Below are 57,671 nucleotides of genomic sequence, written 5' to 3'. Positions count from 1 at the left end.
AAAAATATAGAACAACAGCGAGAAAATCTTGATAAAAATAACTTTCAGAAAAATAAATAAAAAATCCTTTATATTTAACAAATTAGACTTTTTTCAGGATGATTAAAAAATCTATCTGAATATTTTCTTTAAAAACAAAATCTAAAATCAAATTCCATTTGAAAAAATCATCTTTTGGAATATTTGCTATTCCTTTGATGATAATTTGATTACCTTTTCTTTGATAATAGAAAATTTCTCTGTATTGTTTTTCTATGTTTTTGATCTGAATGCTATAAGTAATATAGTAAAAATTCTTAAGAATATTCGTTGGCTGCATTTCTAAAATTTTCACAGTTATATTTGGATGGTTTTTGGAATCAAGATAATATTCTGATTGAATAGCCTCATCAATGTATAAATTTCCTATTTTGATTGATTTCGATTTTATGTTAAAAATAAAAAGCGATGATTTTTTATAGTTTGATACTTGCTTACTTGATGTCAAATAAAACTCATTGATTTGCCCATTGACTACAGACGAAACAATTGTCTCAACTTTAAATTTAATAAAAGAATTCTTATAATCAATATTATATGTTCTTCCATCAATAATTATCGGTTTACTATGCAAGCTATCCAAATTGAACTCTAATATTAAATAATAAAGCATCCATGAAACGAAGAAATAAACAGAACTTAATTTGTTTGACATTGAGCTATTGTTGGTAAGGAACTAACTTGAATTTTTTTCAATGATTATCGTATCATCGATTATAATATCATCTTGTGGTTCAATTTCATAAAGATTCTTACTTTTGATAAAGTTATGATATTCATTCGTAGATTTCACTAAATCAAATAAATGTTTTGTAAAATATGGGTCATTTTGATAATTTTGAGTCAAATCAATTAAATACATATAGTTTTCTTCTCCTAATAATCCATCCAAAAAAAGATTACAGAGTATCTGGATACCTATTGCTTTTTGTGGTGTGCCATCTGGATATCGAGTTAACTCTTTCGCAGGTCCAATTACAATTTTTCCAAAAAAAGGAAGTAGCTTTCCCAAGAATTCTACATATGTAATAGGAATTTGAACGGGTAGCGATTTGATATACTGAATCAGTAAAAATAAACTTTCTGGTCTTTTTGATTGTATCAAAATATGTATACAAGATGAACATAATACACTATTAGCTTTTATATTATCAAAGGAATTACATTTATTGGATAACAAGTAATATAGTTGATTTAAGATATCACGATTTTTAGATATGCCTTCAGAAAGTTCTTCTATTAACTGATACCTTCTAAAACTTGAGCTTGCATCGAGAATTATGCTTTCTAATTCTTCTAATTTCATAAATTCATTGATTTATAAATCAAAATAAAATGTCTTTCTTAACTATGCAAAATAAAACGGAATTTCAATTTTTTCAAGTAGAAAAACAATATGATAAAAAAACGGCTATAATCTACCTCAATCAACCGAATACAAGGAATACCCTAGAATGGCAATTTTGGATAGAATTACCCAGTGTAATAGAAGAAATCGAAAATGATTCCAATATATCCGTTGCTATCATAGCAGGGAAAGGAAAATCATTTTCAATTGGATTGGATTTAGTGGAATTTTATGATAAGTTCAAAGACATTATTCAAAGCCAGAGCGCTGAGGATAGAGAAACCTTGTTTCAAACCATTTTGAAAATGCAAGAAGGTTTGAAGAAAATCATCACTGGGAAGAAAATATACATTGCTGCAGTTCATAAACATTGTTATGGTGGTGGACTGGATTTGATTGCAGCATGTGATTTGCGAATTGCCTCAAAAAACGCAATTGTGTCATTAAGAGAAACTAAAGTTGGAATTGTAGCAGATATGGGAAGTCTCAATCGACTTCCTTTTATCATTGGGTTTGGTGCAACCAAGCTGATGGCTTATACAGGACGAGATTTCACAGCCGAAGAATGCTTCGAAATGGGATTGTTCGAAAAGATTGTCGAAAAAGAAGAGGACTTACTTCCCCAAGCCATCCAATTAGCCGAAGAAATCGCAAGTAATCCTTCAATAGTATTGTGGGGAATTAAACAAGTTTTAAATTACATGGAAACTCACAATACTCTCGATGGCATGAATTACGTAGCTCTGTGGAATTCTACATTCCTTGATAGCAAGGAATTCCGTAGTATCATCGAAAATTTTATCAAAAAACAAAAAAAGAGAAATGAATAATTAATTTCTCTTAACTTCTTTTGGCCGGGTTTTGTGGTGAGCCATAAAAGGGTGTTTCTAAAAAATTTTCTTCTAAAAAACTTAAAAAGCTACCATGCTTGTGAGTTCGTTGGAATTTTGCAAACAAACCCCAAGCAAAGGAAGGGAAGACTTTCGCCAATGGCTTGCTGATAATAGGTGGAAATGGATAAAAATTTGAGCCTTTTCGTTCTATAAATTTAAAGTATCCATTCCATTCCACTAAACGACGCAAATCTGGCAAAGTAAAAGCTCGAACATGAGCACTCAAGGATTGCTGGACCGAGGGTTGTTCTCCCAATAAAAGTAAAATCCGATTGTGCAAACTCGCTAAATTGGGAACCCCAATAATCAAAATCCCATCAGGCTTGACCAGTTGAACAAATTGTTCCATGATCCAAAAAATTTCCTTTGTGTGTTCCAAAACTTGATTTGTGATCAAAATATCCACACTCCCTTTCGGTAAAGGGTACACATCATGCTCTAAATCAATATTAAATATTTCTATCCCTTTACTTTTTGCTTCCTCAATGAAGGGTAGAAAATTTTCAATCCCATATAGTTTTAAAGTCAGCTCCTTTAAGGAGTTATCTGATTCTATTTTTCTTTTGATCAAATACAAATCATCGCCATGCCCACAGCCTTGATCAAGTAAAACGAACTCCTTTTGTTGGAATTTCTGATAGCGATATAGAATATGATCATAAGCCCAATTCTGGATAATTTCTCTCCCATAGTTCAAATATTCAGTGCCTTCTTTCCATTTCTTGAAAAGGTTTTTTAGTTGTTCTAACATTACAATAAGAAAGAGAATTCTTTATTATCATTTTGGTCAATTATTATTCTTTCTTAGTACTTAACTACTCTTTTCTTAGATACAATGTATTGACGAAAAGAATTCCATAATATTATGGTTCTATGACGAATGCCTTGAAAAGAATCCAAGAAATTATATCCAAAATCCCTTTGTATTACTTCTATACGATTTATTTAGCCATGATGATTCTCTTGATTATTTTCTACACAAAGCAAGCCGAATTCAACTGGAATTTGCTTCTTCACATTCACGAAGAGTTCATACAATTGAATGACAGAATGAAATTTAAAGACATGGTAGTTTTAAAGAATGAAGGCTATGATGGTCAATTTTTTTACTACATTGCTCGCTATATCTATGAAAAAGAAGTCTTTTTTTTATACTTGGATTCTTCTGAGTTTCGTTTTTTGAGAATTTTTCCTTCGTTTGTTTATGGGTTTGTTCCAGCCATCTATGGTTGGGAACTGTACACTTATTGGGTTATATTTATTAATATCGTTTTACTTTTTATCTCAACAAAAATGCTTCACATAATTTTACCACAAAACCAAAAATACATCGCAATCCTTTATCTTTTTAATCCCTTCTCTATTATCTCAATTCTTTTATTGATTGGAGATAATCTTTTTATCAGCTTATTTGTTATGTTTGTTTATTTTTTCCATTCTTCTGAACTAAGTCTTACATCACCTGAGAAAAAACAAGGTAACTTTAAATACACTCACTATGCCTATTTAATTTTGATTTTTCTATCTCTAACAAAAGAAACCATTTTGTTTTTCTTAATCCCCATGTATATCATCATGAAGATTAACAAGAATCAAATTGGAGTTATGTTTTCTTTTTTCCCTTTATGGTTTTTTTTCTTATGGTATATTATAGTGGAATTTCGTATTGGAGATGATCCCTACATCATATCATTAGGTTCTATTCAATCCCATGTTCAGAGAATACGTATTCCTCTTTCGACTATGCTCCATGTAATCACAGAAATGATTACAGATTTTAAGATTTCGAAGTGGATATCTAATGGACTTGTTTTGATTTTATGGATTTTGCTTCTTTTTAACCTGAAGAATTTTTTTCCTCTTCCAAAATCATTAAGCAACTTACAAAATCCAGAAATCCAAAGATGGTTATTCTCAGTGCCTATCGTATTGACTGTTTTATCGATAGCTATTGTAGATTACGAATACTGGTTGGCTTTTGATAATATTTATCGTATTTATGCTTTTTCTTTCTTGTGGATTATAGCAATAAAAGTTCTCAACCTTATCGAGAATTATAATGATTACGGATTCTTATTCTTAAATACTCTGATTACATTATTTTTGATTCCCCGATATCTATTCTTAAAAAAAATAGGTGAATTTTATATTCTTCAATGATAAAGCTCCATCCAAGAATCATCTTTTTAGGTTTTCTCGTGATAATTTTTTTCATGGGAAGTTATTCTACCCATTATATATTCCAACAATACGATGTATCTTTCTTGGGTTTGATACAAAATCTTAAAAATGGATATTTCTTGCTAATCCCAATTTTAACTTTGTTCAACTTAACTCTCCGCTTCTTCCGATGGAATTTTCTTTTAAGAACTTACTTTATTTACATACCATCGAGGGAATTATTAAGTTATTATTTTACTTCATATATTGGGAATCTAACACCCTTTTATTTTCTTTATCTTTTACGATTAATTCCTATTTTTAAATCAAAACAATTTCGTGGGATTTTTGTGTTTTTTTTGGACTTGAGCCTTGATTTTATTGTTATTTTATTATTTTATTTTTTTTATAAATTTTATTTAACAATATTTCTTTTCTTTCTTTTTACTTCCGTGATTTCTTTTGCTTTGCATTATTATTTTCGATATCAGCATCTTTATCGAGATGTCTTTTTCGTCAGTGGGATTTTTTTTGCATTATCTTATACAGTCATGATTTGGTTCCTCACTTCTTGGGTTTTCCCTTTGGCTATAGGTAGTTTCAACCTTGAATTTCCCATAGATATTTCCCTTTATTCTTTATCTATCATGAATCTTGGGAACCTATTGGCGATTTTCCCTACGGGCGTGTATATCTCAAGTGAGAAGTTAATTGAATTTCTTCTACAAACCCCAATCCCTAAAGATATCACAATATACAGTGTTTTTCTAATTAAAATTTCTACCAGTTGGGTTGCTATTGGAACTGCGTTTCTTTTTTTGATTTTCTTTCGTAAACAACTCTTTTCAAAAGAAACCCATTTTGATCAAATTGCCGAAGAATACGAAGAGCAAATCCCGCAGCACATCAAAGAACGAGTGCTAAAAAAAAAGATTGATATCATTACGAACTCAGTTCCTAAAAACGCCAAAGGTCTAGATGCGGGCTGTGGTCAAGGCTGGTATGTAAAAGAAATGATGAACATAGGATACCAAATGTATGGCATTGATTTTTCAGAAAAACAACTTCAAAAAGCAAAAGAACTCACAAAAAATCCAAATCTTTTTCATGGCTCCATCACAGAACTCCCTTTTCCTGATGAATATTTTGATTTTATTTATACAATCAATGTGCTTCATCATTTACCCACAAAGGAAGAACAAATCAAAGCTTTAAATGAGTTCTACCGGGTTTTGAAACCCAAAGGAAAATTAATCATCCATGAAATTAATGTTTTAAATCCATTTTTTCGTTTTTATATAAGCTATATCTTCCCCCTCATCAAATCAATTGATGAAGGAACAGAAATCTGGATTGATATTTCTTTGTTGAAGAATTTTTCTGCGCTTTCTATGTTTTCTATTATTAAAATTGAATATTTTACTTTTTTACCAGATTTTCTTCCCAAATTTCTTTTAAAAATCTTTGAACCTATAGAAGCTTTTTTAGAAACATCTTCTTTGAGGAAATTTTCAGCTCACATTTCGTTCATCATGGAAAAGACATAAAAAATTTTACCCTGCGTGAAATCGAAAATAACAAATATCTCCATCTTGTATGGGGTAATCTTTTCCTCCAAAGCGTAGTTTTCCTGCTTCCTTTGCTTTTTGTAATGAACCAAACTCTTCAAAATCACTATAAGAAATGACTTCGGCTTTTATGAAGCCTTTAGCAATATCAGAATGGATTTCACCAGCAGCATCTTTTGCATTGGTTCCTTTTTTGACGGTCCAAGCGCGAACTTCTTGTTCACCTGCAGTAAAAAAAGTAATCAAATCCAACAAACGATAAGAAGCTAATATAAATTTTTCCAATCCTGATTCTTGCACCCCTAAGGACTCTAAATATTCTTTTCGTTCTTCTTTTGATAATACCGAAAGTTCTTCTTCGATCTTACCACATACAATCACAAATTCAGTATTTTCTTTTATGGCTTTTTCGATAACTTTTTGAGTCATTTCATTGCCATTAGAGATGGAACCCTCATCTACATTTAAAACATAGATTTCTGGTTTCCACGTTAAAAGGTGAAAATCCCGTGCTAATCGTATTTCTTCTTCAGTTAAGTCTGAGATCAATGTTCTTGCTTTTTTTTCTTGCTCAAGAACAGAATAAAATTTTTTACCCAACTCGTATTTTGCCTTGGCTTCTTTGTCGTTGCCTTTGATCTTTCTTTCTAATTTTTGTAGTTGTTTTTCTAATGACTCTAAATCTGCTAAGATGAGCTCTAAATGAATGACCTGAATGTCATACAAAGGATCTACTTTTCCTTTGACATGAATGATATTAGGATCATCAAAACAACGAACTACATGAGCGATAGCATGAGTTTCTCGAATATGGGATAGGAATTGGTTTCCAAGGCCTTCTCCTTTATGAGCTCCTTCCACAAGACCAGCAATATCTACAAACTCCATATACGTAGGGACTACATTCTTCGGTTTCACAACCTCTGCCAATTTCCACAATCGCTTATCGGGAACCTCAACGACTCCAAAATTAGGATCAATAGTGCAAAAAGGATAGTTCGCAGAAGCCGCACCAGCATTCGTCAAAGCATTAAAGATAGTTGACTTCCCTACATTCGGTAAACCTACAATCCCACATTTCAAAGACATAATTTCGAAACTACAGAAATCTATTTAGGGTCAAATAAAAACCTATTTTTTCAGAATCATAAAATCCAATACTACTTTTGATTTTGAGTAATCCTTTCTTTCGTTTTTAACAATTCTATGATTTTGAGAATCAAATCTTTTCTTTTTATTGGTTTACTGATATGGGTTGTAAAACCTAATTCTTTTGTTTTTCTTATATCAATTTCTGATGAATAAGCAGTCAAAGCAGCTATAGGAGTATTACTTTTGATTTTACTATCAATTTGCCTGAAGGTTTCAAAACCATCCATAATTGGCATACGTAAATCCAACAAAATGACATCGTAGGTATTTTTCTTGATCTTTTCTAAGACTTCTATCCCATTAGATACAATATCATATTTCAAACCTGTATTTTCTAAGTATTTTTTTAACAATAATTGAATTTCTATCGCATCTTCGGAAATGAGGATCTTTTTATTTTCCAGCAAAAATTTATAAGTCTCTAAGATTTCTTCCACAGTCTGTTCAGCAACATTGACATTAATTGGTTCTTTGTATTTTTTAAAAGGTAAAAGGATTTCAAACGAAGTTCCTACCCCTACTTTGGATTGCACGGAGATATTTCCATTCATTAATTTTACAAATTCCTTTACTATAGCTAAACCTATACCTGTTCCTTGAGGATTTACATTTAGTTCATCAAATTTTTTAAATTTTTCAAAGATTTCATCTAAACGATGTTCTGGAATACCAATCCCTGTATCCTCAACTATGATATGGATTTTGATTTCATCTTCATTTTGTTCCTTAGCAAAAACTTTAAGATGTATGAAGCCAACATTTGTAAATTTAAAAGAATTCGATAGCAAATTATTGATAATTTGATACAATCGCTTTTCATCCCCATAAACAAAAGGAAAAGTTTCTAAATTGGTGGTATATAAGAATTTTAAGTTTTTCTTCTGACAATGCATCTTATAAGTTTGTATCAAAAGTTCAATCGGTTTACTTAATAGAAATGGCTGATTTTGTATCTTGACTGTGCCTAATTCAATTGAAGATAAGTCAAGTAAATCCTGTATGATGTTTAATAAAACCTGAGAAGATTCCTCAATTATGGAAATGTATTTAGCAAGACTTGACTCTTTGATATGATTTTTGATTATATCTGTCAATCCAATGATAGTAGTTAATGGTGTTCGTAGTTCATGGCTGATATTTGCTAAAAATTCACTTTTACTTTTATTCGCTAGTCTCAGTTGTATTAACATTTTTTTCAATCGTTTTTTATAAACATAGTCTTTTGTTACATCATTATAAAAACCAAAATAACCTGAAAAAGTTTGATCATGATACATAGGAATTATTAAGAACTCAATGATTTTGTTTTTCAATCTTATGTATCTAATTGTTCCAATTTTTCTTTTATTCACTACTTCCATGATCTTTGGATAAACTTTTTTACGGTTTTTGATCTGCTTTAGCATATGAAAAAATACTTGTTTGTCACTTTTAAGTGTTTCTTCATTCAATTCCCAGATTTTTAAAAACCTCGGATTATAAAAAATGATATGAAAATTACTATCAGTAATAGCAATACCAACAGGTGTATTTTTAACTAAGATATCAAGAATACTCAATTGATTGATAATGGTATTTTCATATTGCTTTAGTTTACTAATATCAATTGAGGCTCCTATGATGATATCTACTTCGCCATTATGCAGAATAGGAGTCAACTTTGTAAACCAATAGGTCTTTTTTCCTTTTATGATTATTTCTTCTTCGTATTCGATCATTTTCTTTTCTCGAGCACAAGTATCATAATGTTCTTTTATTTTTTTCAGTTCTTCTGTAGGAACAATCGATTTAAGTTCCATTAAATATTTGTTTTGGATTTCTTTTAAAGTGATCCCCGTTAATTTTTGGTGGGTTTGATTGGTTAATAAAAATTGATAATCATAATCTTCTGATTTCTTTATAACCTTGAATACAAATATTGCTAAATCACCATGATCAAAAACGTTTTTGTATATTTCAAAGAGGTCGAAAGTTTTATCCATTCATTTTCATTTTTTCTTTTCAAAAATTTCATACAACTAAAATTAGTTTAATATGAAAATTCGGTTCTGGGGTGTTAGAGGTTCTATCCCTTCTCCCATCAAAGGTCATATGATTAAATCCAAAATAAAAAAAGTTCTCTCTCTTGCAAAACCCTCAGATATTTTAGATGAAAAATCAATTGAAAACTTTATCAATTCCCTGCCTTTTTCCATGGTCTCTACCTATGGTGGAAATACGACTTGTATAGAAGTTCGAACCTCAAAGAACGAAATTCTTATCATCGATGGTGGCACTGGAATGCGGGAATTAGGACAATCACTCATGAATGAAGGATTTCGTCATGGGAAAGGAATTGCTCATATTTTGATGACCCACTCCCACTGGGATCATATTCAAGGAATCCCTTTTTTCGAACCCCTATACGTTAAAGGAAATATATTCCATTTCCATGGAATTCATCCCGACATAGAAGAACGATTACGATATCAAAATCATTTTGAACATTTCCCTGTAAGTTTTGATCAGATGCAAGCTACAAAGTATTTCCACATCCATAAAGAAGGAGAGGTTTTCCAAATCTATGACTTAAAGATTAACTCAAAAGCACTTCGACATCCAGGAATTTCTTATGCATACAAAATCCAAGAAAATGATAAAATTTTTGTTTTCTCTTCCGATGCAGAATTTCGCTTCGATAATAAAGATTTAGATAGCTACATCGAATTTTTTTCCGATGCTGATGTTTTAGTTTTTGATACACAATATACGCTTGATGAACAACTACTCATGAAAATAGACTGGGGGCACAGCTCTGCTAATATTGCTACCGATTTAGCACTAAAAGCCAACGTAAAAAATTTGATTTTATTTCATCATGATCCATCATACAACGATGAAATGATTGATCAAGTTTATCAAAAGGCTATTAAATATAAAGATATAGTCGATTACGATAATTCCCATTCTTTACAGATTTTTATAGCATATGAAAGTTTTGAACTTGATTTATAAACGAAAGTTCCGAATTGTTTCTATCATAGCTTCAACATTGTGTAAAGGAGTATGAGGATTCATCCCATGACCAAGATTGAAGATAAAATTTTTCCTACGAGCAAACCTCTCTAAGATTTTAGTTGTTTCGTGAGTCACTCTTCCTTGTTTTCCAAGTAGTATCAAAGGATCCATGTTTCCTTGAATGGCGATATCATCAGGAATATCATCAAAGCGTTCAATACGCCAATCCAAACTCAAACACGATGGCTTCAATTCTACAAGAAGAGAAGTTAGGTGCGCATGATTCCCAACGAACAAAATTACGGGAATCTTTCTTTTGATTTCATCAATAATTTTTTTCATATAGGGAAAAACAAATTCATGATATTGATCAAAAGTAAGATAACCACCCCAACTATCAAACAATTGAACTACATCTACTCCTGAGTCAATTTGATGGTTAAGATAAGAAATCGTAATAGAAGTTAAATCCATCATGACTTCATGATATAAATCCTCAAAGTTAAACATGAATTCTTTTGTGTTTTCGAATTGTTTGGATGTTTTTCGCTCAATCAAATAACTCAGCAAAGTAAAGGGAGCTCCTGCAAAACCAATGATGCCTGTTTCGGGACTACGGGAATCTCGATAATTCTTTATTCCTTGAATGACTTTTTTTATGAAAGCAACTTGATTTTCGGGATCAAATTGTTTTAACTTTTGGCGTTGCTCAGGATGAAAAATATCAAATTGAACAACTGGACCAATTGTTTCTCGAAATTCTATAGAAATGCCCAATGCCTCAAGGGGAGTTAGAATATCCGCAAAAATAATCACACCATCCACATCGAAACGCTTATGGGGTTGAAGGGAAATCTCGATGGATTTTTCTATATTCTTAGTTAGCGACAAAAAGTTTTCTGAACCTTTAACTTGATGATACTCAGGCAAATATCTACCCGCTTGTCGCATGAACCAATACGGAACTCTATCTAAAGGCTGTTTTTGCAGAGCTTTTAGTATTCTCATAAGGATTCCTGATATACTCTTACTTCATCCGAAAGTTCATAACCCTTTCCATGTTTAGTGATAATATACTTGGGATTAGAAAGATCAGGTTCTAACACCTTTCGTAATCTGAGAATGAAATTATCAATTGTGCGATTAGTGGGATATTCATTAGGCCACAATTTCTCTAAAATATCTGCCCTTGAGACGGGTTTTCCCTTATTTTCGTATAGCAAATATAAGATACCAGCTTCTTTATTGGTTAACGGAATGATTTCTTTTGTTGAGATTTTATAGATTTCTTGTTTATGAAAATCTACGATAGCATCGCCAATTTTGATCTTGTGATGTTTTTTTATTTTTAATTTGCTTTTTACTCGAGCAATTAATTCTTCTAATTCAAAAGGTTTTGTTATGTAATCATCTGCTCCTAAGTCAAAGGCTTCTAACTTTTGATCTAAACGATTACGAGCTGTGATGATAATCACTGGTTTATCCCAGCGAGACTTTATCTGCTTCAGAAAATCCAAACCATTGAGCCTTCCAGGAAGCATGATATCCAAAATCACTAAATCATATGGAAATTCTTCCCAAAAATTGCTTTCATTAGATAAAAATTCTTCGACGCTTTTATAATTACTTACAATAAATTCTTCTTCTAAATTGAGTTTTAGTGCTTTTCGAATAGCATCTTCATCTTCAATCAAGAGTATTTTATACTTAGGTTTGCTATTCATAGTAGTAAGAAAATTCTATTTGAAATTCAGAACCTTGATTTAATCTTTTCCATGTGATATTTCCTTTGGTTTTGCTCAAAATTTCTTTGATATAATATAAACCTAAGCCGGTCCCTTCAATAGTTTGGGTTTGAGTTTGAACATCATGAAAACGCTGATAAGGTTCAAAAAGCAAAAACCCTTTTTTCTCGTTAATACCCCATCCATCATCTTTTATTTTTATTACGAATTTTTTTCTCCACCAAGCTTTTATAAACTGAAAAGAAATTTCTATCTGAACTCCCCTATGGGAATATTTCAATGAATTTGTGATTAATTCCTTCAATATAAAATAAAACCACTGAGGAGATATTTTTAAATGTAGTTCTTGTTGATTAGAAGTGTTTTGTAGAGTTATCCTTGCATCTTTTTCTATTATGATTTTTTCTAAGTCAGACAAAACTTCTTGAAGGATTGATAAAAACTGAATTTTGTATATACCATTTTCTTTGAGATAATTCATTTCTTTATTCAAAAGTATCATGGAAATTCTTTGATTCAGACGTTCCAATTGTTCTAAGCTAGAGCTCAAAAGTTCAGAAAATAACGGATCTTCAAATTTCTTTTTCATGGTTTGCAAGTTGAGTTTGACTGCTGCCAAAGGGGTTTTTAGATCATGAGTAAAACTATTTAAAAACAATAATTTCTCTTCTAATGTTTTTTTTTCTTTCAAATAGCTTTTTATCATGACAAAAGAAATCAAAATCAAGACGAAAGCAAAAAAACCACCTTCCCAAAGTAGCATGTTTCTATATCCTTTAAATCTAATTTGATTGGCTAGCTCATGCTCGGATTTGATTTTATAGATTTTTTCTCCCTCGTCGAAATACACAAAATCAGGTATTTCAATTTCTTTGTGATTTAGATAAGACAACAAAATGGCTTCTTTGACTTCGAGAATATTTTGGTATTCTCTTAAAATCCCAAAAAAAAAGATTATCCACCAAACAACTTGGACAATGATTAAGACGTTCAAAGCAATCACATAAAAACTGAATTCTTTTGTAATCTTAAACATAAAATTTTCTTACAACTTCTAAGAATTTGTCCAAATCCGCATAGGTCATGGCAGAGTTCAGAAATCCAACTTCGTATCCAGAAGGGGCTAAATAGACATTATGTTGAAGGCAATGATGAAAGAATTTTGCATAGATTTTCATACTCTCACTGGATACTTGATCAGCTCTACGAGGTGGGTTCTCTCCAACGTAAATCCAAAAAATAGAAGCTATTCGAACCACACGAAATGGCAGGGATTTCTCCATGAAAATCTTTTTTAAATTTTCTTCTAAATATCTACCTTTTTCTTCCAAATCCTGATAGAATTCTTCTGTTAAGAGTTCTAACTGAGCAATCCCTGCAGCCATGGCTAAAGGATTTCCACTCAAAGTCCCAGCTTGATAAACAGGACCATCCGGAGAGATAAGGTCAAAGATTTCTTTTCGCCCACCAAAAGCTCCCACAGGCAACCCACCCCCTAAAATTTTTCCGTAAGTTAAAAGATCAGGTTCAATGTGATAATATCCCGCAGCTCCTTCATAATTAACTCGTAAGCCAGAAATAACTTCATCAAATATCAAAACTGACTGGTATTCTTTCGTAATCTCCCTCAAAAACTCTAAGTATTCCCTTCGTTGAAGAAGGAGCCCATGATTTGCGGGTATGGGTTCGATAATCACACATGCGATGTCATCAGGATATTTTTCAAATGTCTTACGAATAGCATCTTCGTCATCCAAAGGAAGAACAATTGTGTGTTCAGAAAAGCTCGTTGGGATTCCTGCAGAACTGGGTTGTCCAAAAGTGGCAAGTCCTGATCCAGCCTTAACCAAAAGTGAGTCAACATGCCCATGATAGCAACCTTCAAACTTGATGATTTTATTTCTTTTGGTATAACCTCGAGCCAACCGAATCGCACTCATGACGGCTTCAGTTCCAGAATTCACAAAACGAATTTTTTGCAAAGATGGGACTTTTTTTTGGATTCGATCAACGAGTTTCCTTGCGATTTCGACCTCTAATGGATTGGGAATCCCTAAGGTCAAAGCATGTTGTGCTTGTTCTTTGATGGCTTGTATGATTTTTTCGTGTCTATGACCACTAATGATAGCACCCCATGAATTACAAAAATCTAAATATTCATTATCGTCTACGTCTATAATATAACATCCTTTTGCTTCTTTGATGAAGATAGGAGTTCCTCCTACTTGTCGAAATGCTCGAACAGGACTATTTACACCTGCCGGTAAATACCTCAGAGCTTCATTATATAACTCTTGACTTTTTTCTATGTTAATGGTAATGTTCATAACCGACTCCTTTTTTTCAAATAATCGAAAACTTGAGATGAATTCAAGATTTTACCCAAATAAAAACCCTGAAAAAACTGAAATCTTTTTGATTGGAGTAATCGAAGTAAAACTTCTTTTGTTTCAATTTTACTGACTATGATTTTAGGTTTCAGTACCATAGAAACTGAGTCAATGATCTCGAGTAAGAACTCAAAATCATCATTCAAACTCAAAAAACTTTGAATATTGATTTTTAAAAAATCAGGCTTAGTTTTGAACAAGAGTTTAACATCCGTTTGTGAACTCATAAAATCATCAACACAAATTACAAAGCCTTTTTCTTTTAAAACAGAAAGTATATTTAAACTGTATGATGTATTTTTATACAACGTAGTTTCGCTGATTTCTAAAACAAAAAATTCATGAGATATTTGGTATTCAGTAATTTTTTCTATGATAAAACTAATAAAATTTGCATCGTAAAACATTCTATCGGATATATTAAAATGAATGGGAATGGTCAACTTCCCAATTTGCTTGAAAGTTTCTAAAACATTTAAAAATACAAATTTTTCAATTTCAAACAAAAAACCTTTTTGTTTTGCTACTTCCAATGCAGTCTTTGTATCGAACTCATTTTGAGTTCTGCGATTCCAACGAAAAAAAACTTCAAAAGAATCAAGATAAAACTTATTCTTTGAAAGATAGCGAAATATGGGTTGATATACTACCCCAAAGTTCTTAAAATTATCATAATAATCATTTAAGAATTCTTTTTCAATCTGATTTCTTAATTGCATCTCTTTTTCTAATTCATTTGTAAAGAGTGCAAAAGAATTCTGTTTTTTTTCTTTTACTCTATACATGACATAATCAGCTTTTTGGATGAGTTCCTGAGCTTGCTCGCCATCATAGGGATAAAAAGAAATCCCAATGCTTAATGAAACCGAAATCTCTTGATTTTCAACAATAACAGGACTATCAAGAATTCTTAGCATATCCTGAACAATAAGAACTGCTTCTTCTTTGCTTGAAAGTTCATTTAATAGCATCAAAAATTCATCACCACCTTTTCTTGTAATAAAGTCTCCATGTCTTAGAGAAGACTCTAAGATACTTGCAATTTTTTGTATTAATTTATCACCTATATAATGTCCAAAGTTATCGTTAATAAATTTAAAATTATTCACATCAATAAAAAGAACTGCCAAGACATGGTTTTTTCTTTTTGCATTGGCAATGGCTTTCTCCAAGTTCAGCTTAAAAATAGAAACATTCGGAAAACCCGTTAATGTATCATAGTAAGCGTTATGAATAGTGCCTAAATAATAGATTTGATTTTTCAATTCAAAAGGAGTGATGTTTAATGGGGTTTGAATCGTATAATCTCGCTGGGAACTTTTGAACCTTGCATTCAACAAAAAAAAGTAGAAATCATCTTTGATATGACGGGAATTGATATCAATCTTTGTTCCAATGATTTCGTTTGGTTCAAACTTCAATATAAGATAAAATCTTTCATTGGCATAGAGAATTTTCAATTCTTGATCGAAAACTACAAAAGGAATATCAACATGATATAGGATTTTTTTAACTAATTCTTCATCTAATTCAACCAAGGCATACTCGCTTTTAAAAAAAGTCATAGTAATGCAAGCGCTCTCCTTTCTTTACGTTTCTTTTCAAGGTTTTGTTAATAAAATGCTCATATTCACTGGGAGGAATTCCACCTCCGGGTCTGAGAGCAATCAGATCTTCTTTTTTTAGAATGGAACCCTCTTGTAAATTTTTATTATAAAAAAGAGAACGGCGTCCAAACATCCGAACATTTTCTTCGGATTGCTTTGGGAGTTTAATGGGTTCATTTTTTAATTGGTTATAAATTTTTATTTCTTGTTTTAACTTCTTGAGTTCTTTGGGAGTAATTGATAATTTTTGATCGGGTCCTGATAATTTTTTATCTATTGTAAAATGAATCTCAATGAGTCTTCCTCCAAATAAAACAGAAATCAAAGAAACTTTATGGTCCAAGGTGTGGTCAGAAACTCCAACTAAACATTCATATTTCTTTTCCCAATAAGGAAGCAAACTTAACAAATAATCTTGGGTTTGACTTGGATAGTTTGAAACACATTCTAATATCGCAAAAGGTTTTCCAAATCGTTCTACCACTTGCTCAATTTCCTGTTCTTCTGTAGCTCCTGTGGATAATATAAACTGATAGTTCAATTCCTTTATCTTTTCTAAAAGTAAATAATTATTGATATCCGTTGATGCAACTTTGATCATTTTAGAGTTTAGTTTTTCGTGATAAAATCGCAACGACTCATCATCAAAAACGGAACACAAAAAATCCACTTTGTTTTGATGAGCAACCTTCTTTAGTTTCATCCATACTTCTTGTGGAAATTCATATCTTTGAAAAAAATCAAATAAGGAACCTTCGAAGGCTAAGGGCAAAGAAGCCTTTTTTTCTATAAAATTTTCTGTTTTGTATAATTGGAACTTAACCGCATTGGCTCCTGCTTTTGCCGCCTGCTCAATCATTTTAATGGCTAAATCTTCATTTCCATTGTGGTTTATACCAATCTCGGCAATGACATAAGGCAAACTTTGATTTTCAAAATCAAAATATTCTGTCTTCATATTGATTTCATTGTTCAACTTTGAATAACTTATCTTTCAAATAAAAAATTAGCAAGCATTTGCATTCCACCTTCTGTGGCAAAAGACTCAGGGTGGAATTGAACCCCCTCTAATGGATATTCTTTATGACGTAATCCCATGATCTCGTCGGTATCTAAGCTCAGAGAAGTGATTTCCAAACAATCAGGCAAGCTTTCTTTCTCTACAACCAAAGAATGATACCTCATGGTTGTCAAATTTTGTGGAAGATTTAAAAATACTCCTTTTCCATCATGCCAAATTTTGGATGTCTTTCCATGCATAGGTACTTTCGCTGGCACTACCCTTCCTCCAAAGACTGTAGCTATCCCTTGCATTCCTAAACATACGCCCAATGTTGGTATATCTTTAGACAGATGTGCTATCACATCTGCACAAACCCCAAAATATTCAGGATCGGCTGGATGCCCTGGTCCTGGTGAAATGATTATTTTATCGTAATTCTTTTGGAGAATTTTTGAAATTGTGATTTCATCATTTCGATAAACATCGACAATGGATTGGCTATCCTCGAGTAATTCAGCTACATATTGATAAAGGTTATAAGTGAAAGAATCATAATTATCGATAATTAACACTTTCATGACGTAAAAACCTCAAGACTTTTATCTAATGCACTCAATTTTCTTTGGATTTCTTCATATTCTTTTTCGGGCACAGAGTCATATACAATCCCACTGGAGGCACGGGTAAATCCTAATTCCCCAGAAACAAAAAACGTTCGTATAGGGATAGCAAAAGTACAATTCCCATCAAATCCAAAATGTCCAACAGCACCACCATAAGGTCCCCTAGGTGAATCTTCAATCCGTTCTATGATTTTCATAGACTCAATTTTTGGAGCTCCTGATAAAGTCCCTGCAGGGAAAACACTTGCTAAACCATCAAACATTGTAAGGTTATTTCTTATTAATCCTACGACTTCACTGGATATGTGCTGAACATGACTAAATTTTTTTATATCCATTAAATGACGAACTTTTACGGTGCCCGGTTTTGCTACACGTCCTAAGTCATTTCGATGTAAATCTACTAACATATTATGCTCGGCAATTTCTTTGGGATCATTCAAAAGTTTACGTGCTAATTGGATGTCTTCTTCGTAGGTCTTTCCTCGATGGATGGTGCCAGCCAAAGGAAAGGTTTCCATTTCTCCATTTCGCAATCGAAAAATGAGTTCTGGGCTTGCTCCGACAATATATTTATCTCGAAACTTCAAATAAAACATGTGAGGTGAAGGATTGATGATTCTTAATTGTTTATAAAAAGGGATTAAACTATTTGATTGAACTTCATAGTTTTTTTGGAATCCAATTTGACATTGAAAGGTATTTCCTTTGTAGATTTCTTCTTTCGTTAAAAGAACCATTTCTCTGTGCTTCTCCTGGGTGACACTTTGTTGCAGAAATCGGACCTTCAGTGAATGATGAGGTGCTGGTTTTTTTATTAATTCAAGAATCTCTTTGATGCGATTTTCTTTGTAAAAAAAATAAAAGGTTTCTCCTGTATAGGTATCATGAACTAAACCATCAAGATACAAACCAAACATAAAGAGGGGAAAATTAGGGTGAGGTTTTAATGACAGCTTTGGCTCAAAATAAACAGTTGCATCATAACCAAGATAACCTACCAATCCTCCTGAGTAGGTTTTTGAAATCTTATTTTTAGGAAACCAACTTGCTAAATAGTCGTATGGATTTTTTGTTTCTATTTCTATCCTTTCATTTGACTTGATCCAACGAAGAAGATGTCTTTCTCCCACAATGACAGCTTCTGGATCGAAGCCAATCACTGAATAACGTGAATGAGGGGTTCTATCACCAAGGGACTCTAAAAAAAAACAATACGAAAATTCTGAGTCAATCTTTTCAAACAGACCCAAAAAATCGATATCATGTTCCAATGGAAGGATTTCTGGTTTCTGTGGGATTTGAATGTCGGGTAATTTCATTTTTTTTACAAATTTTTTTCTATAGAGTATTTAACAAGTTTCTTTTGTTGTTTGTTTAAAAATCATTTGAGTCAAAGTTCTTTTATAAAAACATGGTTCGAAATGAAAATTGGTTTCATTGGCTTTGGAAACATAGCAAAAGGCATAACCGCAGGGTTGATTACAAAAAAAAAAGATGTTCGAATTTATTATTATGATATTCAAGAAGAAGTTGTAAAAAATTTCTCGTTTGCTGATCAAATTCAAAAAACGAAAACGATTGAAGAATTGGAATCCTCAGCCGAAGTCGTCATTTTTTCTGTTAAACCCAAAGACATGAAAAATGTCGTGATGGAGTGTAAAAATCCGCAAAACCAAAAACATTATATTTCTGTTGCTGCTGGAATTTCTTTGTCAACAATACTTAGTTGGAATCCTAAGCTTACTCAGATTGCAAGAGTAATGCCCAACATAGCCACAATCGTTCAACATTCTGTCTCAGCTATATACTCACAAAATCCTGAAACTGTCGAAATAGCAAAGACCATCTTCGATCAAGTGGGAATAACTCTGATTCTAAATAACGAAGAAATGATGCATGCTTTTACTGCCCTTGGGGGTTCTGGACCTGCCTTTGTTCTTTCTTTTCTAGATGGGATGATTGAAGCTGGCATTCGAGAAGGTTTTTCCTATGAAACAGCCTATTGGATTAGTTTACATATCTTGATGGGCACAGCAAAATTACTTTTAGAAGAATACCAACAAAATCAACAGTTTCTTCATCCTGCGGATTTAAAAAGAAAGATCACTTCCCCTGCGGGAACAACCATAGAAGGTTTGGTTTCTTTAGAAAAATATGCCATAAAATACGCCCTCATAGAAGCCGTTCATCAAGCAACTTTAAGGAGTAAAGAATTAGGAAAGTAAGATGAGCTATATCAAACATCCATCAGAATTAACTTCCAACAGAGCATTGGAAATTTTCAATCAATCCATTCATGATTATCATGAAATTGATTCTGTTTATGCAGAAGAACGTAATCCTTATCCTGAAGCTACCATTGAATGGTTCATCTATCACAAAAACTGGATTGATACCATCCAATGGCATTTAGAAGACGAAATCCGAAATCCACTGATTGAAGACAAAGAAATTGCTTTCTTGAAGCGATGGATTGATCGTTCTAATCAAGCAAGGAATGATACCGTAGAAAAGATTGATGATTGGTTTTATTATCACTTGAAAGATATTCCCAAAAAACCTCATGCAAAACTAAATTCGGAATCTCCTGCTTGGATTTTGGATCGTCTTTCGATTTTGAGTTTAAAGATTTATCACATGCAGATAGAAACCCAAAGAAAAGATGCTTCCCAAGAACATAGAGAAAAATGCCATCAAAAGCTCTTAATACTCTTAGAACAACAAAAGGATTTATCCCAATGTTATGATGAGTATATCCAAGACATACTAAAGGGCGAAAAATACATGAAGGTTTATCGACAAATGAAAATGTATAATGACGAAGAATTAAACCCCGTCCTTAGAAGACTCAAAAAATAATGCATCTTTTAGTCATTCGATTTTCTTCTATGGGAGATGTAGCTCTTACCATACCTGTGATATCTTCTTTGGTATCCCATTATCCAGAGATTCACATAACCTTCGTCACAAAAAAAGAATATGAGCCTTTCTTTTATAACATACCTGGTGTAGAACTGATTGGTGTTGACTTTAAAGACAAACACTATCGAGGTCTTTTGGGGATTTATCGTCTTTATCGAGAACTAAGACGTTTAGGACCTTATGATTATGGGATTGATCTTCATGATAGTTTAAGAAGTAAAATTTTGAGATTCTTTTTTCGAAAAGAACTAAAATTTGCTTCTATTGTTAAAGGACGAAAGGAGAAAAGAGAACAGACACGAAGAAAAAATAAAATTCTCAAACCTTTACCTCACACAGTTGAAAGATATTTACATGTTTTTGAAAGGACAGGTTTGAATCCAAAGTTGATTTCGGGTCCTTATATTACATTGGATTTTCAGTCAAAGCGGCTTGCAAAAGAATTTTTAATCACGCATAATGTCCACAAAAAAGAAATACTCTGGATTGGGATCGCTCCATTTGCAGGGCATCCTCCTAAAACCTGGCCCATCCATAAAACCAAAGAACTCATCCGATTGATTGGTAAGTATTTTAAAACCAAAATTTTTCTTTTTGGAGGTGGAAAAAAAGAAATCGAGCTTTTAGAAAGTATCCATAAAGAACATCCTGATTATACTATTGTGGTTGCTGGTAAGCTTCTTTTAGAGGGAGAAATGGCATTGATGGAAAAATTAGATGTGATGATTGCGATGGATTCCTTTAACATGCACATTGCGAGTTTGATTGGTATTCCTGTTATTTCTATTTGGGGAGCTACTCATCCTTTTTCGGGCTTTGCTCCCTTTGGACAAAAACCAGAAAACATCGTTCAAATCCCTACAGAAATTCTGCCATGTCGTCCTTGCTCAATTTTTGGAAATAAAAAATGCTTTCGAAAAGATTTAGCTTGTTTAAATTACATTGAGCCTGAGGATGTTTTACGTAAACTTTGTCAGGTATTAAACCTCAAAATCCCCGAAGAAATAAAAAACAAAAACACACTCCTCAAAAACTTCGAGCAAATATAATTATCTTCGATGTTTCAAAATCAACACAACTACTACAATCAAAAAAAGAAAAAAAGCACTCCAACCAGCCAAAAAAGGAGAAATCACACCTGCTTCACCTAAGCTAATGCCTAGACGATAAAGTAGCTGATATACAAAAACTAGCAGCGTGGATGATAACAAAGACTTCACAAAAGGATTGGCTTCTCGTAAATTCCCCATGTTACCCACAATCGCACCAATCAAAGAAGAAAGAATGGTAATCAACGGAAAAGAAAATAACGAATAATAATGAACCTGATAAATACTATAATCTAAAGAATATTTTTTTCGAAATTCAATTTCTTTCTGGAGCTCCCATATATTTAGTTCTGCTGGTTCCTTGTTGGGATTTCGAAAAAACTCTATGTCTTCGATAAAGTCATAGGTTTTTTCTAAAAAGAAATTGATGCTTTCGATGGTTAGGTCTTCGTTGAAAGAGATTTCTCGAACTTTATGTAGGGTCCATTTTTTGGTTTCTTGGTTGTAAGTGGCTTTTTCTGCTTCAATCATGAGTTCGGGGATTTCCTGAGATTGAATCATACGAAACTTTAAAACATGAAATCCTCCCGTGATTTCGGTGGTTTTTGGATCGAAATACGGAAGAAAAAAATAGCTGTCTTTCCCTTTGAAGTTGAACTGAAAGATCATTTCTTTGGGAGTTTGGATGTCTTTTATGTTCTTTCTGTATTCATTAAGGTATTTAAGAGAAATTTCGTTGAATCGAATCACAATCAGGTTGTGGAAAAAAAACAAAAAAATGCTCAAAAAAACAGAAAAAATCAAAATGCTTATTATAGCTCGATAGAAAGAAACTCCCGAAGAAAAAATTGCTAAAAACTCTCGATCATACGTCATAGAAGAAACCACAAATGTAACCGAAAACATGATGGCAGCTGGCATCACTAAAACAACGATCTGAGGTAATGAATAGACCATTGCTAAATAAAGCAAGGTTCTACTTTGGGTAGTTTGGATTCTCAAATAATCCAGCAAATTAATAAACACAAAAACGAAAACCAAACCAATGAGAGAAAAGAGAAAGGCTCGAAAAAAGTTCGAAAAAAGATACGCATCAATCAACTTAATTCGAAGAATCCTCATGATAAAAAGAGAAGGGGCGAAAAAAAGGAATCCAAAGGAAAACCAAACACAAAGAGTAGAAGGCTCAAAGTCAATGCCGCCGTCATAGGAATGGTCAGGTTATCATCAATCAAACCATTTAGTGTTGTGAAGGAGAATACTTCTACAACAGAACAAGAAAAACTAACAAAAAGTATCGTAAAAAACAATGAAATAAAATTTTGCTGAGTGATCCAAAACACAGAATTTCCAAACTCAAAAACGCTCAAAAACATCAAAAAGAGAAACGAAATCAGAAACGAAGAAATGAAAAATGCTAACATCCCTTCAATTGTTTTTCCTTTGAAGAACTTATGCTTTCCATAATGAATTCCCACATAAGCAGCAATTGGATCCGAAATCATGAGTATCAAAGATGAAATAAAAATGATTTCTTTTGTGAAAAAAGCAAATAGAAGGAAATTCGCAAAAATATAAGCCACTGTTCCATGAAATTGTTTTTTTTCGGACTCTTTCATCAAAGCACCGGCAAATCGAATAAAAAACCGATTGAATTTGGGATTCTTCATTCGGATGAGTTCAACAAAAAAGATGAAAATAAAAAAAGCCAAAAGCAACCACATTCCCACCCATCTTGTGATGTTGGGATTTTCGGGTTCAAGAAACCGAAAGATATCAATAAACAACAAAAAAGGAATGATTAATCCCAATAAATGCCAGAGCTTTCGTTTGAGGTTAAAGCTGTGTTTCATCTCCCACATGAAAGAAAGGAATTATTTATTCTTCAAGAAAAAAAATCTGCCACAAGAAACAAAAATTTCAATGTTATGCTAATGTTCTTTTTTAAAGAAATACCTTTTGAAACTCAAGAATTCGATCATATCTAACCACTTATTTTCTTTCGATGTCTTCGGGTTTTTCGGGTCGCATCAGTGGAAAGAAAATGGTATCTCGAATGGAATGTTGGTTTGTAAGAATCATTACCAATCGGTCAATCCCAATCCCTAAACCTCCGGCTGGTGGCATGCCAAATTCCAATGCCCTCAAAAAATCGTAGTCCATAAATTGAGCTTCTTCGTCCCCAGCTTCTCTACGTTTTACCTGCTCTAAAAATCTTTCTCTCTGATCAAAAGGATCATTCAATTCACTAAAAGCATTTCCAATTTCTCTTCCTGCTATGTAGGGCTCAAATCGATCTACAAAAAGGGGATTTTCTTTGTTTGCTTTTGCTAAGGGTGATAATTCTTTGGGGTAAAAGGTAATGAATGTAGGCTGGATCAGATGTTTTTCCACTGCTTCATCGAATAAGATTTCTGCTACATCCCATTTCGTCTTTGCTTGTTCAAACAAATTCTTAGAGAATCCATTTTTGATTGCATGGGATACTAAATCCGAAACCTCAGAGTTAACATGAATATCGATACCTGCATATTTTTTGATGGCATCCAAATAAGAAATTCTTCGCCAAGGGGGAGTTAAATCTATTTCTTTGCCTTCGTAGGAAATCTTCAAAGTTCCTAAAATTTCTTTGGCTGTGGAAGTGATCAATCTTTCACATAAATCCATCATGGTGTTCATATTCCCATAGGCATGATACACTTCCAACATGGTAAACTCAGGGTTGTGTTTGTAGCTAATTCCTTCATTACGAAAATTTCGATTCAATTCAAAAATCTTTGTAAAACCACCAACAAGTAGTCTTTTCAAATAGAGTTCAGGAGCTACCCGTAAGTATAAATTCATATCTAAAGCATTGAGGTGGGTAATAAAAGGTCTTGCATTCGCACCTCCAGGAATAGGCTGCATCATAGGGGTTTCCACTTCTAAATATCCTTCATTGGTCAAAAACTGCCGTATGAACGAAATCACCTTCGAGCGAGTGATAAACACCTCCCGAACTCCCGGTGAAACAATCAAATCCACATACCTCATTCGGTATCTTTGTTCTTTGTCAGCAAAAGCATCATAGATGACTCCATCTGCTTCTTTCACGACTGGAAGTGGGCGTAAGCACTTAGCTAAAAGTTCTATTTGTTTCACATGAACGGTTTTTTCTCCCGTCTTGGTTAAAAACAAAAATCCTTGAACTCCCACAATATCCCCTAAATCCAAGTTTTTAACAATTTCAAAATTCACCTCATCACTTCGAACATAAAACTGGATTCTTCCAGTATCATCTTCGATATCAAAAAAACCTGCCTTCCCCATCATTCTTTTGGAACGTATTCTTCCGGCTATTGAATATTGAGTCTCGGAAGAATAAAGACTTGTATCAACCTCAAGGAGCTCTTTTATGGTGTTTTTTCGTTCAAACTCCTTTTGGTAGGGATCATACCCTGAAGCTCTAAGTTTTTGTAATTTTTCTAAGCGAACATTATACTGATCATTCATCAAAACCAAGTTTTCTTTTTAAGGATAGTAAACAAATCAGATTTTACTTGAATATTGAAGAAAAACAAAATCTTCCAAGACAAATGAACAAAAAAACCATCAAAATCTTTTGCGATGGAGCATCCAAAGGAAATCCCGGACCAGCAGGAATTGGAGGCTTGATTTTGATTGATGATCAAGTCATAAAAGAAATTAGCCAGTATGTGGGAAATCAAACCAACAATGTAGCAGAGTATCTCGCATTATCAACATGCCTCAAAGAAATCGTAGAAATTTTAAAAGAAGAAAAACAATCCTATCATTTAGAAATATACATGGACTCAGAGTTGATCGTAAAGCAAATCCAAGGGGAATATCAAGTCAAAAATCAAAATTTGATTCCAATCTACAATGATATCATTTCTTCATTGGGGAAATTTTCTTCCTTTCATGTTCATCATATCCCTCGAGAAGAAAACAAAAGGGCTGACAAATTAGCCAACCAAGCAATCAAACAATTTCTAAAAAAAAAACCAATCATGAAACATAAAATGATTGTTTTGATTTTCTTTTTTGCATCTTTTTGGGGAATGTGGGGAATCCACTCAAAACCCCTTTTGGATTCTGCAATTGATGCCTTTCTTCAAGGAAATATAAACAAAGCTAAAAAAACCCTTAAACAAATTCAAGAAGATGAAGTATCAGCAAAAAAGGACTTTTTGAAATTGAATTTTTTGATTTTTTTTTTGGAAAAAGACTTTCTTACATCGAGATTTTATTTCGACCGACTGAAAGAAAATAATGGGATTGATCCTTTTGTTTTGTATTTAAAAACGTTGGAACTTTTCGAAGAGAAGAAATATACAGAAATCAAAACTTATCTGAAAGAACTAATGAACGTAAACAATTTTGATGAAGACAGAAAAACCATTCTTCCCTTTTCTTGTCAAAAAGATCAAACTACAAAAAGAAAACCCTATCCCTTCTATTGGAGAGACAACTTAACCAAAAAAGAGCATGAATTTGTTTTGTTTTTAGAAACAATTTTATCTACTCCTCATGATGAAAAAACTCAAATCAAATTTAGAGAATGTTTATCCTACAATCAAATGAATTACCAAGGAACTTATCACCTGTATCGTTTAGCTCTTCTCAACAATCAAGAAATAGAATTTTATCTTGAGTTTTTTCGATTTTTATACAAAAACCAGAGATTTTTAGAAGCCCTTCATGTTTTAAGGAAGGCTCTCGAATTGAGTTTATCCTTAGAACAAAAAAATGAGATTTATTTTCTTTTGTTGTATTTCAAAAAAGTTTATGAGAAATTGAATTATTCAAAACATGCAATTTCTCTTGAAAGATTGATTCAAGAATGGGAAAAAAACATAAATGAACCTGATATTTCAGAAATCAAAAAGATTTTATCCGAAAACACGAGATTACGGGAATTTCTGGTTCTTAGTTTGTTTTTAGAAACTGACGAGACAAAAAAGGGTCACATTCAATCTTTAGTGAATGAATATGACCAAATTTTTGAAATGAAAGAAATGATTTTTTATTTCAAAGAAATTTACAAATACTATTGATGCTACATCCAACTTTGGATATAGTTTTGAATCCCAATTTTTTCTATCAACTCTAATTGAGTTTCCAAAAAGTCGATGTGCTCTTCTGTATCCTTCAAGATGTCATCTAGCAATTCTCTTGTTACGTAATCATGCATGGATTCACAATAGGAGATCGTTTCTTTGAGTTGTTTGTTCGAATCAAACTCCAATGATAAATCTTTTTCTAAAATTTCTTTAACATCTTGTCCGATTCTTAATTTACCAATGTCTTGTAGATTAGGCAAACCTTCTAAAAAAAGAATCCGTTCGATTACTTTATCTGCGTGCTTCATTTCACCTATTGATTCCTCTCTGATCTTATGGGCTAGTTTGTGTATTCCCCAGTTATGAAGCATCCGATAATGCAGAAAATACTGATTGATAGCAGTGAGCTCATTTTTCAAGCAAGCATTCAGTAATTCGATAACTTTTGGATCTCCTTTCATCTAAAACTCCTTAATAGTGAAATATAATTCAAGAATGGCAATCTTGACAATACTTCAACCTATTTTTGAATTATTTCCATTGATTTCGCTTTTATAAAAAAATTTTCATAAATTTCTTTTGCTGTCTCTATACAAATTCCACATCTGTTTCCAATCTTTGCTAAATGAAAAACTTCAACGAGATCCAAATATTGTAGCTTGTCTTTATGATGAATGAAAATTCGTTCCAACTCTTTATCAGAGACAGAATTGCATATACAAACATACATAGCATTATCATTATATTGAGACTCATTATCAAGTCAACCGAAATTTCAAGTTAAGTAAATTTTTTGAAAGAATTATTAATACCCCTCTATAAGAAGGCATTATAAAACTTATATGTATAGGGACTTTCTTTTTTTGCTTCGTTCAAGGCTATATTGAGATTTTGTAATAGAATTTGTACTATCTCCTTTTCTGTTGAATATTTTTTTATCTCTGGATAGTCATTTGGAAATATTGTGATACCAGCATGAAAGGGAAACCGTTGTTGGGTGTTTATTTTTCTAAAAGTATCATAAATTGTGTACTCATTCTGGCATGTTTGAATCAATTTATGAAGAAAACTCAATAATGATTTTTCTATATCATTGATTTTCGATAAATCAACAAAAATAAAAAATTCATCATCGTACTTTCCTAAAAGATAATGAAAATCCTGATTTTCCATGAAACTTCTTAGTAGCTCAGCAAAAAATTTTAAATAAATATCTCCAAAGTTGGGTCCTTCAGTTTGATTTAGGGAGCTAAAATTGAAAATATCTAATTCTATTATGGCAAACTTCAAATCTGAATTTCCTTTACCTATTCTTTGAAATTTTAAAAAAATTTCCAAATGCTCTGAGAAAAAGAACCTATTTGGCAGATTGGTAATGGGATCATAAAGCATTACTTCTGCTATCTCTTGTTGTAGGAATTTTTCAGTAATATCAATTCCTATTGCAGCATAATGAGTGATTTCATCATTCTCGAGTATAGGGAAAATACTTTGGTGCAAACAAAAAAGTTCCCCTGATTTTTTTCGATTGATAAAGATATCACTGAATATTCGTTTCTGCAAAATTCGATTCCATAATTTTTGAAAAAATTCTTTTGGATGTAAATAAGAAGAAAAAATCTTGGGATCTTTATACAATAACTCATCAAAAGCATACTCCGATAAATTTTCCAAATATGGATTTGCATAAAGAATTTTATTTTGTGAGTTTGTTAAAATAAAAGTCACGTTCGCGTTTTCTAAAATTTGCTGATAAATTCTCAACCATTTTGTTTGATACAATTTTTGAAATGAAAACTCAATGGTAGTTTTGACTTTTGATAATAAATCTTTTATTTCTTCTGAGAAATAACCATAAAGAAAAGAACACAAAGTCAAAACATACTTATCCTTTGGAGTTTGAATGGGTATGGAACTAAACGAAAGAATTCGTAAGCTAGATAACTTTTGAAAATATTCGTGATTTTGATTTTTTTGTGTATCAAAATAATGAATCTGATTTTCTATAAATACTTTTTCATAGATAATGTGACTCAAAATCGTATCAATTTCATCTATGTTTTTACTTTCATAGTTTTCTTTTATTTTTTTTAATAGCCTGAAAGGTTTTCTACTTTCCGAGTCTTCTTTGTGAATAATAACCAGGTTTAAATTCAGATGGCTAATCAAAATTTCAGCAACTTCTGCTAAGATTTCGATTTCTGAATTACTCGATGAAGTAATCAAAACTCTCTGAACTTCACTAATAGTCTTGTAGAAATTTTTGAGTTCTTGATTCTTAATTTCTTGTATTTTTCTCTCTGTGATGTCTAATACAACACCTAATCCATAAAAAACGCCCTTGTAATTGACTGTGGTACCAAAAACTTGAAGCCACTTTTTGTTGCCACTTTTTGTGTAAATACAAACTTCGTTATAATGTCTATCTCCTCTAATTCCCTCTATTCTTTTTGTAGCAATGTCTTGAACCATATCTCGAATGCTTTCATCAGCAAGTTTCCAAATTGGCATATTGTATAGCTCTTCTTTTGAATATTCAGTTATTTTGCATAATTGTTCATTTACATCAACAAAAGTATCTCTATATAAAAAGATTCCAATCGGAACTGCTTGATCCATCAAGCGATATAAATAATTTTCTTTCGTTATGTCTTGAAAAAGGAATATCGAAATATAATGATTTTCCTTTTGTAAGGACTCTAACAAAAAAGCATTTACATATACACTAAATGTATTTGATATTTCATCTTTATTTGAAACAAAAATATCAATAGCAATCCTTGGATGTGTATAAAGTTGTATAGTGGTAGAAAAATTACGCTCTTTGGGTAATTCCAAAAAAATTTTTTCTACCTGATCAAAGTCTTTAATAAAGAAAAGTATTAACTTTGGTTTATTTTTTAAAACTTCAATTTTCTTTAAAAAAGTTTGATAATCTACGGTGACGATACCTTTGTAGAGTTCATGGATTTTCTCAGGATTATAAAAATGCACTTTTTTATAAATAACTTTTCCCTCTTCGATTTTATAATTCACTTGTACAAGTCCGAAAGGAAAATTACGAATGAACTTTTTTTTAGTCCCGAATATAAAATGCATCTTTTCTTCTTCAATCTTTTCAGTCATGTTAATAGAATTATACGAAATTTTGAATTCTTTCAAAAAGAAAATCAGAAAATGTTTTAAAAAAGTTTGAGATTGATTCCTTAACAAATCTGTAAAATTTGTCAGTATGAGTTCTTCCACTTCCTCTAAAACCTCAAAATCAAAACAAACCTCAGAATTGGTAAAGATTGAACTATCAATACTCAAACACTGGAAGAAAAATCAAATCTTCCAAAAACACGTCCAAAAAAATGAAAATGGTCCCTTATTTGTATTTTATGAAGGTCCTCCCACAGCCAATGGAAAACCCGGCATACATCACGTTTTGAGTAGAGTTTATAAAGATATTTATATCCGATACTATGGCTTGAAGGGTTATCATATTCCACGAAAAGCAGGCTGGGATTGTCATGGACTCCCAGTAGAACGAGAAATAGAAAAAGAACTCAACATAAAAACAAAATCCGAAATTGAAGAAAAATACGGACTTGAGACTTTTAATCGATTATGTAGAGAATCTGTTTTACGATATGTAGATGCTTGGAATGAGTTTAGTGAACGCTTAGGTTTTTGGGTGGATTTAGAAAATCCCTACTATACAATGGATAACGAATACATTGAATCCGTATGGTATTTGTTAAAAGAAATTTACAAAAAAGGTTTATTATATAAGAGTTATAAAGTTGTTCCTTTTGATCCAGTAATGGGAACGACTGTAAGTGATGCTGAAGTTGCTTTAGGATACAAAGAAGTGGTCGATCCTTCTTTGACTGTAAAGTTTAAAATCTTGGATGAGGATTTTCCTAATACTTATTTTTTGGTATGGACCACCACTCCTTGGACCTTGCCTGCGAATGTTGCATTGGCTTTGAATCCTAATGAAACATATGTTTGGATTGAAATCAAAGATGAACGTTATATTTTAGCTAAAGCTTTGCTTGATGCAAACATTCAGCATTTACCTGAAGAAGACAAAAAATACAAAATCATAAAAGAGTTTTCTGGGAAAGAATTAGAAAATCTTTCTTATGAACGTTTGATGGATTTTCTTCCCCTTTCAGAAGAAGACAAAACAAAGAAAGCCTTTTATACAGTTTGTGCGGATTTCGTTACAATGGATACTGGAACTGGGATTGTTCACATAGCTCCTGCTTATGGCGCAGAAGACTTAGAAGTTGGTCTAAAGTATAATCTGCCTATCATCTATGGAGTTCAATTGGATGGGAAATTTCATGTTGGACCTTACAAAGACTTATTCTTTAAAGAGGCAGACAAAGAAATCATCAAGGATTTGAAAAAACAAAACAAGGTTTGGAAACACGATCAATACAAACATGATTATCCTTTTGGTTGGCGTTCTGGAGCACCTCTCATGTATTTTGCAAAAGAAGCCTGGTACATCAAAACAACCGCTGTAAAAGAACTCCTAATCAAAAACAACCAAACCATTAACTGGGTTCCTTCCCACATCAAAGACGGAAGATTCGGAAATTGGCTCGAAAACAATAAAGACTGGGCGTTATCACGTGAACGATATTGGGGCACACCACTTCCCATTTGGATGGATGAGGACGGAAATATTGAATTCATTGGTTCTTTAAAAGAACTCGAAGAAAAAACAAAAAAAGACCTTTCTCATTTGGATTTGCATAGACCTTATATTGATGAAATTACATGGGTGGATCTAAAAACAAAAAAAGTATTCAAAAGAGTTCCCGAAGTGATTGATTGTTGGTTCGATTCTGGTGCCATGCCGTATGCTCAATGGGGCTGGCCTCATAAGAATCAAAATCTTTTAGAAAAATATTTTCCAGCTGACTTTATTAGTGAAGCTATCGATCAAACCAGAGGATGGTTTTATACTCTACTTGCCATCTCTACGATGGTGTCTGGGGTGTCTTCTTTTAAAAATGTCGTGTGTCTGGGTCATGTCTTAGACACAAAAGGCGAGAAGATGTCAAAAAGTAAAGGAAACACTGTTGATCCATGGGAAGTCTTTGATACCCATGGTGCTGATGCTTTGCGTTGGTATTTCCTCACTGGCGCACCTCCAGGAAACTCTCGAAGAATAGGGAAACCCAATCAACCGGGAGATCCACTCTTTCAAGTTTTGGGTTTTTTTCGTATGATCTTGAGCTCATTGGAATTTTTTAAAATCTATGCAAAACTAGATAAAATCAATTATACCCAAATCAAAAAATTCCAAGAACAATTCAAATTTGATCAATTGCCAGAGATTGATCAATGGATTTTATCTTTACTTCAGGACTTGATTGAACTCACAACCAATCATTTAGACCAGTACGATTGTCTTCGACCAGGTAAAGCTATAGAAGATTTCGTTGATTCCTTATCAAACTGGTATATACGAAGGAATCGAAGAAGATTCTGGAAGGATGAAAAAGATTTCGAAAAACTTTCAGCGTATTATACCTTATACCAAAGTTTATTGAATTTAGCTTTACTCATGGCTCCCTACACTCCTTTTTTGTCTGAACATGTTTATCTGGAATTGAGAAAGGTTCTAAAAGCCCACAGACAACTACCTGAAAGCATACATTTACTCGATTGGCCTAAAGTTAATCCTGAATTTTATAACAAAGAAGCTTTAGAGAAAGGAAACATCCTACAACTTGTTGCTTTTTTGGGTAGATCAGCAAGACAAAAAGCAAAGATCAAAATTCGTCAGCCATTGAAAAAAATCTTTATTTATTCCCCTAAAGAATACCAACATATCCTCATTGAAGGAAAACAAATCCTTCTTGAAGAACTTAACGTCAAAGAAATGGAATTTTTGGATGACTCATCGGGGATTTTCTATTACCAAATACGTCCGAATTTGCCAGTTTTAGGAAAACGCTTAGGAAACAAAATCAAGCACTTGCAAGAGTATTTAAAAACTCATGATCACAATCAAATTTTTAAAGTTTTAGAAAAAGAAGGAGTAATCAAAATCCCCATTGATGGTCAAGAACATGAATTCAAAAAAGAGGAATTTCTGATTGAAGGCATATCCAGAGAAGGAACACAAGGAGCTGAGTCAAAAGGTTTTGTTGTTGCTATCGACACACAAATCACACCAGAACTCTACAAAGAAGGTTTGGTAAGGGACCTCATCCGAAACATCCAAGAAACTCGAAAGAAAGCCAAATTCAACATCAGTGATCGAATTTATATCAATATCAAAACCAACTTCCAGGATTTGAACGAAGCAATTACTATATTCCAAAACTATATCGAACAAGAAACTTTATCGAAATTCCAGTCTCATCTCGAAGATGGAACATACAAAGAACAAATAGACATCGATGACAACCCTGTAGAAATCATATTATCTAAATCGAACTGAAAGAATTAAGATATTTTTCTATCTCAAAAAGAAGATTTTTCTTATGATAAGGTGAACCTTTACCGGAAATAATAATTTCTATATCGAGTCTCTTTAATTTTCTTAATAGGAGCTTGTAATTTTCGAGAAATTGTTTTTGTCTCGAGTTGAGATATAAATGATATTCATCAGGATCAAAAAATAAGTTCCCACCATAAATTAATTTATCGTAAGGAAAGTAAACAACTAAGTTTCCGGGAACAAAGATTTCTTCGGGATAAAAAATCATGATTTCTCCGTTTTCGATTTCGAGAGAATCATCCAATAAACCGTCAAACGATGGAGTTTGTCTTTCTATTATCCAACTTTGGAATTTCTCTTTCATCTCTTCTTGCCATTTTTCCCATTCTAAAAGTAGATAAGAATAACCTGCTTTATGAATATAAATGGGCACATTCTCATTGATACGAAACTCAAAAATACCTCCCGAGTAATCCAAAGTAGGAGCTATCAAAAAGACCCCTTGAAATTCCTTTGTTGTTAGGGACTTGGCTTTCCAAAGGATTTGCTGGGCACTTTTTGAACTCCAACCCGTGCCAAAAAAATAAACTTTTTCTTTTGAGATGTAAATGAGGGTATTGGTTTTCCAATAGTTGAAGTCTTCGACTAAATATAATTTTTCATTTATCGAAGAAACTTTTACCAAGTCACTATGGGTATCTCTTGGAATGTTATAGTAAAATGACGAATTATAGATACAATAGGAATTCAATAAAAACAGAAAAAAAACTCTTTTGAGCATTTCTAACGATTGATTTTTGTTTTTGTTTTGTCGATAAAGTTTTTATGAGAGTTGAAGGAATTACGAATATTATTTCTCCTATACGTGCTTATGCGATACCTCGATACCAAAACTTTGAAAAGGTCCCCCCAATTGAAAAAATAGATAAAAATTTTTTCTTTTCATCTGAACAAATCCAAAAAATGGATTTATTTCGTTTTTATGCAAAACAAGGTATTCAAAACCATTATGCTAAAGGACAGGTGGTGGACCTTACGCTATAAACTCATTATCATTTCGTTTTTCTTTTTTTTGAGCTGTCATTCAGTTAAACAAATCCCTTTTATTAAAGAAATATTGGATTATGTATTTGGTCTGGAGGAATTTCATCCATGCGATCCCTTTTTGAGTTACTATGAACACGGAGATCACTATTTCTCGAAGGAATTTGTGAAAGAAGATGGAACGATTGATTACGAAAAACTACTAAAATACCAAAGGGAGGTCCATCGAAGTAAGTGTGATCCTTTGAACAAACAACCTTAAATATTCAAAACTTGTTGACATCCTTTAAGATGTGATTATATATTGTTTTTAAACCTTTATTGGAGGAAGAAGATGGATAATACAGCAAAAAAATTAAAAGAAGATCGTATGCCTTCGGAAACAAAAGAAAATAAAATTCAAAAACTAATTCATTACATTCAAATCGATGTGAAAAAAGAAAAAAATTACTTAGAAGAAAGTAAGGTCGATGCTGGCGGTGAATAAGAAATGCCCAATAAAAGATTAATGGGGTTAGAAACGGAGTATGCTATCAGATTTTCATCTAACGTCATTGAAAGACCTGACAACCGTATCATATATGACTCTATCTTAAAATATTTAAATGACTATACAAAAACAATAAGTGGAACTTCCATCATCAAGTGGGGGCAAATTTTTCTCGAAAATGGAAGTTCCATTTGTTATGAATGTTTACCAAACCATTTAGAAAGTGGCTTACTAGAAGCGGCAACCCCTGAGACAACTAATCCCATTGAAGTAGTCTTATATCAAAGGGCGATAGACAAACTTTTAAAGAAAAGCTTACAAAAAATTAACTCTTCAAACATTTCTTTTGCCAACAGCACCATAAGTCTTATCAAAAACTGTAAAGATGCTTACCAAAACGTTTACGGAGCACAAGAAAATTATAGTGCTTCAGTAGCAAATGATATTACCTATAAACTTTATCGTCTATTTATTTATCTTTATATCCCTTTATTGGCTATATATATTTTTGGTGTTTTTTTGCTTTCTTTTATCATTCTTCTAATCCAAAGTATATTGTTGATTGTTTTATATTTTTTCTACCTTACTTCGAAAGCGTTTGGACAAACAAAATACCATACGTATGACTTCTTTTATTCTAATAACAATAGAAGTTTTTTTCAGATGTATGAAAAAATTTCAGGAATAGTCTTATCGTCGATTGAAATCGTTTTTTCTTATCCCATGATTTTTCCTTTTATTACTATTTTTAATCTTATTGCTTTCCGTCCTTATAAAAAAAATCTATTAGCTTTTTTAATAACCCGTATAATCCTAACTGGAAGTGGAACCATAGAAAAAAACGGAACATTTTACCTCTCAGAAAAAGCATTGTTTACAAAAAGAGTCTCAAGAACAACGAATCTTCCTTCCGAAAGGTGTATTTATGACTCTGGTAACATACTAAAACTTTCTTATTTGGCTGTTCTTTCCCTGTTTAAATTGAATGTTTCTTACTTCTTGCAACTAATCAAAAAAGAACAAAGGCTTCAAATTGGCATGTCGGATTCATGTATGTGTGAAGAAGCAGAACTTCTAAAAGTAGGAACAACTGCCCTCATTTTAGACATGATTGATCAACAATATTTAAAAGAATCCCCACAGATTGAAAAACCTATAAAGTTTTTAGAAAAAATCAATCAGTATCCAAATTTTTTCAATCAAAAAGCAATAATAAAAAACCATGAGAGTTTAAATACAAAAAAAGAAATGACTGCCATTGAAATCCAAAAATGGTATCTCGAAAAAGCAAAGGACTTTTTAAGAACCAAAGTAGTGCAAGAACCAGAGTATCAGCTAATAATTAAGATTTGGGAAGAAATTTTATTTTTGATTGAACAAAAAGATTGGCAATCACTTTTTGGAAGAATTGACTGGGTGACAAAAAAAAATCTAATAGAAGAAGTTTTATTAAAAGAAATCAAACAACATAAAAACCATAACAAAGAATTAGTGGACTTTAAAGAATACCTTAATTATTATGAACTACTGAAAACTATAGATATCAAATATCATGATTTATACAATGGATATTATTATAAACTCGAGGAATTAAACCTTGCGAAAAGAATATTTTCTGATGAAGAAATCGAACATGCCATGAATCATCCTCCAAATGATGATCAAAGTTTTGCTAAAATCCGAAGTTTGATCATAAAAAAATTACATAGTTCCTATCATAACGTAAGAATGTCATGGAACTTCATTCAAGTGGGTGATAGCTTAATTTCAAAAATAATCCCATTAAAAGATTATCAAAAAGAAGAATAATTCAAAACATAAATGGATTTACAGGGACTTACTATCTTAGAAAATTTGATTAGCTAGATCATCTATGAGTGATATAGTTCTACCCTACAACCTAAAAGAAGAAGTTCATAGACGTCTTGATATCTTTGAAGGATTGCTTCCCGAACTCAGAAGAATCCTTTTGGAAATACAGCAAGAAGAAGATTTGCACATCCAATATAAATCATCGGATGTAGATTTAGTCACAAAAGCTGATTATTTATCTGAAAGCACCATCATCCATTTTCTTCAAACTAAATTTCCTATGGATTCTATCTTAACTGAAGAATCAGGTAGAAAAGAGCCAATCATAAATAACACTAATCTCATTAATATGGTTTCATCTAAGTTCACTTGGTGTATTGATCCTTTAGACGGAACTGTCAACTATTCCCATAGAATTCCTTTGTATGCTATTTCTGTCGGGATACTTTACGAGGACTTACCTGTTGGTGGGTTAGTTTTTATCCCTACTTTCAATGACGTATATCGTGCTGTTTATAATGATGGTGCTTATAAAAATCATAAACAAATCCACGTTTCTGAAACTTCGGATTTACGTAAGTCAATTATTGTAACAGGTTTTCCATACAAAAGGGATCATCTTATGAAGAAACTTACTTCATCTTTTCAGAAAGTTTTAAAGAACACTCGAGGTTTAAGAAGAACCGGTTCGGCTTCTCTTGATTTATGTTGGTTAGCAGAAGGAAGATTTGATGCCCATTATGAATGGAATCTTTCTGCTTGGGATACAGCTGCTGGAATTGTGATTGTACGAGAAGCAGGTGGTATTGTAATCAATCAAAACAAAAAGCAATACCAACCAGGAGATGAATTACTAATTGCTACAAATAAAAATATTCACGTAGAATTCACAAAACTGATTTTAGAAGATATTGAATAAAGCCTAAAATGAAAATAATATACCTTCATGGATTTGCTTCTAGTCCTTCTTCCCAAAAAGCAAAATTCTTTAAAAAAAATCTCTCAGGTTATGACATAATCGTCCCAGATTTAAATTGTGGAAATTTTACGAATATGACAATCACAAAGCAAATTGAAATCATAAAGGACATTATGAAAACAAATCCAAAAGAAAAATATATTCTCATTGGATCAAGCATGGGGGGATACGTGTCTTTGCTTTGCATGCATCTTATTTCCCAAGAGAAAATTTTTAAAAATATACATAAATTAGTTTTACTTGCTCCAGCTTTAGAATTTACCAAAAGGATTCTAAGAAAAGATAAAGAGAAGTTTCAGAAATGGAAAAAAGAAGGTTATATTGAAATAGAACATTATGCATGGAAAAAAACACTTCCTTTGAATTTTCTTTTTTATATCGATGCAAAAACGTATGAAAAATTAGAATTCACAAGAGAAATCCCAGTACTAATTTTTCACGGAGTTTATGATGAAGTTGTTCCTTATGAAGTAAGTTTGAAGTATTTAAAACAAAATTCTCTTTCGCATTTAGTTTTGCTAAATTCCGATCATTCTTTATTAAATTCATTAAACACGATACTAACATACACACAGCAATTCCTCAGGCTATAATTAAACAAAACTAACTTGTTTTTTGGCTTTGTCTAATTCTTCATCATATCCAAAGAGTTTTGTATCTTTCAAGCGATCCACGTATAGAATTCCATCTAAATGATCACATTCATGTTGAACAACGATGGCTTCAAAACCTTCTATGATTTCATCATGATAAACTTCTTCTAAATCGTAAAACTGAAGGCGTATTTTCTTAGGTCGTTCTACATAACCCCTCATGCCTGGTACAGATAAGCAACCCTCCCAAAAACCCATTACTTCATCTGTGAGCGGTTCAATTACAGGATTGATGAGAACTCTGAATTTATATTCTCCATCAACGCGATCAAATTTAATTTCTGGATACCTCTCAGAATTTTCATAACCAACAATAACAACTCTTTTGAGCACACCAATTTGTGGTGCCGCAAGTCCAATTCCTTGAGCCGCTTTCATGGAGTCAAACATGTCTTTAACTAAATCCTTGATTTCTTTCGAGCATATTTCTGATATAGGAACTTCCTCTGAACGCATCCTTAAAATCGGATTTCCGATTCTGAGAATATTTCTAACTGACATATTTATTCCTTTTATTGTCTTAAAAAAAAGAAAAACTAAACACTGACAAGAATTTTTGGAGGTGAGGGGATTTGAACCCCCGACCTTTAGAATGCCATTCTAACGCTCTCCCAGCTGAGCTACACCCCCATTTGGAAAACCAGAATTTTTAAATTTTTTATCTTTTCAATCGGATTCTCAACAAAAAAAGACATCATACGCTTTTTATTATTTCATAAATTTCTTCAGGACTTTTTGCTTCTAACATATTCTTTTTTATTTCTTGATTCTGAAAGGTTTTTGCAACACTTGCTAAAGCTTTAATATGAGCATCAAAGTTCTTACGAGATATGATTAGTAAAACTATAATACGAACTGGAGTTTTATCTAAGGATTGAAAATCCAATTCTTCTTTTAGTAGTGTCAAGGAAGCAACAATTTCATTAACATATTCTGTCGTGCAATGGGGGATTGCGATAGACCCTCCAATTCCAGTGGACATGGCTTGTTCTCTTTCTAAAAGTGCTTCTAAAATCTCTTGGTAATTTTTTTCATATTTACTTTTTTTTAAGGTATTATATAGAAGTAATTTTAAGAACTCATACTTGTCTTTTGTTGGTAGAACTTCATAATAGTAGATTTTATCAGGCTGTATAAGTTCAGAAAATTTCATAGCAAGCAAATTATTTTGATTTTAATTAATAAACAATCTATTTTTTAAAAAATAAAATATAATCTCTGAAATTAAGAAAGATATCATCAAAAAAAGTAATGCATCATTTCCAATCAAATTAAAAGCAAAAATAAATATGATAATCTCGAATACGAATAAGACCAACTTTAAAATTAATTTTTTTGAATCATATCGATACAGCTGAAAAGGAAAGAAAATATAATATGAAAATATTCCTAAGAGTTTCGAAATTCCTGAATAAATGTAGTCGTAATTTACTAAAAAAAGAATTAACAAAATGGCCAATATACGAAGTGAAATCAAAACGAACTTTTGAAAATTTAAAAACAAAAGAGGCAATAAAAATACAAAAAACCACAAACTATATTGAAAAAGAAGATTATCAATTCCTACAGAGTAATGCAAAATCACTACAAACAAAACTAGAAATAGATGTATAGGTAATTTGTCTAAAAGTGAATAAGTAGGCAAAAACCAAAATAAAGCGTACAATATACTCAGAAAGATAAAATTGTATATATCTTTCTCTGAAACGAGAATCAAAACAAAACTGAATAGAAAAATGAAATCGAATATCCATATATTAACTGAAAATTTTCTCTTCCAAACTGCATTTTTAAGAATAACAATTATCAATGACAAAAATAGAAAAATCAAAGATACGTAATTACTCGTTATATAAACATCAAAAAGTAAAATACTAATACAAATTAAGGGAAAATAAATAAGTTTAAGAAAAGAGTTCATTAATCTTAATCATTAGAGGTAAGTTGCTCAAGCAAACTTCTTCACATAAACCACAACGAATACAGTTTTGGATTTTAAAATATTTTATGTTTTCCCATAATCCCATTGGATTAGCGTTAACTGGACAGTAATCATTACACAAAAAACAAGCTATACATAACTGACGATTTTTTGATTTACGAAAGAAGTAATAATAATCTGTAAAAACATCATAATATTCTTCTAAGACATTGATTTTACGATTGATAGAGAAATTAGACAAAGTATCAACTTGCAAATCTAAATCCTTCAAAGGTGTGCCATGATAACAGAGCTTGATTTTGGTTTCATTGGTTTCGTAATTTTTTACAAATAAAAAATTTTTCACAAACGGTTCAGAAAAGTATAAAGCACGAATAATAGAATACAAAGTAGATGGTCCAAAAACAAGAGTGTTTATACTTTTGTTATGCTGTAGATATTTGAAATGAAATTTATAATCTTTTGAAAACTCATTTTGCTTTTTAAGACTATTCAAATCTGGAAGAAACTCAATGGAAATATTAGAATATATTTTTTTTAAAACGTCCTTAAATTCGATCAATTCATCAAGGTGTTGTTTCATTATATGAAACCAAAACTCAGGATAATAAGGATCTTTTAGTAGAAAAAAGACTTCAGTTAATTTTTCATTTTGAAAAAGAAATGATAAAGGTTGTTCATATTCAAAAGAATATAACCCATAAGAATTCAAGAAAGAAATCCACTGAGATGTATTTTCAATTTTCCGTGTTGGATTTACGTCATGGTCAAGATGACGCAAAATGTTTTTTCCTGACACTTTAAGTTCAAAAATTGGCTTCTTTGAGTCTTTTGAGTCTTTTAAGGAAACTACACCTGCAAGAGGGGATCTTAATAAAAAACCATGAACATCAATGAGTGGTTCGTACTGTTCCACTCTTCTTGGAAAATCGCCATAAAGTCGATAATCTTTTCTTAATGTAAAAGAATTCGGAAGAGAAAATTCCAAAATACTTGGGATAAAAAGTTGAATATCATATTTCTTTTCTGTAGAAAAAGCTAGACTCATTTAAAAAGCTTATTGAGGAACTTTCAGAACCGGTTTTTTTGTAGTATAAATTTCATCCTTGATAGGTAATTCTTTTTTTAAATTTTTAATAAAAGGTAATTCATCTCCCATTTTTTTGTAATGTTCACAATGATTCATCATTCTCCGTGCAACAGTAAAGTATTTATACAATTTTTCTTCGCCTGATCTTTTAGACCACATTTTTTTGATACATCGAACTCTCAGAATATATTTCTCTTGATCTGACTCATATTGACGAAGGACGATACAATGACGACAATTAGCACATAATATCTTTTGTGTTCCCATTACAACCTCCAAACACTCATGGATTATTACTTTCCTTTAAATAGTTTTGAATGAATAAAGTTCTGAATTTTCATAATTACATCCTGAGGAGGATTATCATATATAATGCCTACATTTTTTCCTGATACACGCGATACAATCCCAGGGATTTCAAACTCCTGATTTTCTAACCAAAACCTCATCTTGATTCTTTCTCCTGGATACAACAAAGTTTTACTTGATATTCCCATTCCTCCTGTTCCAATGTCAAGAATACTACAGTCATGTTCTTGTCCACTACCTTCTACAAGGAAAGTTCCTTGTAAATTTGATACCGCGATTCTTGCGTGCCTTCTTTTTTGCTTCGAAGGATCACGATAATTGCTCATATACTTTGCATAATATTTTTTATCTTTACATAGTAAATCTTTTATTTCAACTTAGTTATTGTCAATTTTTAATAAAAAAACTTGTCTTTATGATGATTTGTTGGTAAATATTTAAAAACATTACATAAAAGAAACCTATGGCATAAATAAACATAAAAGGTATAACTAGATATTTTTCATAACTATATGCAAACCAGATAGTTAATAGGCAATAAATAAAAAACAAAAACTCTACAAGAATGGTAGGATCTATATTTTGTTTGTATTTGCTTCGATTTATGTAATTATCATTTTTGGTCTCGATTTTATATTTTGGAGTTCGTTGAAAATTCGAAATTTTTCCAAAAATAGCTTCCAGAAAAGCTTTTGTATTAGAAACAGAAATACCTATTCCTATCATCATCAAGACAAACATGTATGGTATTTTCTTCTTCCAGTTTTGGTGGAGCTCTTTTTGAGTATATAAATAAAAAATTGTTGGAGCAAATGTAGATATGCTCAAAAGAAAAGCAATGAAAAGCACAAACTCCGTTGCTAAATTAGAAAATTTATAATTTGACCATTTCTCTATATGAATTAAAGGTAAAGTAAGTAAGATATTAAGAATCATCAATGGATGAACTAGGTAGTTGGTTAAATGTATGATGGCTTCTATTTTGATTTTCCAGGGTAAATTTGCTTTGATAATTCTCGGAATTAATTTTATAGCAGTTTGGATTGAACCTTTGCACCAACGAAACTGTTGAGATTTAAAGGCTTGTATAGTAACAGGAAGTTCTGCATCATTTACAATGTCAGAGAAATAACGAAATTTCCATCCTTTTAATTCAGCTCGATAGGATAAATCAAAATCTTCAGTTAGGGTATCACTTTCCCAACTTCCAGCATCTATGATGCATTGTTTTCTCCATATCCCTGCAGTTCCGTTAAAATTCATCCATAAACCTGAACCATTTCTTGCAACTTGCTCTATAACAAAATGCCCATCAATCCCTAACGACTGGGCATAAGTGAGAAGAGAAAAATTTTTATTGATATGTCCCCAGCGAGTTTGAATCATTCCAATTTCTGGATCTTGAAAATAAGGTATAAGCTTTACAAAAAAATCTGGATTTGGAATGAAATCCGCATCAAAAATGGCAACGTACTCAGCTTTAATTTTTTCAAGACCTTCTTTTAAAGCTCCTGCTTTAAAACCAACTCTATTATTTCTGTGGATGAGTTCTATACGATAACCATCATCTTGCATTTTTTTGACAATTTTAGAAACCTTTTCTACGGTTTCATCAGTTGAGTCATCTAGGACTTGAATATATAATTTTTCTTTAGGCCAGCGTATATTTCGAATAGAATCCAACAAACGATCTACCACGTAATATTCATTGTAAATTGGTAATTGGATGGCAACTTCAGGTATTTGATTTAAGTCAGTCTTTTCCAAGTCAATAGGGGGTTTCTCCAGATTACTTATGCATTTGTGTTTATTTTTTTTGTATAGATAGATCATCACATATAGATGAACGCCATATATAAAAAGCAAGAAAACATCGATGAAATAAACAGAAATGAGTGCAAAAACAAATATGTCATGAAGAAACATAAGACCAAAGTTTTTTCAAATCCACTCAAATCAAATGTATTTTTATTATGACTAAATAATGCTTTCTGTAATATTTTATGTCAACATCTAAAATAAACCAGTTCGAATTTTTTAAATTATCAGGTATCACATATGGAACTGGTGATTGAATAAAGAATATATGTGCAAATCTTTCTTTTTGCTCTTGGGAAAATAAACCAACTTGTTTTTTCAAATGTTCTAAGTATTTCATGAAAAATTGATCGATATGATAACATACACCATCTTTCTTCCAAAAAGTATAGGGCAAATCAATAAAAACGGCTGTTTTCAGAGATAGAACGATTTCATCCGCTAATCTTCTGAAATCCTTTTGATGAAAATGGATTCTTCTTCCATTCTTTTCAAAACTTTTAAGGTTTTCTAAGATAAAATCAAATCGTTTTTTATCTTTTTCGACAATATGGACAGGTGTCATCCCACGACTATAAGCTTCTATACCAATTTGTCCAGAACCAGCACACAAATCAAAAAATGATATAGATAACTTCTTTTGACCATCAAGAGACACTCCAAAAAAATTTTCAATATGTTGAAATAATGCTTCCTTGATTAAACCAGAGGTAAAATTTCTGTATCCCTTTAAAGACGGAGGCAGAGGTATCTTTTTCCCTTTCAAAAAACCTTTTATGACTGGTATATGAATTTTTTTTCTTTGTGAGATATTCATTTACTATTTATTTTTTCCTATCCATAACATCTTTAATATGTCCTATAACGAGAATATACAACAATACCCCCAAGATCATGCTGAATATAATCACCTCATACAAGCGATAAACACTTTTCCAAAACAAAAAATGAAAAGAAACTTCTTGGGGATTACTTATCAAGAATAGAATTACTATAAAAATCCCCAAAAAAACGAGAACTAATCTCAGGGGTATCATCCATTTATTTAATCACTATTTGTCTTCATCTTCTTCATCTTCCCAATCTTCATCTTCGAGGTCTTCGTCTTCCCAGTCTTCATCATCATCAAAATCCTCATCATCCTCAAGATCTTCATCTTCCCAATCTTCATCTTCGAGGTCTTCGTCTTCCCAGTCTTCATCATCATCAAAATCCTCATCATCCTCAAGATCTTCATCTTCCCAATCTTCATCTTCTTCTTCTAAATCTTCTTCCTCATCTTCCCATTTTTTAGCATTAAGTTCTAACATATTTTCCTCCTTTAAATGGTTATCTAAAAAAACGACGATTTTTAATAAAATATTTAGGTTTGATTTTTTTTTGATAAAAGACATACAACTAAAATTTTTCTTTTTTGAATTTTAAATGACTTTCATAAATGCGGGTAAAGGATTACAAACTTGTTGATAATCAAAATTTTCTTTTTCAAAGTGTTTTATTTGGGGATTTTCTCCACATAATATACAAGTAGGAGTTTTTTGAATATTTTGAATTCTAAATTCTTGCATCAAACCATCATATCGAATAATCTGTCCCATTATGTTAGGACTTATCCCTAGTAAATATTTAACTGCTTCCAGAGACATTAATGAACCAATGACTCCCACCATAGATCCCATCACTCCAACCGTAGAACAATTTTCTGCTTCTTCTGGTGGATGCTCCAATAAACACCGATAACAAAAAGTTTTTTTTGGTTCAATTCCTATTATTAATCCATAGAATTGAATCACTCCACCTGTAATTAGAGGTATCTCTTGAAAATAACATACATCATTTACTAAAAACCTTGTGGCAAAGTTATCAGAACCATCAATCACTAAATCTACATTACGTATAATATGAAAAGCATTCTCAGGAGTTAATCGTTCTGATACGACTTCGAGCTCTATGTAGGGATTAAATTCCAAAATTCTTTTTTTCAACACCTCTGATTTCTTCTTTCCTACATCTTTGGTATCATAAAGAAATTGTCTTTGTAAATTCGTTGGATCTACAATATCATATTCACACACTTTTAAAAATCCAACACCTGATGCAGCAAGGTAATACAAAATCGGGCTCCCAAGACCACCAGCCCCAATTATTAATACTTTACTTTTTTTTAGTTTTACTTGTCCCTCAAGTCCAATCTCTTTGAGAAATATATTTCTCGAATAACGAGTGATTTCTTCTTTAGTTAATTTAAAATTCTTAGTTTCGTAAAGTTCATTCATTTGGATTTCTGGAGTTGAGAAGCCAAATCTTTTAGAAACTCATCCTCCGAATTTTGAAGTTGCTTATAATAATCTTTTTCTTGATTTTTAGTCTTTGTTGTAGAGTTACTGTAAACTACCATTGAAATCATGTATTGTAGAGAAGTTTGATTTTTATAGTATTCTTTTTGAGATATTTCCAAAAGCCTTGTATTTATGTAGTCTTTTTTCTGGTTCGCCAATAATAACAAACTATTACGAGAAACTTGGTAATTCTGAGAATCTGAAATAACATCTAATAGAGCTCGTTGAAATTTTTCGTCTTTGGTATAATTCTTCGCACACGTGTACAGATGAACTAATTGTTCTTGTGGATTTAAACTCTTTATCCCTTCTATACATTCATCTAAGGATTTTTTTGAAACATCTAATTTTGATATAGATTCTTTATCCACTGAATGTAAACTGAAAAGAGAAGTTATCACCAAACCAAATACAGGTAGAATTTTTAATTTCATAGTTCTTAACAAATTTTTTTTTCTTTTTTTGTCAATTCAAAAGTTCAATTTCTGTTTTTAGAATTAGAAATAATCAAATTGACAAAGAAATCGATTTTTTATTCTATTATTATGTCAAAAATACATCTCAAAATAGAAAATTCTATCGCAGTTATCACACTTGATTCTGACAGAGAAAATTCAATCGACGAAATTTTTATCCAAGAGTTTCAAGAGGCTTTTCAAAACATCAAACAAAGTGATGCGAAGGTGGTCTTGATTGAATCAGCCAAAACGGATTTTTTTTGTAATGGTTTAAATCCAGATATTTTTCTTTATGGAAGTAAAGAATCAATACGTAATATCATGAAAAGCTTGGCTATTTTAGGATGGGAACATTTCTTCTTTCCTCTTCCTACGATCTCTCTCATTTCTGGCTATGCCGCTGGTGGTGGTGCTTTTTTAGCTACTTTCAGCGATTTTCGTTTTATGAACAAAACAAAATCTAGAATTGGTTTTACGGAAATCTATTTATCCATGACGATACCATCGATAGCATTGGAACTTTTAGCCATAAAAATTGGTTACCAAAATGTTGTCCAAACCACTATTCAAGGAAAATTATTCAAAGCGGAAGATTGCCTAAAATACCAACTTGTTGACGAAGTTTTTGAAACCTATGAAGAAACAAAAAAGAATGCCTATAAATTTGCAGAGCAACTAAGCAAATTTTCCCTGCATTCACTTGTATCTATCAAAAAAGGTTATCAACGGTGGATATCCAAAGAACACTTAGAAATCCAATTAGAAAAAGACCTAAAAGAAATCGAAGATATCCTAGCTTCCGAAAAAACTCAGGAAGCCTTTGCAACTCTAAAAGAGAAAAGAAAAAAGTGATAGTTTTTTATTCGATAGCCTTTTCAATTTTCTCTATAGTAAAAGTTTTTTCTGAACTAAGTTGGGCAATATCTCCTACCCTCTTTCCAATCAAACTCTTACCTAAAGGAGAAGCATAGGAAATGATATTCAATTCAGGGTCAGTATCCCAAGGTCCCAAGATTGTGTATTGTAAGGAATTTCCTTCGTGATCTTTTAATGTTACTTTTGTTCCAATAGAAACTAAATCTGTGCGTATCTTATCGGGATCTATGGGTCTTACTTTCTTGAGTTCTTCTTCTAATTTTTTGATCTCAGCTCTTAGTTTATCTTGACGTTCTAATGCCGCTTTGTATTCAGCATTTTCTCGTAAGTCACCTTTTTCTTGAGCTTCTCCTATTTCTCTTGCATTCTCAGGCATTTCAACATAAATTAGATGATCAAGATGCTTTCTTAGCTTTTCGATAGCTTCTTTTGTTATGTATACAATATCTTCTGGTGGAAGTAGACTTACCACTTCTTCTTCTATCTCTTCTTGCATTGATATCAAAGAAATATCAGGTTTGATTTTTTTGATGAATTCCCATAAATTTTCTTTATGAGCTTGAGGAATATTAGGAGTATCTCTAAAAATTATATACAATTTCAAAACAAAATCTTCGCTACCATTTTGTATAAATTCTTTGAGTTTTGATTTTTCTAAAGTTTCAAGATTAATGTTTGTTGTTCCAAAAATAGCTTCAATCGCAGAGTTTCTCAATTTATTTCCTCGTATATCTAATTTTGACAAAAACTTTATTAATCTAAAAAGCTGTAGAATAAAATCGTATTTTGAAATTGAAATCCAATCATACTCTTCTTCCCAGTTATTATGAATGATGTTCTTACCAAACCATAAAAATAGCTCAGGATTTTCTTTATATTTCCTAAACAAGCTGTATAAAAAATCCGAGAGTAATTCTTTATGGTTTCGTTTATCCAACTCATCAATGATGTATTTGTGAATCTTGATCGTACCTTCGAAAAGGATTTTCTTTAGGAGCTCTGGATAGTTCTCTTTTGATTCAATGACGAGATCCACATAACCTTTTTTAAATTCTGTGATTTTGAGTTCTTCGAAAAATTTTACTATTTCCTCATCATCCATGCCTTTAATGATTTCAATGATATGTTCTTTTTTGTTTTTTCTTTCTTTGGGAATTGGATTATCAGGAAATACTTGCTTAAAGTACTCGAAGAATAAGAATATTTCAATTACTTTTTTCTTATCATCTCGAGGATCCATTTTGCTTTCTTGAGCGAGAAAATATTCAGCAATGGTTTCGGCTGCTTTTTCTGTAAGTTCTGGACTCATGGTAATGCTTTCGATGGCAATTTCTAATTTTTTCTCCCATTCTTTGACGTTATTAAATTTGTTTTCCAATTCTTCTGAATAACTAAGTTCTCTTTCCCACATCAAGATTTCATCACGTTTTTTCGGATTAAAACCAAACATTGGATTTTCTTTCAGGAGTTTGCGAGTTTCTTGCCACCATTTATTCCATTCTTTTTCCGTTAATAATTTTTTTTCAAAGAGTTCTTTTTTGATTTGGCTAAGAGTGATTTTTCTATTATAGGAGTTCAACAACAACATAAAAAACTTGATTTTATCTTGTTCAAAAATTCGTTTTAATTCTTCTTTGTTCTCATAATCCATCACCCAAAGATGATCCTTTTGAAGAGCTTGCAAATTCGAAATGGCTAAATCCAAAGACATCTTTTGATTGGGATATTTCTCGAAATCTACTATAATGAATTTGTCATTGATTTCTTTGATTTTCCCCACTCCTCTTGTTCTGTGATAAACATAATTTCCAGCATCAAATACAATATACTTTTCAAAGTTATTTATTCCGATAGTAATAGGAATCTTTGAATTCGATAAATTCGAAAGTCTCAAAAAAACATCAATTAAGGAATGATTTTTATATTTATTTTTGTAGGCTCGGATCAATTCTTCTCTAAACTTGGTCAAAATTTTACTTTCTTTTCTTTTGCCTTTGGATTGTGGATCTTTGTTTCTTCGTTCACTTTCCTCACGTTTTTCAGCTTCCAATGCATTCTGTATGATTTTTTTTAAGAAATAGATCACTGTATCCCAATCTTCTATTTCTTTGAATTTTTCCATGATGCTTTGATAACTCGCCACAATGAAGGAATAATTCTTATTATTACTGAGTATTCTTTCCAAGCGATCGAAGAACTTGACGTCTTCGAAATTTTCATCAACTAATTGCTTCCATATTTCGTCTAGCTTGTCGGTTTTATTTTCTTTTGCTAAGATTTCTGCTGCTTCCCGTAAATACTTATTTGCTTCGTGGGGATCTTCCGGTTGTATCAACTTAGCATAACGAATTCTTGAGGCAAAATCCTTTCGATCAATTTCAACGATCATCTTGAGTATGGTTTTGGTTTCTTTTTTCCCCACCAATTTTTCTTTTGCATCCATCTTTAAACGTAAAACATCTACGATATTAGGATGATTTCTTAATTTCTGTATTTCTTTTGGGAATAGACTCAGGATTTGATCGGCTATGTACTCTACAATTGCCCAACGTGATGACAGTTGAAAATCATTCATCACAGAAATGATCAAATCAAACAATTTATTTTCTTCTGAGGGGTCTCTTTCCAAAGATTGGCTAAAAGCAATGATGGGGGGAATCAACCTACCAAGAACACTTTTTTCATTTTCGTTATTTTTATAATCCGCTAACAATTGTAAAGCTTCTGACTGATCTTCTTTGGATGCATTTGCCAATTGCTTTGCATATTGAATATACATTTCTATTTTGTTTAATTGATAAGATGAAAAATCACGTATGAACTTTTCTTCGTTGATAAATGTAATTAATTTTTGAATGATTTCTTTGTTTTTGGCATCTACGATTGTGCTCATTGAATTCTCCTTTTTTTATTTTAATGCCCCATTTAGTTTTATTTTTTTCGTTTTTTTGATAAGTCAAATATTCTGATTGTTGTGTTCTACTATCTTTTTCACAAGGATTCTTTAGTCAATAAAATTTTTAATTTTTCTTCATAGAAGTTTTTGGAAATTCCCTAATTGGATTACAGAAAATTATATTATCTAAAAAAAGATTTAAAAAAAAGATTTCAAAAATAGAAGGTTTAGGTGAATTTTAATTTGATATGTTGAAATTCAAACAAGGCTTTAGAAATACATTGAACTTTTTCATTCATGCCTTTCTATTTTTTTATAAAGACAAATTACATATTCGAGCAAATGCGATTGCTTATTCTATCATAGTAGCTATCATCCCACTTTTAACGGTTCTTATACGAATTGCCAACATACAACAAGAAGAATTATTAAAGCAAATCAATCAAATTTTTTCTTTGTACGGAATTGTGGGAGTTCAACCCATTCTGGATATCATCCAAGACATTCTGAATCGTGCAAATACCATTAGTGGGATTGGGATTTTGTTTTTGATCTACTCTTCTTTAAACATCTTTCAACATTTAGAAGAAAGTGCAAACCAAATTTTTAAATCCACTTCTCGAGGTTTTCTTGTTCGGACTTCTATTTTTACTACTTGGCTGATTTTTATTCCAGCTGTTTTGATTTTTTTGTTTGAGTTTTCAAAACGTGTCGAAGGTTTCTTTAAACCTCCTAACTATATTCAAATTACCTACAGCAAAAACTTTTATACTTTAACCGAAAAGAAAACCATTGAAGTTTTCAATGAAAACTTCGAGTTTATAGAAAGTATTAACTTTTTAGAGAAAGTTGATTTTTTGGTTCTCAATCGTAGGATCATCATTAATGACGAGCCCTTTGATTATGATTTAACGGGAGATTTCATCAAATCCCTTTTGAAAAAACCTGTTGGTTTTTTCGTTCAAAATGATTTTATTTTGGTGAGTTATCAACCTGCCTTTTTGTTTTTTAGCTTTGATGGAGGTTTGAATTGGGATTTTCGTTATTTTTTATTCTCCCATAAAGGAAAGACCTATGAGTTCCCAATCATTGAAGATATAGCCTTTTACAAAAATCAAATTTTTGTTTTGCTCACCACGGGAAAACAATCCTACTTTTTGGTTATGGATAAAAACTTTTTCGAAATCAAAAACAAACTCGTCTTCGAAACCTACTTCAATAAAATCTTCTTTTACAATGATGATGTGTATCTAAGTAGCAAAGGTTCATTCTTAGTAATAGACATCAATAAATGGAGTATGAAAAACTTTACTATTCCTCAGTTCTCTAACTTGATAGAAAATGCCTATTTTTTTAAAGAGCATGTTTTACTTTTGAGTCAAACGAAGCGTGTTGCTTTTTGGGAAAAGGAAAAGATTCATTATCCTCTTATCAGAATCAACCAATTAGAAAACATCAAAGGTATGAAGTTTTTCTCAGATGGCACAGGGTTTCTTTATGGATTGAAAGAAATACGTTTCTCTCTGAATCAAGGGAAAGACTGGTACTTAGCGAAATTTTATGACAGCAACGAAAAAGAAGTATCGTTATCTTCTATCAATGATGTTTACCATTATAAACAAAATTTTGTTTTTATTGGGGAACAAAATAGTTGGTATAAGGCACAAGTTTTTTCTATAACTATTGATCCCAAATCAGACTTACCTTTGATTAAATTTCGTGTATTAAAATATTATGAACCTTCAAAAGAAAAATTACTTTTGCCTAAGATTGTATTAATTATTCTCAACTATTTTTATGTGGTTATAGTTTTTACGTTTTTTTACCTTATTCTGCCAAATAAGAAGATTCGTTTTGTTTCAGCATTTTTAGGAGGTTTGGTAGGAGCTACAGGTGTAGTTCTATTTATGTCGATTTTTCAACTTATCATACCGCTTTTTTCGAGTACTTATTTTGTCTATGGGATTTGGTTTTCCATACCGATTGGTCTTTTGATTTTACTTGCCTCAATCCAAATCTTTTTGTTTGGTTTAGAAGTCACTCGGGTTCACATGACAAAGGTTTATCAACGTTTTGATGCTATGGGTAAATTAAAAATTCTTTGAATTTTTTCGAATTCTTTTTATAAAAAAGAAAAGAGAAATCAAATACAAACCAATCGTAATCCACAAAACATAAAAATCAATTTTTTCTGGAGGGAAAAACAATCCAAATCGTTGAAGTGTATAGTCAATATATGAATAAGGAAGGTTTACTTCTCCCTTCTGGGCTTTTACATACCAATGGTAATCTGTGATAGGACAATATCCCCAGCCGTAAAAATATCCCAGTCCCACCCAAGACAAAAAAACCAAGTTTAAACTTACAAAATGAGCGAGTCGTAATCTCGGAAAAATCCAACCAAACAGATTAAACAAAACCAATGAAAGATGAAAAACTTCTAAAACAAAATCCAATACGAACCAAACTAAAAGACTTTTACTCTCCATAAATGGTAATAACGATGTTTCGTTGAGCTCTGGGTCCATCAAACTCACAGAAAAAAATATTTTGCCATGTGGATAATCCTAATTTTCCTTCTATTATGGGAATAGTTTCTGATGATCCTACGATCCCTGCTTTGAGGTGAGCATCGCCATTGCCGTCTTGTTTGTCGTGTTCCCAAACACCTCGTGGTATGAGTTTTCTTAACAATTGAACTACATCTCTTTGGACTGATTCATCCCAGTTTTCTTGGATCATGATTGCCGCAGTAGCTCCTTGTGCAAAAACATTCACAAAGCCAGTCTGGATGTTATGTTGTTTTTGAATTTCTTGAAGGAAATACTTTACATGATGGGTAATATCGACTAATGTTTCTCGCTGATCTGTGCTAATTCGAAGGATCTTTTGAAACACCATGAGCAATCTCTATCAAAGAAATAGTTTTGTTCAATCCAATTTTTACTATCGAGCGAAGTTCTGCTGGATTTTTGATGTTTATTTCTTTCGAATTTTCTAAAAACTGATTATCTACATAAATGCTTTTGATTTTTCCCAAAATGAGACCGTTGGGTATATCACCAATTTCGATAATCTGGTACTTTTCGCAGAAAAAAGCCAGATAAGATTCTTTTAAAATGGGTAAAGGAGAAATTTTTTTATCGTAGTTTAATTCTTCTTGTGGTAATTCCCATTCTTCCTGATCGCTTATGATTTTCGAGTGAAGTTTTTGTTGTAAGGTTTCATTCAAAAAGAATAACGAAAAATCGATACGTTCTTCGATGTTGAGCCATGTCTGTTTTTTTGAACCATCAGGTTTTCTTTCTATTAAAAAAAACAACAAGGCAGGTTCATACGAAGCAATACTAAAAAACGAAATGTTTGATAAACTATATCTTTCCTCGCCACTTTTTGTCAAAATGAGAGCTATAGGTCGAGGGATTAAGACTTCTCCTAAAAGTTGTTTTTTTTCATCGATTGATAGTTTATCTAAAGAAAAAAGCATGAAATCAAGAATTTGATTTTACTTTCACCGACGATTCTTTTTTGTTGTGAAAAAAACATGTGCGTTTGATCAAGACATAAGGGGTGGACTTCTGGGAAAACACAAGAATGAGTGGCAAAGCGTAGATCAAGGATCAGAGGAGATCAACCATGATCGAAAGATATAGCAATCCTGAGATTTCTCAGGTTTGGAGCTTAGAAAACAAATATCGTTTGTGGCTCAAGATTGAGTTGGAAGTCTGTGAGGCATGGCATCGTCGTGGCGTGATTTCTGATGAGGAAATTCAAGAAATCCGACAAAAGGCTAATTTCAACCCTCAAAGAATCGAAGAAATTGAAAAAGAAGTTCATCATGATGTGATCGCCTTTGTCACCAATGTAAAAGAATTTGTTGGAGAAGCTGGTCGCTGGATTCATTATGGACTTACTAGTTCTGATGTCGTTGATACAGCCACTTCTCTTCAATTGGTGCAAAGTAGCGAAATCCTACTTAAAAAGATCAACCAACTGATAGAGGTTCTAAAAGAACTTGCCCTACGATACAAAGATCTTCCCATGATAGGAAGAACTCATGGTGTCCATGCTGAACCCATTACGTTGGGATTTAAATTTGCTCAGTTCTACGCAGAAATGCTGAGGAATAAACAACGATTGGAACACGCAAAACAAGAAATTGCTGTAGGAAAGCTCAGTGGAGCTGTGGGAACATTCTCAAACATTGATCCTGATATCGAAGAAGAAGTATGTGCTCGTTTAGGTCTTCAACCCGAAAAGATTTCTACCCAAGTTATTAGTCGGGATCGTCATGCCTTCTTTTTGTCAGTCTTAGGAATTATTGCCGGAACCTTAGAGAAAATTGCCCAAGAAATACGTCTTCTACAAAAAACTGAAAGTCGTGAAGTCGAAGAACCTTTCCTAGAAGGACAAAAAGGATCCAGCGCCATGCCCCACAAAAGGAATCCTGTTATTAGCGAGCGAATCTGTGGATTAGCTCGAGTTATCCAATCCAACGTTATCACTGCCTATCGAAATATACCCCTATGGCATGAACGAGATATTTCCCATTCCTCTGCCGAAAGAGTAATATTGCCAGACTCAACGATTGCCTTGGACTATATTTTAGATAAAACCTATTTTGTTTTGAAGAATCTTCACATTTATCCAAAAAACATGGAAAAAGTCATGGAAATGAATCGAGGATTGATTTTTTCCCAAAAACTTTTACTTCATTTAGTAAAAAAGGGTTTGGATCGAGATAAAGCCTATTCTTTAGTTCAAAGGGCTTCAATGCATGTTTGGAATCATACCAACTCAACTTTAAAAGAAGAAGTCCAGAAACGAGAAGAAATTTCTCAGTATTTTTCTTCTCCCTCAGAAATAGAAGAAATCTTTGATTATCAACCCTACTTGAGGCATATCAACTTTTTATATAAGCGATTGGGGTTATTATAGCTCAATCTCATCGATATCATCAAAAGGAAGTTCTTTTAGATCCTTCAAAGGAGGCAAATCAGCCAGGGAATTTAAATTGAATTTAATCAAAAATTCTTTTGTGGTTACGTAAAGGGTAGGTCTTCCTGGAACTGGTTTATATCCTTGAGGTTTGATGAGATTTTTTTGCAATAGTGTTGAAACCATAGCTCGACTATTCACCCCACGTATTTCTTCAATTTCAGGTAGCGTGATTGGTTGTTTATAACAAATGATGGCTAAAGTCTCAAGAAGGGATTTGGATAATTTTTCTGTATTTTTGGGTTTGATGATTTTTTTCAAATCCTCTACATATCGATCCGATGTTGTCATACGATACCCTCCCGCAATTTCTCTTATTTGCAATCCCCCATTTCTTTCTAAGTATTCATCTACTAAAGAATCTAATAATATCCTTGTATTGGTTTTATCTAGTTTGATTTGTCTTGCAATGGTAGCTACACTTAATGGTTCATCCGCTAGAAAAAGAATCGCCTCTATCAAGCCTCGATAATGATCCATTTCTTCCGAGGTTAGTTCTCGATAGTTAGGAATTTCTACATCTTCGAAATTCTGTATTTCGATCTTGATGTTACTATGACCATTGTTTTGAGCTTTTAATTTTCTTTCGGAAATTATATTTTTACTATCACTATTCATATGTTTAGTTTTTCATTAGAAGCTAAGAGATCAATTCTATTATCGAACGATTGCGGTGTTTTTGAAAATCAAAATAGGACCAAAAATATATTTTTGTTCAATGATGACTTTTCGTAGGCGAGCTAGTTCTAAAATGGCTAAAAAGGTAACAATGAACTCTATTAGGGAAATTTGATAGTGATTTTCGAAGAGGTCAAAAAGTCCAATGTGTATGTTGTCTTGAAGAACTTCCAAAATAAAATTCATCTTTTCTTCTACAGTAATATTTTCGAGCTCGATTTCGATAAAAGAGTCTCGTTTTGTTTGTTGTTTAGACTTTAAAAACTGTGCATAAACTCGGATTAGATCGTTGATGGAGTAGGTCTCTTCGTAATCCCAAAAAACGTAATGATTATTTTTCGTAAATATTCCTTCAGAAAATTCTTGTATTTCTTGCAGATGTTCTGCAGCCTGTTGGTATTTTCGGTACTCAAGTAGTTGTTGAATCATTTCTTTTGGTAAGCGATCTTGATCTTCCTCGACAAAACCAGGATCAGGAAGCAAAATCCTACTTTTGTAAAAGATTAATTTTGAAGCAATTAAAGCAAAGTTAGAGGCTAATTCAATCTTCCATTCCTTAGCTTTGCGAATAAAATTCAAAAAATCTTCTGTTATTCTTTGAAGTGAAACTTCGAAGATATCAACTTTATATGACTCAATCAGTTGCCATAAAACATATAAAGGTCCTTCTTCTTCTCCATTCGGACCTTTCCACTTAACTAAAAAAGACTCAATAGATTGGGTTTCATTACCGTGCATGATTTAAGAAAGAGCTTTTTCTGTTGCTTGAATTAGTCGTTCGGGTGGGAATGGTTTTACAACAAAATCTTTAACCCCCATTTTGATAGCTCTTGCCAAAAGATCCTCTTGACCTAGAGCTGTCACCATAATGATTCTTGCATTAGGGTCCTTCTTGAGGATTTCAGCAGCTGCTTCTAATCCATCCTTCTCCCTCATAGTTATGTCCATTGTAACTAAATCTGGTTTTAATTTCTCATATAGTTCAATTGCTTGATTTCCGTTTTCCGCCTCACCCACAATTACATGCCCCTTTGAGGTAAGGGCATCTTTTACTAAAGTTCTCATGAATTTAGCATCATCAACTACTAAAATTCTTGCCATAGCCGCTCCACATTAAAATATATTCTTATATTATGAAAAAATGAATCATTTTTATTATTGCAACTAAAATTCATTCATTGTAAGCAAATAATCAACAATTTTGTCATCAGGCAAAACTACATCTGCATACCCTTCTTCAATTACCCTTCGATTCATACCAAAAATCACACTTGTTTCCTCATCCTGAGCGATAATGAAACCATTTTTTTCTTTTAATACTCTACAAGACTCCAAACCATCCTTCCCCATTCCTGTGAGGATGATAGCAACCACTTTACCATTCGTTAGTTCTATTAGATTCAATAATGTTTTATCAACAGAAGGTCGATGAGAATTGTATTTTTCTTCATCACTCAAAAATATTCGAAAAGTCCTTTCTTTTAATCTACGAAACAATAAATGTTTGTTTCCTTTGGCAACTACGGCTTGTCCTGGTTCGAGCTCTCTTAGATCTTCTGCCTCAAAAATCAAGAGTGAAGATTCAGTATCTAAACGCTGTGCGAAAGAACGAGTAAAAAATTCTGGCATATGCTGAACTATGACAATTGGCAAAGGAAAATTTCGAGGAATTTGCCTAATAATCTTGAAAATTACTTTGGGTCCACCTGTGGAAGCTCCAATCAATAAAACCTCGAAGTCTTTTAAGGATTTTTTGGGGGTGATTTTTTCGATTACAGCTCTCTTTTGTTCTTTTAAACTCTTTTTTAGAAAAAAATCATTATAAAAATTTTCTATTTTTTTTAGTAAATCTTCTTTGATATCTTTAAGAGAACTTCTTGAAGCATCAGGTTTTGGCACAAAATCCATTGCTCCTAACTCCAATGCTTTTAAAGTTATTTCGGCACCTTTTTGTGTATAAGAAGATAGCATAATAACAGGGATTTCAATTCCCCTCATTCTCTTTTCTTGTAAGAACTCTATGCCATTCATCACAGGCATTTCAACATCTAAAATAATTAGATCAAGTTTTTGTTTTTGAATAACTTCTAAAGCAGATTTTCCGTTTCTTACTGCTTCTATTCTATTAACAAATGGAAGCTCATGAAGAATATCCGAAACTATCACCCTTGCTAAGGGCGAATCATCCACAATGAGAATATCCATAAATGTTAAGTTCGCAACTTAGAAATTAAACCTATCAAATCAGGTTTCTTGGGTAATAGAAATAGTTT

General features: G+C 32.1%; 58 protein-coding genes and 1 tRNA gene (1 of these 59 running past the window's edge). 20 read left to right on the top strand and 39 right to left on the bottom strand.

What is annotated here, in order from left to right; translation table 11 throughout:
- A protein-coding gene (locus NZ853_09080; GenBank protein MCS7205838.1) for a hypothetical protein crosses the window boundary here: on the top strand, positions 1 to 60 show its 3' end. It extends 660 nt beyond the left edge of the window; 60 of the gene's 720 nt are visible here — the last part of the coding sequence; its start codon lies off the left edge, out of view; its stop codon occupies positions 58 to 60.
- Positions 61 to 82: 22 nt separating this feature from the next.
- On the opposite strand, the gene NZ853_09075 is transcribed toward NZ853_09080, so the two are convergent.
- Both NZ853_09075 and NZ853_09070 read right to left on the bottom strand, forming a co-directional pair.
- Positions 83 to 694, bottom strand: coding sequence for a YceI family protein (locus NZ853_09075; GenBank protein ID MCS7205837.1), 612 nt, complete (start codon positions 692 to 694; stop codon positions 83 to 85).
- Between the two features lie 21 nt (positions 695 to 715).
- Entirely contained in the window at positions 716 to 1,345 is a 630-nt protein-coding gene (locus NZ853_09070) for a hypothetical protein (GenBank protein MCS7205836.1), read from the bottom strand.
- A 44-nt stretch (positions 1,346 to 1,389) separates the two neighbouring features.
- Between NZ853_09070 and NZ853_09065 the strand changes: the two genes are divergently transcribed.
- The gene (locus NZ853_09065) at positions 1,390 to 2,217 is read left to right on the top strand and encodes an enoyl-CoA hydratase-related protein (GenBank protein MCS7205835.1); all 828 of its coding nucleotides are present in this window, start codon (positions 1,390 to 1,392) and stop codon (positions 2,215 to 2,217) included.
- 10 nt (positions 2,218 to 2,227) lie between these two features.
- Here NZ853_09065 and NZ853_09060 read toward each other — a convergent pair whose 3' ends face one another.
- Positions 2,228 to 3,031 (bottom strand): class I SAM-dependent methyltransferase, encoded by an 804-nt coding sequence (locus tag NZ853_09060; GenBank protein MCS7205834.1) that lies wholly within the window; start codon positions 3,029 to 3,031, stop codon positions 2,228 to 2,230.
- A gap of 122 nt (positions 3,032 to 3,153) precedes the next feature.
- On the opposite strand from NZ853_09060, the gene NZ853_09055 reads away from it, so the two are divergent.
- Both NZ853_09055 and NZ853_09050 read left to right on the top strand, forming a co-directional pair.
- Positions 3,154 to 4,440 (top strand): hypothetical protein, encoded by a 1,287-nt coding sequence (locus tag NZ853_09055; protein MCS7205833.1) that lies wholly within the window; start codon positions 3,154 to 3,156, stop codon positions 4,438 to 4,440.
- Positions 4,437 to 5,987, top strand: a complete 1,551-nt coding sequence (locus NZ853_09050) for a methyltransferase domain-containing protein (GenBank protein MCS7205832.1) — start codon at positions 4,437 to 4,439, stop codon at positions 5,985 to 5,987. Before NZ853_09055 ends, NZ853_09050 begins: the two co-directional genes overlap by 4 nt.
- 6 nt (positions 5,988 to 5,993) lie before the next feature.
- On the opposite strand, the gene ychF is transcribed toward NZ853_09050, so the two are convergent.
- Together ychF and NZ853_09040 are read right to left on the bottom strand one after the other, a co-directional pair.
- Positions 5,994 to 7,097, bottom strand: a complete 1,104-nt coding sequence (gene ychF / locus NZ853_09045; protein ID MCS7205831.1) for a redox-regulated ATPase YchF — start codon at positions 7,095 to 7,097, stop codon at positions 5,994 to 5,996.
- 71 nt (positions 7,098 to 7,168) lie between these two features.
- Complete coding sequence (locus NZ853_09040) at positions 7,169 to 9,142, bottom strand: ATP-binding protein (GenBank protein ID MCS7205830.1); 1,974 nt, start codon at positions 9,140 to 9,142, stop codon at positions 7,169 to 7,171.
- A 52-nt stretch (positions 9,143 to 9,194) separates the two neighbouring features.
- On the opposite strand from NZ853_09040, the gene NZ853_09035 reads away from it, so the two are divergent.
- Positions 9,195 to 10,154 carry an MBL fold metallo-hydrolase gene (locus NZ853_09035; protein ID MCS7205829.1) on the top strand — a complete coding sequence of 320 codons (960 nt, stop codon included), beginning with the start codon at positions 9,195 to 9,197 and terminating at the stop codon, positions 10,152 to 10,154.
- On the opposite strand, the gene hemE is transcribed toward NZ853_09035, so the two are convergent.
- From hemE to NZ853_08995, 8 genes are read right to left on the bottom strand one after another with little or no spacing between them, the layout of a single operon-like run.
- Entirely contained in the window at positions 10,149 to 11,165 is a 1,017-nt protein-coding gene (gene hemE, locus NZ853_09030) for a uroporphyrinogen decarboxylase (protein ID MCS7205828.1), read from the bottom strand. The two genes, NZ853_09035 and hemE, sit on opposite strands and share 6 nt — an antisense overlap.
- A complete protein-coding gene (locus tag NZ853_09025) occupies positions 11,162 to 11,881 on the bottom strand; it encodes a response regulator transcription factor (protein ID MCS7205827.1) in 720 nt (239 codons plus the stop codon). Before NZ853_09025 ends, hemE begins: the two co-directional genes overlap by 4 nt.
- Complete coding sequence (locus NZ853_09020; protein MCS7205826.1) at positions 11,874 to 12,938, bottom strand: HAMP domain-containing histidine kinase; 1,065 nt, start codon at positions 12,936 to 12,938, stop codon at positions 11,874 to 11,876. The genes NZ853_09025 and NZ853_09020 overlap by 8 nt, the downstream gene beginning before the upstream one ends.
- Positions 12,931 to 14,229: a glutamate-1-semialdehyde 2,1-aminomutase gene (gene hemL / locus NZ853_09015; protein ID MCS7205825.1), complete on the bottom strand. Its 1,299-nt coding sequence runs from the start codon at positions 14,227 to 14,229 to the stop codon at positions 12,931 to 12,933. The genes NZ853_09020 and hemL overlap by 8 nt, the downstream gene beginning before the upstream one ends.
- Positions 14,226 to 15,857 (bottom strand): diguanylate cyclase, encoded by a 1,632-nt coding sequence (locus NZ853_09010; protein MCS7205824.1) that lies wholly within the window; start codon positions 15,855 to 15,857, stop codon positions 14,226 to 14,228. The genes hemL and NZ853_09010 overlap by 4 nt, the downstream gene beginning before the upstream one ends.
- Positions 15,844 to 16,857 carry an N-acetylneuraminate synthase family protein gene (locus NZ853_09005; protein ID MCS7205823.1) on the bottom strand — a complete coding sequence of 338 codons (1,014 nt, stop codon included), beginning with the start codon at positions 16,855 to 16,857 and terminating at the stop codon, positions 15,844 to 15,846. The genes NZ853_09010 and NZ853_09005 overlap by 14 nt, the downstream gene beginning before the upstream one ends.
- A gap of 29 nt (positions 16,858 to 16,886) precedes the next feature.
- Positions 16,887 to 17,480, bottom strand: a complete 594-nt coding sequence (locus NZ853_09000; protein MCS7205822.1) for an aminodeoxychorismate/anthranilate synthase component II — start codon at positions 17,478 to 17,480, stop codon at positions 16,887 to 16,889.
- Complete coding sequence (locus NZ853_08995; protein MCS7205821.1) at positions 17,477 to 18,847, bottom strand: anthranilate synthase component I family protein; 1,371 nt, start codon at positions 18,845 to 18,847, stop codon at positions 17,477 to 17,479. The genes NZ853_09000 and NZ853_08995 overlap by 4 nt, the downstream gene beginning before the upstream one ends.
- A gap of 102 nt (positions 18,848 to 18,949) precedes the next feature.
- Here NZ853_08995 and proC point away from each other — a divergent pair, with 102 nt between their 5' ends.
- Genes proC through NZ853_08980 form a run of 3 tightly spaced genes read left to right on the top strand, consistent with a single transcriptional unit; the run spans position 18,950 to position 21,499 of the window.
- Complete coding sequence (proC, locus tag NZ853_08990; protein MCS7205820.1) at positions 18,950 to 19,753, top strand: pyrroline-5-carboxylate reductase; 804 nt, start codon at positions 18,950 to 18,952, stop codon at positions 19,751 to 19,753.
- Between the two features lies 1 nt (position 19,754).
- Positions 19,755 to 20,387 carry a DUF4254 domain-containing protein gene (locus NZ853_08985; GenBank protein ID MCS7205819.1) on the top strand — a complete coding sequence of 211 codons (633 nt, stop codon included), beginning with the start codon at positions 19,755 to 19,757 and terminating at the stop codon, positions 20,385 to 20,387.
- Complete coding sequence (locus tag NZ853_08980; protein ID MCS7205818.1) at positions 20,387 to 21,499, top strand: glycosyltransferase family 9 protein; 1,113 nt, start codon at positions 20,387 to 20,389, stop codon at positions 21,497 to 21,499. Before NZ853_08985 ends, NZ853_08980 begins: the two co-directional genes overlap by 1 nt.
- On the opposite strand, the gene NZ853_08975 is transcribed toward NZ853_08980, so the two are convergent.
- From NZ853_08975 to lysS, 3 genes are all read right to left on the bottom strand, one after another.
- Positions 21,500 to 22,621 carry an LptF/LptG family permease gene (locus tag NZ853_08975; GenBank protein MCS7205817.1) on the bottom strand — a complete coding sequence of 374 codons (1,122 nt, stop codon included), beginning with the start codon at positions 22,619 to 22,621 and terminating at the stop codon, positions 21,500 to 21,502.
- Entirely contained in the window at positions 22,618 to 23,352 is a 735-nt protein-coding gene (locus tag NZ853_08970; GenBank protein ID MCS7205816.1) for a dolichol kinase, read from the bottom strand. Before NZ853_08970 ends, NZ853_08975 begins: the two co-directional genes overlap by 4 nt.
- A 139-nt stretch (positions 23,353 to 23,491) precedes the next feature.
- Positions 23,492 to 24,991, bottom strand: coding sequence for a lysine--tRNA ligase (gene lysS, locus NZ853_08965; protein ID MCS7205815.1), 1,500 nt, complete (start codon positions 24,989 to 24,991; stop codon positions 23,492 to 23,494).
- Between the two features lie 83 nt (positions 24,992 to 25,074).
- On the opposite strand from lysS, the gene NZ853_08960 reads away from it, so the two are divergent.
- Positions 25,075 to 26,556, top strand: a complete 1,482-nt coding sequence (locus tag NZ853_08960; protein MCS7205814.1) for a ribonuclease HI family protein — start codon at positions 25,075 to 25,077, stop codon at positions 26,554 to 26,556.
- A 2-nt stretch (positions 26,557 to 26,558) separates the two neighbouring features.
- Here NZ853_08960 and bfr read toward each other — a convergent pair whose 3' ends face one another.
- Positions 26,559 to 27,023, bottom strand: a complete 465-nt coding sequence (gene bfr / locus NZ853_08955) for a bacterioferritin (GenBank protein MCS7205813.1) — start codon at positions 27,021 to 27,023, stop codon at positions 26,559 to 26,561.
- A gap of 355 nt (positions 27,024 to 27,378) precedes the next feature.
- Positions 27,379 to 29,661: a sensor domain-containing diguanylate cyclase gene (locus tag NZ853_08950; protein ID MCS7205812.1), complete on the bottom strand. Its 2,283-nt coding sequence runs from the start codon at positions 29,659 to 29,661 to the stop codon at positions 27,379 to 27,381.
- 133 nt (positions 29,662 to 29,794) lie between these two features.
- Here NZ853_08950 and ileS point away from each other — a divergent pair, with 133 nt between their 5' ends.
- Positions 29,795 to 33,016, top strand: a complete 3,222-nt coding sequence (gene ileS / locus NZ853_08945; GenBank protein ID MCS7205811.1) for an isoleucine--tRNA ligase — start codon at positions 29,795 to 29,797, stop codon at positions 33,014 to 33,016.
- Here the strand turns inward: ileS and NZ853_08940 are convergent.
- Positions 33,003 to 33,797 (bottom strand): hypothetical protein, encoded by a 795-nt coding sequence (locus NZ853_08940; protein ID MCS7205810.1) that lies wholly within the window; start codon positions 33,795 to 33,797, stop codon positions 33,003 to 33,005. The two genes, ileS and NZ853_08940, sit on opposite strands and share 14 nt — an antisense overlap.
- A 44-nt stretch (positions 33,798 to 33,841) precedes the next feature.
- On the opposite strand from NZ853_08940, the gene NZ853_08935 reads away from it, so the two are divergent.
- The 6 genes from NZ853_08935 to NZ853_08910 all read left to right on the top strand — a co-directional run bounded on the left by NZ853_08935 (position 33,842) and on the right by NZ853_08910 (position 37,934).
- Positions 33,842 to 34,060, top strand: coding sequence for a hypothetical protein (locus NZ853_08935; GenBank protein MCS7205809.1), 219 nt, complete (start codon positions 33,842 to 33,844; stop codon positions 34,058 to 34,060).
- Positions 34,026 to 34,322 (top strand): hypothetical protein, encoded by a 297-nt coding sequence (locus NZ853_08930; protein ID MCS7205808.1) that lies wholly within the window; start codon positions 34,026 to 34,028, stop codon positions 34,320 to 34,322. Before NZ853_08935 ends, NZ853_08930 begins: the two co-directional genes overlap by 35 nt.
- Before the next feature lie 72 nt (positions 34,323 to 34,394).
- The gene (locus tag NZ853_08925; GenBank protein ID MCS7205807.1) at positions 34,395 to 34,547 is read left to right on the top strand and encodes a hypothetical protein; all 153 of its coding nucleotides are present in this window, start codon (positions 34,395 to 34,397) and stop codon (positions 34,545 to 34,547) included.
- A gap of 21 nt (positions 34,548 to 34,568) precedes the next feature.
- Entirely contained in the window at positions 34,569 to 36,359 is a 1,791-nt protein-coding gene (locus tag NZ853_08920; protein MCS7205806.1) for a proteasome accessory factor PafA2 family protein, read from the top strand.
- Positions 36,360 to 36,423: 64 nt separating this feature from the next.
- Positions 36,424 to 37,281: an inositol monophosphatase gene (locus tag NZ853_08915; GenBank protein MCS7205805.1), complete on the top strand. Its 858-nt coding sequence runs from the start codon at positions 36,424 to 36,426 to the stop codon at positions 37,279 to 37,281.
- A gap of 8 nt (positions 37,282 to 37,289) precedes the next feature.
- Positions 37,290 to 37,934 carry an alpha/beta hydrolase gene (locus NZ853_08910; protein ID MCS7205804.1) on the top strand — a complete coding sequence of 215 codons (645 nt, stop codon included), beginning with the start codon at positions 37,290 to 37,292 and terminating at the stop codon, positions 37,932 to 37,934.
- Here NZ853_08910 and def read toward each other — a convergent pair whose 3' ends face one another.
- The 3 genes from def to NZ853_08895 form a co-directional block, all read right to left on the bottom strand.
- Positions 37,935 to 38,495, bottom strand: a complete 561-nt coding sequence (gene def, locus NZ853_08905) for a peptide deformylase (protein ID MCS7205803.1) — start codon at positions 38,493 to 38,495, stop codon at positions 37,935 to 37,937.
- Positions 38,496 to 38,551: 56 nt separating this feature from the next.
- A tRNA-Ala gene (locus NZ853_08900) sits at positions 38,552 to 38,624 on the bottom strand.
- 64 nt (positions 38,625 to 38,688) lie between these two features.
- Positions 38,689 to 39,147, bottom strand: coding sequence for a PTS sugar transporter subunit IIA (locus tag NZ853_08895; protein MCS7205802.1), 459 nt, complete (start codon positions 39,145 to 39,147; stop codon positions 38,689 to 38,691).
- Positions 39,148 to 39,371: 224 nt separating this feature from the next.
- On the opposite strand from NZ853_08895, the gene NZ853_08890 reads away from it, so the two are divergent.
- Positions 39,372 to 39,608 carry a hypothetical protein gene (locus NZ853_08890; protein MCS7205801.1) on the top strand — a complete coding sequence of 79 codons (237 nt, stop codon included), beginning with the start codon at positions 39,372 to 39,374 and terminating at the stop codon, positions 39,606 to 39,608.
- A 290-nt stretch (positions 39,609 to 39,898) separates the two neighbouring features.
- On the opposite strand, the gene NZ853_08885 is transcribed toward NZ853_08890, so the two are convergent.
- The 9 genes from NZ853_08885 to NZ853_08845 all read right to left on the bottom strand — a co-directional run bounded on the left by NZ853_08885 (position 39,899) and on the right by NZ853_08845 (position 45,926).
- On the bottom strand, positions 39,899 to 40,984 hold the full coding sequence (locus NZ853_08885; GenBank protein MCS7205800.1) for a hypothetical protein: 1,086 nt from the start codon (positions 40,982 to 40,984) through the stop codon (positions 39,899 to 39,901).
- A 9-nt stretch (positions 40,985 to 40,993) separates the two neighbouring features.
- On the bottom strand, positions 40,994 to 41,293 hold the full coding sequence (locus NZ853_08880) for a hypothetical protein (protein MCS7205799.1): 300 nt from the start codon (positions 41,291 to 41,293) through the stop codon (positions 40,994 to 40,996).
- Between the two features lie 26 nt (positions 41,294 to 41,319).
- Entirely contained in the window at positions 41,320 to 41,661 is a 342-nt protein-coding gene (locus tag NZ853_08875) for a PilZ domain-containing protein (protein ID MCS7205798.1), read from the bottom strand.
- Between the two features lie 61 nt (positions 41,662 to 41,722).
- Positions 41,723 to 43,261, bottom strand: coding sequence for a glycosyltransferase family 2 protein (locus NZ853_08870; GenBank protein MCS7205797.1), 1,539 nt, complete (start codon positions 43,259 to 43,261; stop codon positions 41,723 to 41,725).
- Positions 43,262 to 43,286: 25 nt separating this feature from the next.
- Positions 43,287 to 43,970 (bottom strand): RsmD family RNA methyltransferase, encoded by a 684-nt coding sequence (locus tag NZ853_08865; GenBank protein ID MCS7205796.1) that lies wholly within the window; start codon positions 43,968 to 43,970, stop codon positions 43,287 to 43,289.
- A 7-nt stretch (positions 43,971 to 43,977) separates the two neighbouring features.
- Entirely contained in the window at positions 43,978 to 44,190 is a 213-nt protein-coding gene (locus NZ853_08860) for a LapA family protein (protein ID MCS7205795.1), read from the bottom strand.
- A gap of 15 nt (positions 44,191 to 44,205) precedes the next feature.
- The gene (locus NZ853_08855) at positions 44,206 to 44,463 is read right to left on the bottom strand and encodes a hypothetical protein (protein ID MCS7205794.1); all 258 of its coding nucleotides are present in this window, start codon (positions 44,461 to 44,463) and stop codon (positions 44,206 to 44,208) included.
- 111 nt (positions 44,464 to 44,574) lie between these two features.
- Complete coding sequence (locus NZ853_08850) at positions 44,575 to 45,429, bottom strand: HesA/MoeB/ThiF family protein (protein MCS7205793.1); 855 nt, start codon at positions 45,427 to 45,429, stop codon at positions 44,575 to 44,577.
- Complete coding sequence (locus tag NZ853_08845; protein ID MCS7205792.1) at positions 45,426 to 45,926, bottom strand: hypothetical protein; 501 nt, start codon at positions 45,924 to 45,926, stop codon at positions 45,426 to 45,428. Before NZ853_08845 ends, NZ853_08850 begins: the two co-directional genes overlap by 4 nt.
- A 111-nt stretch (positions 45,927 to 46,037) precedes the next feature.
- On the opposite strand from NZ853_08845, the gene NZ853_08840 reads away from it, so the two are divergent.
- The gene (locus NZ853_08840) at positions 46,038 to 46,802 is read left to right on the top strand and encodes an enoyl-CoA hydratase/isomerase family protein (protein ID MCS7205791.1); all 765 of its coding nucleotides are present in this window, start codon (positions 46,038 to 46,040) and stop codon (positions 46,800 to 46,802) included.
- A gap of 7 nt (positions 46,803 to 46,809) precedes the next feature.
- On the opposite strand, the gene greA is transcribed toward NZ853_08840, so the two are convergent.
- A complete protein-coding gene (greA, locus tag NZ853_08835) occupies positions 46,810 to 49,719 on the bottom strand; it encodes a transcription elongation factor GreA (GenBank protein ID MCS7205790.1) in 2,910 nt (969 codons plus the stop codon).
- 251 nt (positions 49,720 to 49,970) lie between these two features.
- Between greA and NZ853_08830 the strand changes: the two genes are divergently transcribed.
- The gene (locus NZ853_08830) at positions 49,971 to 51,827 is read left to right on the top strand and encodes a YihY/virulence factor BrkB family protein (GenBank protein MCS7205789.1); all 1,857 of its coding nucleotides are present in this window, start codon (positions 49,971 to 49,973) and stop codon (positions 51,825 to 51,827) included.
- Here the strand turns inward: NZ853_08830 and NZ853_08825 are convergent.
- The 3 genes from NZ853_08825 to NZ853_08815 are packed head-to-tail and all read right to left on the bottom strand — an operon-like array spanning position 51,813 to position 53,209.
- On the bottom strand, positions 51,813 to 52,211 hold the full coding sequence (locus NZ853_08825; GenBank protein MCS7205788.1) for a DUF2784 domain-containing protein: 399 nt from the start codon (positions 52,209 to 52,211) through the stop codon (positions 51,813 to 51,815). The genes NZ853_08830 and NZ853_08825 overlap by 15 nt on opposite strands.
- Entirely contained in the window at positions 52,201 to 52,623 is a 423-nt protein-coding gene (locus NZ853_08820; protein MCS7205787.1) for a secondary thiamine-phosphate synthase enzyme YjbQ, read from the bottom strand. The genes NZ853_08825 and NZ853_08820 overlap by 11 nt, the downstream gene beginning before the upstream one ends.
- Entirely contained in the window at positions 52,595 to 53,209 is a 615-nt protein-coding gene (locus NZ853_08815) for a flavin reductase (protein ID MCS7205786.1), read from the bottom strand. Before NZ853_08815 ends, NZ853_08820 begins: the two co-directional genes overlap by 29 nt.
- Before the next feature lie 149 nt (positions 53,210 to 53,358).
- On the opposite strand from NZ853_08815, the gene purB reads away from it, so the two are divergent.
- Positions 53,359 to 54,660, top strand: a complete 1,302-nt coding sequence (gene purB, locus NZ853_08810; protein MCS7205785.1) for an adenylosuccinate lyase — start codon at positions 53,359 to 53,361, stop codon at positions 54,658 to 54,660.
- Here the strand turns inward: purB and scpB are convergent.
- The 4 genes from scpB to cheB all read right to left on the bottom strand — a co-directional run bounded on the left by scpB (position 54,655) and on the right by cheB (position 57,603).
- Positions 54,655 to 55,200, bottom strand: coding sequence for an SMC-Scp complex subunit ScpB (gene scpB, locus NZ853_08805; protein MCS7205784.1), 546 nt, complete (start codon positions 55,198 to 55,200; stop codon positions 54,655 to 54,657). The genes purB and scpB overlap by 6 nt on opposite strands.
- A 177-nt stretch (positions 55,201 to 55,377) precedes the next feature.
- Positions 55,378 to 56,136 carry a segregation/condensation protein A gene (locus NZ853_08800; GenBank protein MCS7205783.1) on the bottom strand — a complete coding sequence of 253 codons (759 nt, stop codon included), beginning with the start codon at positions 56,134 to 56,136 and terminating at the stop codon, positions 55,378 to 55,380.
- Between the two features lie 3 nt (positions 56,137 to 56,139).
- Positions 56,140 to 56,499, bottom strand: coding sequence for a response regulator (locus NZ853_08795; protein MCS7205782.1), 360 nt, complete (start codon positions 56,497 to 56,499; stop codon positions 56,140 to 56,142).
- Between the two features lie 63 nt (positions 56,500 to 56,562).
- The gene (gene cheB, locus NZ853_08790) at positions 56,563 to 57,603 is read right to left on the bottom strand and encodes a chemotaxis-specific protein-glutamate methyltransferase CheB (GenBank protein ID MCS7205781.1); all 1,041 of its coding nucleotides are present in this window, start codon (positions 57,601 to 57,603) and stop codon (positions 56,563 to 56,565) included.
- Between the last annotated feature and the right edge of the window lie 68 nt (positions 57,604 to 57,671).

Source organism: Leptospiraceae bacterium, from assembly GCA_025059995.1.
In the GTDB taxonomy this organism is placed as follows: domain Bacteria; phylum Spirochaetota; class Leptospiria; order Leptospirales; family Leptonemataceae; genus SKYB61.
The sequence above is the reverse complement of the archived record's forward strand: the minus strand, read 5'-3'. Positions and strand labels throughout refer to the sequence as shown.

Bases quoted from the DNA above. Each gene is read 5' to 3' on its own strand.
- NZ853_09075 (MCS7205837.1), bottom strand. From the start codon at position 694: ATGTCAAACAAATTAAGTTCTGTTTATTTCTTCGTTTCATGGATGCTT.
- NZ853_09070 (MCS7205836.1), bottom strand. From the start codon at position 1,345: ATGAAATTAGAAGAATTAGAAAGCATAATTCTCGATGCAAGCTCAAGT.
- NZ853_09065 (MCS7205835.1), top strand. From the start codon at position 1,390: ATGCAAAATAAAACGGAATTTCAATTTTTTCAAGTAGAAAAACAATAT.
- NZ853_09060 (MCS7205834.1), bottom strand. From the start codon at position 3,031: ATGTTAGAACAACTAAAAAACCTTTTCAAGAAATGGAAAGAAGGCACT.
- NZ853_09055 (MCS7205833.1), top strand. From the start codon at position 3,154: ATGACGAATGCCTTGAAAAGAATCCAAGAAATTATATCCAAAATCCCT.
- NZ853_09050 (MCS7205832.1), top strand. From the start codon at position 4,437: ATGATAAAGCTCCATCCAAGAATCATCTTTTTAGGTTTTCTCGTGATA.
- ychF (MCS7205831.1), bottom strand. From the start codon at position 7,097: ATGTCTTTGAAATGTGGGATTGTAGGTTTACCGAATGTAGGGAAGTCA.
- NZ853_09040 (MCS7205830.1), bottom strand. From the start codon at position 9,142: ATGGATAAAACTTTCGACCTCTTTGAAATATACAAAAACGTTTTTGAT.
- NZ853_09035 (MCS7205829.1), top strand. From the start codon at position 9,195: ATGAAAATTCGGTTCTGGGGTGTTAGAGGTTCTATCCCTTCTCCCATC.
- hemE (MCS7205828.1), bottom strand. From the start codon at position 11,165: ATGAGAATACTAAAAGCTCTGCAAAAACAGCCTTTAGATAGAGTTCCG.
- NZ853_09025 (MCS7205827.1), bottom strand. From the start codon at position 11,881: ATGAATAGCAAACCTAAGTATAAAATACTCTTGATTGAAGATGAAGAT.
- NZ853_09020 (MCS7205826.1), bottom strand. From the start codon at position 12,938: ATGTTTAAGATTACAAAAGAATTCAGTTTTTATGTGATTGCTTTGAAC.
- hemL (MCS7205825.1), bottom strand. From the start codon at position 14,229: ATGAACATTACCATTAACATAGAAAAAAGTCAAGAGTTATATAATGAA.
- NZ853_09010 (MCS7205824.1), bottom strand. From the start codon at position 15,857: ATGACTTTTTTTAAAAGCGAGTATGCCTTGGTTGAATTAGATGAAGAA.
- NZ853_09005 (MCS7205823.1), bottom strand. From the start codon at position 16,857: ATGAAGACAGAATATTTTGATTTTGAAAATCAAAGTTTGCCTTATGTC.
- NZ853_09000 (MCS7205822.1), bottom strand. From the start codon at position 17,480: ATGAAAGTGTTAATTATCGATAATTATGATTCTTTCACTTATAACCTT.
- NZ853_08995 (MCS7205821.1), bottom strand. From the start codon at position 18,847: ATGAAATTACCCGACATTCAAATCCCACAGAAACCAGAAATCCTTCCA.
- proC (MCS7205820.1), top strand. From the start codon at position 18,950: ATGAAAATTGGTTTCATTGGCTTTGGAAACATAGCAAAAGGCATAACC.
- NZ853_08985 (MCS7205819.1), top strand. From the start codon at position 19,755: ATGAGCTATATCAAACATCCATCAGAATTAACTTCCAACAGAGCATTG.
- NZ853_08980 (MCS7205818.1), top strand. From the start codon at position 20,387: ATGCATCTTTTAGTCATTCGATTTTCTTCTATGGGAGATGTAGCTCTT.
- NZ853_08975 (MCS7205817.1), bottom strand. From the start codon at position 22,621: ATGAGGATTCTTCGAATTAAGTTGATTGATGCGTATCTTTTTTCGAAC.
- NZ853_08970 (MCS7205816.1), bottom strand. From the start codon at position 23,352: ATGAAACACAGCTTTAACCTCAAACGAAAGCTCTGGCATTTATTGGGA.
- lysS (MCS7205815.1), bottom strand. From the start codon at position 24,991: ATGAATGATCAGTATAATGTTCGCTTAGAAAAATTACAAAAACTTAGA.
- NZ853_08960 (MCS7205814.1), top strand. From the start codon at position 25,075: ATGAACAAAAAAACCATCAAAATCTTTTGCGATGGAGCATCCAAAGGA.
- bfr (MCS7205813.1), bottom strand. From the start codon at position 27,023: ATGAAAGGAGATCCAAAAGTTATCGAATTACTGAATGCTTGCTTGAAA.
- NZ853_08950 (MCS7205812.1), bottom strand. From the start codon at position 29,661: ATGCATTTTATATTCGGGACTAAAAAAAAGTTCATTCGTAATTTTCCT.
- ileS (MCS7205811.1), top strand. From the start codon at position 29,795: ATGAGTTCTTCCACTTCCTCTAAAACCTCAAAATCAAAACAAACCTCA.
- NZ853_08940 (MCS7205810.1), bottom strand. From the start codon at position 33,797: ATGCTCAAAAGAGTTTTTTTTCTGTTTTTATTGAATTCCTATTGTATC.
- NZ853_08935 (MCS7205809.1), top strand. From the start codon at position 33,842: ATGAGAGTTGAAGGAATTACGAATATTATTTCTCCTATACGTGCTTAT.
- NZ853_08930 (MCS7205808.1), top strand. From the start codon at position 34,026: ATGCTAAAGGACAGGTGGTGGACCTTACGCTATAAACTCATTATCATT.
- NZ853_08925 (MCS7205807.1), top strand. From the start codon at position 34,395: ATGGATAATACAGCAAAAAAATTAAAAGAAGATCGTATGCCTTCGGAA.
- NZ853_08920 (MCS7205806.1), top strand. From the start codon at position 34,569: ATGGGGTTAGAAACGGAGTATGCTATCAGATTTTCATCTAACGTCATT.
- NZ853_08915 (MCS7205805.1), top strand. From the start codon at position 36,424: ATGAGTGATATAGTTCTACCCTACAACCTAAAAGAAGAAGTTCATAGA.
- NZ853_08910 (MCS7205804.1), top strand. From the start codon at position 37,290: ATGAAAATAATATACCTTCATGGATTTGCTTCTAGTCCTTCTTCCCAA.
- def (MCS7205803.1), bottom strand. From the start codon at position 38,495: ATGTCAGTTAGAAATATTCTCAGAATCGGAAATCCGATTTTAAGGATG.
- NZ853_08895 (MCS7205802.1), bottom strand. From the start codon at position 39,147: ATGAAATTTTCTGAACTTATACAGCCTGATAAAATCTACTATTATGAA.
- NZ853_08890 (MCS7205801.1), top strand. From the start codon at position 39,372: ATGAAAATATTCCTAAGAGTTTCGAAATTCCTGAATAAATGTAGTCGT.
- NZ853_08885 (MCS7205800.1), bottom strand. From the start codon at position 40,984: ATGAGTCTAGCTTTTTCTACAGAAAAGAAATATGATATTCAACTTTTT.
- NZ853_08880 (MCS7205799.1), bottom strand. From the start codon at position 41,293: ATGGGAACACAAAAGATATTATGTGCTAATTGTCGTCATTGTATCGTC.
- NZ853_08875 (MCS7205798.1), bottom strand. From the start codon at position 41,661: ATGAGCAATTATCGTGATCCTTCGAAGCAAAAAAGAAGGCACGCAAGA.
- NZ853_08870 (MCS7205797.1), bottom strand. From the start codon at position 43,261: ATGTTTCTTCATGACATATTTGTTTTTGCACTCATTTCTGTTTATTTC.
- NZ853_08865 (MCS7205796.1), bottom strand. From the start codon at position 43,970: ATGAATATCTCACAAAGAAAAAAAATTCATATACCAGTCATAAAAGGT.
- NZ853_08860 (MCS7205795.1), bottom strand. From the start codon at position 44,190: ATGATACCCCTGAGATTAGTTCTCGTTTTTTTGGGGATTTTTATAGTA.
- NZ853_08855 (MCS7205794.1), bottom strand. From the start codon at position 44,463: ATGTTAGAACTTAATGCTAAAAAATGGGAAGATGAGGAAGAAGATTTA.
- NZ853_08850 (MCS7205793.1), bottom strand. From the start codon at position 45,429: ATGAATGAACTTTACGAAACTAAGAATTTTAAATTAACTAAAGAAGAA.
- NZ853_08845 (MCS7205792.1), bottom strand. From the start codon at position 45,926: ATGAAATTAAAAATTCTACCTGTATTTGGTTTGGTGATAACTTCTCTT.
- NZ853_08840 (MCS7205791.1), top strand. From the start codon at position 46,038: ATGTCAAAAATACATCTCAAAATAGAAAATTCTATCGCAGTTATCACA.
- greA (MCS7205790.1), bottom strand. From the start codon at position 49,719: ATGAGCACAATCGTAGATGCCAAAAACAAAGAAATCATTCAAAAATTA.
- NZ853_08830 (MCS7205789.1), top strand. From the start codon at position 49,971: ATGTTGAAATTCAAACAAGGCTTTAGAAATACATTGAACTTTTTCATT.
- NZ853_08825 (MCS7205788.1), bottom strand. From the start codon at position 52,211: ATGGAGAGTAAAAGTCTTTTAGTTTGGTTCGTATTGGATTTTGTTTTA.
- NZ853_08820 (MCS7205787.1), bottom strand. From the start codon at position 52,623: ATGGTGTTTCAAAAGATCCTTCGAATTAGCACAGATCAGCGAGAAACA.
- NZ853_08815 (MCS7205786.1), bottom strand. From the start codon at position 53,209: ATGCTTTTTTCTTTAGATAAACTATCAATCGATGAAAAAAAACAACTT.
- purB (MCS7205785.1), top strand. From the start codon at position 53,359: ATGATCGAAAGATATAGCAATCCTGAGATTTCTCAGGTTTGGAGCTTA.
- scpB (MCS7205784.1), bottom strand. From the start codon at position 55,200: ATGGATCATTATCGAGGCTTGATAGAGGCGATTCTTTTTCTAGCGGAT.
- NZ853_08800 (MCS7205783.1), bottom strand. From the start codon at position 56,136: ATGCACGGTAATGAAACCCAATCTATTGAGTCTTTTTTAGTTAAGTGG.
- NZ853_08795 (MCS7205782.1), bottom strand. From the start codon at position 56,499: ATGGCAAGAATTTTAGTAGTTGATGATGCTAAATTCATGAGAACTTTA.
- cheB (MCS7205781.1), bottom strand. From the start codon at position 57,603: ATGGATATTCTCATTGTGGATGATTCGCCCTTAGCAAGGGTGATAGTT.